The sequence below is a fragment of the Exiguobacterium sp. UBA3968 genome (assembly GCF_002385115.1).
Classification (GTDB): Bacteria; Bacillota; Bacilli; order Exiguobacteriales; family Exiguobacteriaceae; genus Exiguobacterium_A.
This window is the reverse complement of record NZ_DGCW01000005.1, coordinates 600,210-657,348: the sequence shown is the minus strand read 5'-3', so window position 1 is coordinate 657,348 and position 57,139 is coordinate 600,210. Positions and strand designations below refer to the sequence as shown.

At 45.0% G+C, this 57,139-nt stretch carries 63 protein-coding genes, 1 riboswitch and 1 other annotated feature (1 of these 65 running past the window's edge); of the genes, 19 read left to right on the top strand and 44 right to left on the bottom strand.

Annotated features, from left to right (window positions below):
- From B3S86_RS05035 to B3S86_RS04990, 10 genes are all read right to left on the bottom strand, one after another.
- Nucleotides 1-525, bottom strand: partial view of a hypothetical protein gene (locus B3S86_RS05035; RefSeq protein WP_235513997.1) — the 5' portion only. The gene continues 252 nt to the left of window position 1, outside the view; 525 of the gene's 777 nt are visible here — the first part of the coding sequence; it begins with the start codon at nt 523-525; its stop codon lies off the left edge, out of view.
- Nucleotides 515-682 (bottom strand): hypothetical protein, encoded by a 168-nt coding sequence (locus B3S86_RS05030; RefSeq protein ID WP_290749836.1) that lies wholly within the window; start codon nt 680-682, stop codon nt 515-517. Before B3S86_RS05030 ends, B3S86_RS05035 begins: the two co-directional genes overlap by 11 nt.
- A 14-nt stretch (nt 683-696) precedes the next feature.
- Nucleotides 697-1,701 carry a DUF2716 domain-containing protein gene (locus B3S86_RS05025; protein ID WP_290749833.1) on the bottom strand — a complete coding sequence of 335 codons (1,005 nt, stop codon included), beginning with the start codon at nt 1,699-1,701 and terminating at the stop codon, nt 697-699.
- A gap of 58 nt (nt 1,702-1,759) precedes the next feature.
- A complete protein-coding gene (locus B3S86_RS05020; protein WP_290749830.1) occupies nt 1,760-2,242 on the bottom strand; it encodes a DUF2691 family protein in 483 nt (160 codons plus the stop codon).
- A gap of 22 nt (nt 2,243-2,264) precedes the next feature.
- Entirely contained in the window at nt 2,265-2,897 is a 633-nt protein-coding gene (locus B3S86_RS05015) for a hypothetical protein (protein ID WP_290749827.1), read from the bottom strand.
- Between the two features lie 15 nt (nt 2,898-2,912).
- The gene (locus B3S86_RS05010; RefSeq protein ID WP_290749824.1) at nt 2,913-3,392 is read right to left on the bottom strand and encodes a hypothetical protein; all 480 of its coding nucleotides are present in this window, start codon (nt 3,390-3,392) and stop codon (nt 2,913-2,915) included.
- Between the two features lie 86 nt (nt 3,393-3,478).
- Entirely contained in the window at nt 3,479-4,084 is a 606-nt protein-coding gene (locus B3S86_RS05005) for a hypothetical protein (protein WP_290749821.1), read from the bottom strand.
- 46 nt (nt 4,085-4,130) lie between these two features.
- The gene (locus tag B3S86_RS05000) at nt 4,131-4,715 is read right to left on the bottom strand and encodes a hypothetical protein (protein WP_290749818.1); all 585 of its coding nucleotides are present in this window, start codon (nt 4,713-4,715) and stop codon (nt 4,131-4,133) included.
- A 1-nt stretch (nt 4,716) separates the two neighbouring features.
- Nucleotides 4,717-5,439 (bottom strand): DUF2750 domain-containing protein, encoded by a 723-nt coding sequence (locus B3S86_RS04995; protein ID WP_290749815.1) that lies wholly within the window; start codon nt 5,437-5,439, stop codon nt 4,717-4,719.
- 31 nt (nt 5,440-5,470) lie between these two features.
- Nucleotides 5,471-6,010: a hypothetical protein gene (locus B3S86_RS04990; protein ID WP_035408330.1), complete on the bottom strand. Its 540-nt coding sequence runs from the start codon at nt 6,008-6,010 to the stop codon at nt 5,471-5,473.
- 240 nt (nt 6,011-6,250) lie between these two features.
- On the opposite strand from B3S86_RS04990, the gene B3S86_RS04985 reads away from it, so the two are divergent.
- The 5 genes from B3S86_RS04985 (at nt 6,251) to B3S86_RS04965 (ending at nt 14,453) form a co-directional block, all read left to right on the top strand.
- The gene (locus B3S86_RS04985; RefSeq protein ID WP_035408336.1) at nt 6,251-6,490 is read left to right on the top strand and encodes a hypothetical protein; all 240 of its coding nucleotides are present in this window, start codon (nt 6,251-6,253) and stop codon (nt 6,488-6,490) included.
- 109 nt (nt 6,491-6,599) lie between these two features.
- The gene (locus B3S86_RS04980; protein WP_290749809.1) at nt 6,600-6,986 is read left to right on the top strand and encodes a hypothetical protein; all 387 of its coding nucleotides are present in this window, start codon (nt 6,600-6,602) and stop codon (nt 6,984-6,986) included.
- A 170-nt stretch (nt 6,987-7,156) separates the two neighbouring features.
- The gene (locus B3S86_RS04975) at nt 7,157-9,049 is read left to right on the top strand and encodes a glycosyltransferase family 2 protein (RefSeq protein ID WP_290749806.1); all 1,893 of its coding nucleotides are present in this window, start codon (nt 7,157-7,159) and stop codon (nt 9,047-9,049) included.
- Nucleotides 9,050-9,193: 144 nt separating this feature from the next.
- On the top strand, nt 9,194-10,768 hold the full coding sequence (locus B3S86_RS04970) for a glycosyltransferase (protein WP_290749803.1): 1,575 nt from the start codon (nt 9,194-9,196) through the stop codon (nt 10,766-10,768).
- 160 nt (nt 10,769-10,928) lie between these two features.
- On the top strand, nt 10,929-14,453 hold the full coding sequence (locus B3S86_RS04965) for a CDP-glycerol glycerophosphotransferase family protein (protein ID WP_290749800.1): 3,525 nt from the start codon (nt 10,929-10,931) through the stop codon (nt 14,451-14,453).
- Nucleotides 14,454-14,511: 58 nt separating this feature from the next.
- Here B3S86_RS04965 and B3S86_RS04960 read toward each other — a convergent pair whose 3' ends face one another.
- The gene (locus tag B3S86_RS04960) at nt 14,512-16,530 is read right to left on the bottom strand and encodes an acyltransferase family protein (protein ID WP_290749797.1); all 2,019 of its coding nucleotides are present in this window, start codon (nt 16,528-16,530) and stop codon (nt 14,512-14,514) included.
- Between the two features lie 204 nt (nt 16,531-16,734).
- The gene (locus B3S86_RS04955) at nt 16,735-17,409 is read right to left on the bottom strand and encodes a permease (protein ID WP_290749794.1); all 675 of its coding nucleotides are present in this window, start codon (nt 17,407-17,409) and stop codon (nt 16,735-16,737) included.
- Nucleotides 17,410-17,578: 169 nt separating this feature from the next.
- Between B3S86_RS04955 and B3S86_RS04950 the strand changes: the two genes are divergently transcribed.
- Nucleotides 17,579-18,562: a ketoacyl-ACP synthase III gene (locus B3S86_RS04950; RefSeq protein WP_290749791.1), complete on the top strand. Its 984-nt coding sequence runs from the start codon at nt 17,579-17,581 to the stop codon at nt 18,560-18,562.
- Nucleotides 18,563-18,608: 46 nt separating this feature from the next.
- Here the strand turns inward: B3S86_RS04950 and B3S86_RS04945 are convergent, their stop codons facing one another.
- From B3S86_RS04945 to B3S86_RS04935, 3 genes are all read right to left on the bottom strand, one after another.
- Nucleotides 18,609-19,139, bottom strand: coding sequence for a GNAT family N-acetyltransferase (locus B3S86_RS04945; protein WP_290749788.1), 531 nt, complete (start codon nt 19,137-19,139; stop codon nt 18,609-18,611).
- Between the two features lie 62 nt (nt 19,140-19,201).
- The gene (locus tag B3S86_RS04940) at nt 19,202-19,672 is read right to left on the bottom strand and encodes a DinB family protein (RefSeq protein ID WP_035408351.1); all 471 of its coding nucleotides are present in this window, start codon (nt 19,670-19,672) and stop codon (nt 19,202-19,204) included.
- Between the two features lie 127 nt (nt 19,673-19,799).
- Nucleotides 19,800-20,612 (bottom strand): ankyrin repeat domain-containing protein, encoded by an 813-nt coding sequence (locus tag B3S86_RS04935; protein WP_290749783.1) that lies wholly within the window; start codon nt 20,610-20,612, stop codon nt 19,800-19,802.
- A 974-nt stretch (nt 20,613-21,586) separates the two neighbouring features.
- Here B3S86_RS04935 and B3S86_RS04930 point away from each other — a divergent pair.
- Nucleotides 21,587-22,854 (top strand): IS3 family transposase gene (locus B3S86_RS04930; protein WP_414651164.1). Its coding sequence is split into 2 segments (ribosomal slippage): nt 21,587-21,956 and nt 21,956-22,854, totalling 1,269 coding nucleotides; the frame shifts between segments, so codons are not numbered across the junction.
- 120 nt (nt 22,855-22,974) lie between these two features.
- Here B3S86_RS04930 and B3S86_RS04925 read toward each other — a convergent pair.
- From B3S86_RS04925 to B3S86_RS04890, 8 genes are all read right to left on the bottom strand, one after another.
- Nucleotides 22,975-23,199, bottom strand: a complete 225-nt coding sequence (locus tag B3S86_RS04925; RefSeq protein ID WP_214855877.1) for a hypothetical protein — start codon at nt 23,197-23,199, stop codon at nt 22,975-22,977.
- A 30-nt stretch (nt 23,200-23,229) separates the two neighbouring features.
- Nucleotides 23,230-23,631 (bottom strand): hypothetical protein, encoded by a 402-nt coding sequence (locus tag B3S86_RS04920; RefSeq protein WP_214768007.1) that lies wholly within the window; start codon nt 23,629-23,631, stop codon nt 23,230-23,232.
- A gap of 112 nt (nt 23,632-23,743) precedes the next feature.
- Complete coding sequence (locus B3S86_RS04915) at nt 23,744-23,950, bottom strand: hypothetical protein (protein WP_290749775.1); 207 nt, start codon at nt 23,948-23,950, stop codon at nt 23,744-23,746.
- Nucleotides 23,951-23,955: 5 nt separating this feature from the next.
- Nucleotides 23,956-25,260 carry an LLM class flavin-dependent oxidoreductase gene (locus B3S86_RS04910; RefSeq protein WP_290749772.1) on the bottom strand — a complete coding sequence of 435 codons (1,305 nt, stop codon included), beginning with the start codon at nt 25,258-25,260 and terminating at the stop codon, nt 23,956-23,958.
- A 54-nt stretch (nt 25,261-25,314) separates the two neighbouring features.
- Nucleotides 25,315-26,067: a 3-oxoacyl-ACP reductase gene (locus B3S86_RS04905; protein WP_290749769.1), complete on the bottom strand. Its 753-nt coding sequence runs from the start codon at nt 26,065-26,067 to the stop codon at nt 25,315-25,317.
- A 134-nt stretch (nt 26,068-26,201) separates the two neighbouring features.
- Nucleotides 26,202-26,302: riboswitch (TPP riboswitch) on the bottom strand.
- A 440-nt stretch (nt 26,303-26,742) separates the two neighbouring features.
- Complete coding sequence (locus tag B3S86_RS04900; RefSeq protein ID WP_290749766.1) at nt 26,743-26,880, bottom strand: hypothetical protein; 138 nt, start codon at nt 26,878-26,880, stop codon at nt 26,743-26,745.
- 232 nt (nt 26,881-27,112) lie between these two features.
- Entirely contained in the window at nt 27,113-27,979 is an 867-nt protein-coding gene (gene galU, locus B3S86_RS04895; RefSeq protein ID WP_056060882.1) for a UTP--glucose-1-phosphate uridylyltransferase GalU, read from the bottom strand.
- Between the two features lie 34 nt (nt 27,980-28,013).
- Entirely contained in the window at nt 28,014-29,510 is a 1,497-nt protein-coding gene (locus B3S86_RS04890) for a glycosyltransferase (protein WP_290749761.1), read from the bottom strand.
- 380 nt (nt 29,511-29,890) lie between these two features.
- On the opposite strand from B3S86_RS04890, the gene B3S86_RS04885 reads away from it, so the two are divergent.
- Entirely contained in the window at nt 29,891-31,834 is a 1,944-nt protein-coding gene (locus B3S86_RS04885) for a CDP-glycerol glycerophosphotransferase family protein (protein WP_290749757.1), read from the top strand.
- 45 nt (nt 31,835-31,879) lie between these two features.
- Here the strand turns inward: B3S86_RS04885 and B3S86_RS04880 are convergent, their stop codons facing one another.
- The 6 genes from B3S86_RS04880 to B3S86_RS04855 form a co-directional block, all read right to left on the bottom strand.
- Nucleotides 31,880-32,512: a hypothetical protein gene (locus B3S86_RS04880; RefSeq protein WP_290749753.1), complete on the bottom strand. Its 633-nt coding sequence runs from the start codon at nt 32,510-32,512 to the stop codon at nt 31,880-31,882.
- A gap of 14 nt (nt 32,513-32,526) precedes the next feature.
- Nucleotides 32,527-33,114, bottom strand: coding sequence for an AAA family ATPase (locus B3S86_RS04875; RefSeq protein ID WP_290749750.1), 588 nt, complete (start codon nt 33,112-33,114; stop codon nt 32,527-32,529).
- 28 nt (nt 33,115-33,142) lie between these two features.
- Entirely contained in the window at nt 33,143-33,922 is a 780-nt protein-coding gene (locus tag B3S86_RS04870) for an aminoglycoside phosphotransferase family protein (protein WP_290749747.1), read from the bottom strand.
- 187 nt (nt 33,923-34,109) lie between these two features.
- A complete protein-coding gene (locus B3S86_RS04865) occupies nt 34,110-34,583 on the bottom strand; it encodes an NUDIX hydrolase (protein WP_290749744.1) in 474 nt (157 codons plus the stop codon).
- 20 nt (nt 34,584-34,603) lie between these two features.
- Entirely contained in the window at nt 34,604-35,014 is a 411-nt protein-coding gene (locus B3S86_RS04860) for a hypothetical protein (protein ID WP_290749741.1), read from the bottom strand.
- A gap of 30 nt (nt 35,015-35,044) precedes the next feature.
- The gene (locus B3S86_RS04855) at nt 35,045-35,731 is read right to left on the bottom strand and encodes a glyoxalase (protein WP_290749738.1); all 687 of its coding nucleotides are present in this window, start codon (nt 35,729-35,731) and stop codon (nt 35,045-35,047) included.
- A 132-nt stretch (nt 35,732-35,863) separates the two neighbouring features.
- Between B3S86_RS04855 and B3S86_RS04850 the strand changes: the two genes are divergently transcribed.
- Together B3S86_RS04850 and B3S86_RS04845 are read left to right on the top strand one after the other, a co-directional pair.
- A complete protein-coding gene (locus B3S86_RS04850) occupies nt 35,864-36,520 on the top strand; it encodes a hypothetical protein (RefSeq protein ID WP_290749735.1) in 657 nt (218 codons plus the stop codon).
- Between the two features lie 58 nt (nt 36,521-36,578).
- A complete protein-coding gene (locus tag B3S86_RS04845; RefSeq protein ID WP_290749732.1) occupies nt 36,579-36,815 on the top strand; it encodes a hypothetical protein in 237 nt (78 codons plus the stop codon).
- Here the strand turns inward: B3S86_RS04845 and B3S86_RS15365 are convergent.
- On the bottom strand, nt 36,809-37,096 hold the full coding sequence (locus B3S86_RS15365; protein ID WP_349677882.1) for a hypothetical protein: 288 nt from the start codon (nt 37,094-37,096) through the stop codon (nt 36,809-36,811). The two genes, B3S86_RS04845 and B3S86_RS15365, sit on opposite strands and share 7 nt — an antisense overlap.
- A 57-nt stretch (nt 37,097-37,153) precedes the next feature.
- Nucleotides 37,154-37,399 (bottom strand) — a binding site (T-box leader).
- Nucleotides 37,400-37,485: 86 nt separating this feature from the next.
- On the opposite strand from B3S86_RS15365, the gene B3S86_RS04835 reads away from it, so the two are divergent.
- Nucleotides 37,486-38,034, top strand: a complete 549-nt coding sequence (locus tag B3S86_RS04835) for a GNAT family N-acetyltransferase (protein ID WP_290749729.1) — start codon at nt 37,486-37,488, stop codon at nt 38,032-38,034.
- A 4-nt stretch (nt 38,035-38,038) separates the two neighbouring features.
- Here the strand turns inward: B3S86_RS04835 and B3S86_RS04830 are convergent, their stop codons facing one another.
- From B3S86_RS04830 to B3S86_RS04815, 4 genes are all read right to left on the bottom strand, one after another.
- Nucleotides 38,039-38,458 carry a hypothetical protein gene (locus B3S86_RS04830; RefSeq protein WP_290749726.1) on the bottom strand — a complete coding sequence of 140 codons (420 nt, stop codon included), beginning with the start codon at nt 38,456-38,458 and terminating at the stop codon, nt 38,039-38,041.
- A gap of 142 nt (nt 38,459-38,600) precedes the next feature.
- Nucleotides 38,601-38,984: a hypothetical protein gene (locus B3S86_RS04825; RefSeq protein WP_290749723.1), complete on the bottom strand. Its 384-nt coding sequence runs from the start codon at nt 38,982-38,984 to the stop codon at nt 38,601-38,603.
- The gene (locus B3S86_RS04820) at nt 38,977-39,186 is read right to left on the bottom strand and encodes a helix-turn-helix transcriptional regulator (RefSeq protein WP_290749720.1); all 210 of its coding nucleotides are present in this window, start codon (nt 39,184-39,186) and stop codon (nt 38,977-38,979) included. The genes B3S86_RS04825 and B3S86_RS04820 overlap by 8 nt, the downstream gene beginning before the upstream one ends.
- A gap of 137 nt (nt 39,187-39,323) precedes the next feature.
- Entirely contained in the window at nt 39,324-39,548 is a 225-nt protein-coding gene (locus B3S86_RS04815) for a DUF2188 domain-containing protein (RefSeq protein WP_290749717.1), read from the bottom strand.
- Between the two features lie 146 nt (nt 39,549-39,694).
- Here B3S86_RS04815 and B3S86_RS04810 point away from each other — a divergent pair, with 146 nt between their 5' ends.
- The 3 genes from B3S86_RS04810 (at nt 39,695) to solA (ending at nt 43,387) form a co-directional block, all read left to right on the top strand.
- The gene (locus tag B3S86_RS04810) at nt 39,695-40,165 is read left to right on the top strand and encodes a DUF2975 domain-containing protein (protein ID WP_290749714.1); all 471 of its coding nucleotides are present in this window, start codon (nt 39,695-39,697) and stop codon (nt 40,163-40,165) included.
- Between the two features lie 485 nt (nt 40,166-40,650).
- Nucleotides 40,651-42,174, top strand: coding sequence for a methyl-accepting chemotaxis protein (locus B3S86_RS04805; protein ID WP_290749711.1), 1,524 nt, complete (start codon nt 40,651-40,653; stop codon nt 42,172-42,174).
- A 70-nt stretch (nt 42,175-42,244) separates the two neighbouring features.
- Nucleotides 42,245-43,387: an N-methyl-L-tryptophan oxidase gene (gene solA, locus B3S86_RS04800; protein WP_290749708.1), complete on the top strand. Its 1,143-nt coding sequence runs from the start codon at nt 42,245-42,247 to the stop codon at nt 43,385-43,387.
- A 55-nt stretch (nt 43,388-43,442) separates the two neighbouring features.
- Here solA and B3S86_RS04795 read toward each other — a convergent pair whose 3' ends face one another.
- On the bottom strand, nt 43,443-43,691 hold the full coding sequence (locus B3S86_RS04795; protein ID WP_035408387.1) for a hypothetical protein: 249 nt from the start codon (nt 43,689-43,691) through the stop codon (nt 43,443-43,445).
- A gap of 151 nt (nt 43,692-43,842) precedes the next feature.
- On the opposite strand from B3S86_RS04795, the gene B3S86_RS04790 reads away from it, so the two are divergent.
- From B3S86_RS04790 to B3S86_RS04775, 4 genes are all read left to right on the top strand, one after another.
- A complete protein-coding gene (locus B3S86_RS04790; protein ID WP_290749705.1) occupies nt 43,843-44,361 on the top strand; it encodes a transcriptional regulator in 519 nt (172 codons plus the stop codon).
- A gap of 99 nt (nt 44,362-44,460) precedes the next feature.
- Entirely contained in the window at nt 44,461-44,688 is a 228-nt protein-coding gene (locus B3S86_RS04785) for a PLD nuclease N-terminal domain-containing protein (RefSeq protein ID WP_290749702.1), read from the top strand.
- Entirely contained in the window at nt 44,685-45,569 is an 885-nt protein-coding gene (locus B3S86_RS04780) for an ABC transporter ATP-binding protein (protein ID WP_290749699.1), read from the top strand. The genes B3S86_RS04785 and B3S86_RS04780 overlap by 4 nt, the downstream gene beginning before the upstream one ends.
- Complete coding sequence (locus B3S86_RS04775) at nt 45,566-46,336, top strand: ABC transporter permease (protein ID WP_290749696.1); 771 nt, start codon at nt 45,566-45,568, stop codon at nt 46,334-46,336. The genes B3S86_RS04780 and B3S86_RS04775 overlap by 4 nt, the downstream gene beginning before the upstream one ends.
- A gap of 46 nt (nt 46,337-46,382) precedes the next feature.
- Here B3S86_RS04775 and B3S86_RS04770 read toward each other — a convergent pair whose 3' ends face one another.
- From B3S86_RS04770 to nikA, 5 genes are read right to left on the bottom strand one after another with little or no spacing between them, the layout of a single operon-like run.
- Nucleotides 46,383-47,180 carry an ATP-binding cassette domain-containing protein gene (locus B3S86_RS04770; protein ID WP_290749693.1) on the bottom strand — a complete coding sequence of 266 codons (798 nt, stop codon included), beginning with the start codon at nt 47,178-47,180 and terminating at the stop codon, nt 46,383-46,385.
- Complete coding sequence (locus B3S86_RS04765) at nt 47,177-47,983, bottom strand: ABC transporter ATP-binding protein (RefSeq protein WP_414651163.1); 807 nt, start codon at nt 47,981-47,983, stop codon at nt 47,177-47,179. The genes B3S86_RS04770 and B3S86_RS04765 overlap by 4 nt, the downstream gene beginning before the upstream one ends.
- Nucleotides 47,980-48,825: a nickel ABC transporter permease subunit NikC gene (gene nikC / locus B3S86_RS04760; protein ID WP_081780379.1), complete on the bottom strand. Its 846-nt coding sequence runs from the start codon at nt 48,823-48,825 to the stop codon at nt 47,980-47,982. The genes B3S86_RS04765 and nikC overlap by 4 nt, the downstream gene beginning before the upstream one ends.
- A complete protein-coding gene (gene nikB, locus B3S86_RS04755; protein WP_035408402.1) occupies nt 48,822-49,763 on the bottom strand; it encodes a nickel ABC transporter permease in 942 nt (313 codons plus the stop codon). Before nikB ends, nikC begins: the two co-directional genes overlap by 4 nt.
- Before the next feature lie 12 nt (nt 49,764-49,775).
- Complete coding sequence (nikA, locus tag B3S86_RS04750; RefSeq protein ID WP_290749688.1) at nt 49,776-51,386, bottom strand: nickel ABC transporter substrate-binding protein; 1,611 nt, start codon at nt 51,384-51,386, stop codon at nt 49,776-49,778.
- Between the two features lie 254 nt (nt 51,387-51,640).
- Between nikA and B3S86_RS04745 the strand changes: the two genes are divergently transcribed.
- Nucleotides 51,641-52,198, top strand: coding sequence for a hypothetical protein (locus B3S86_RS04745; RefSeq protein ID WP_290749685.1), 558 nt, complete (start codon nt 51,641-51,643; stop codon nt 52,196-52,198).
- A 110-nt stretch (nt 52,199-52,308) separates the two neighbouring features.
- Here the strand turns inward: B3S86_RS04745 and B3S86_RS04740 are convergent, their stop codons facing one another.
- The 4 genes from B3S86_RS04740 to B3S86_RS04725 all read right to left on the bottom strand — a co-directional run bounded on the left by B3S86_RS04740 (nt 52,309) and on the right by B3S86_RS04725 (nt 57,083).
- Nucleotides 52,309-53,571 carry a PTS ascorbate transporter subunit IIC gene (locus B3S86_RS04740; protein WP_290749682.1) on the bottom strand — a complete coding sequence of 421 codons (1,263 nt, stop codon included), beginning with the start codon at nt 53,569-53,571 and terminating at the stop codon, nt 52,309-52,311.
- Between the two features lie 32 nt (nt 53,572-53,603).
- On the bottom strand, nt 53,604-53,870 hold the full coding sequence (locus B3S86_RS04735) for a PTS sugar transporter subunit IIB (RefSeq protein WP_238239609.1): 267 nt from the start codon (nt 53,868-53,870) through the stop codon (nt 53,604-53,606).
- Between the two features lie 3 nt (nt 53,871-53,873).
- Nucleotides 53,874-55,889 (bottom strand): BglG family transcription antiterminator, encoded by a 2,016-nt coding sequence (locus tag B3S86_RS04730; RefSeq protein ID WP_290749674.1) that lies wholly within the window; start codon nt 55,887-55,889, stop codon nt 53,874-53,876.
- Between the two features lie 237 nt (nt 55,890-56,126).
- Nucleotides 56,127-57,083, bottom strand: coding sequence for a sensor domain-containing diguanylate cyclase (locus B3S86_RS04725; RefSeq protein WP_290749671.1), 957 nt, complete (start codon nt 57,081-57,083; stop codon nt 56,127-56,129).
- Nucleotides 57,084-57,139 lie beyond the last annotated feature (56 nt).

Sequence of the window (57,139 nt, the reverse complement as noted above, 5' to 3'; positions counted from 1 at the left end):
TTGCCAATTGGAATCGTGCAACGTCATCACATGAATCGAATCATCATTTTCTAAAATATCTCGACCACAAAAGACGACCTCGACTGGAAACGTGGCATGTGGTAAAACCGCATTGAAAAAGTTCTCATATTCTGTCCCTACGTCATCGAGCTCTTCATATGCGACTCCATACATCGAGACACAATCGTTCGTAACCCGGACGATTCCTTGTCCTTGTTTTTGGATGATGAGCGTCACCTCTGCTTCAGTTGCCATTTCTTGCTGTTCGATGACAAGATGTTCGAGAAGTCGGTCAAGCTTCGCGGCATCGGTCATGATGAAGTGGGAACGAACCGTCCAATCCGATAAATCATGAATATTTGGATTCTGCTTGAGTGGTCGTTCTAGTAACTTCACTTCAAACGGATACGAATGCTGACTTACTTGAAGACGGACGAGGTCTTTCCAATCGTCACGTGGTAGCAGTTCCCGGAACACATCGACCCAGTCGTCCCGTTCGACTAGCATCCTATTCTTATTTTTCATCTTTCATCCGACCTTCTAGTTTGCTACAGAGATAACCCACGATATGTTCATGCGTCGTCCATTCTTCGAGATCATCATTGTCGACTAATTCATTGATTGTCTCCGAGATGATCTGCCATAATGCGGTTACTTGATACTCGTCGTATGGTGTTCTCACTTCCGATCCTCCTTTTATCCTCTCCGGATTTCGTTCATAAAATTGTCCGTCCCTTGGAACGCAGTAATTAGATCTTCTACAAACAACGTGATGCTACCCTCCCACGGGTGACCGAGATATCCCCAGCGAAAATCACGAGCGATGAAAAAGGAGTAATCGCCATCTGGAACTGCTGGAATCATCCAGTCTCCTTCTTCATTTCGAAGAAACGGACGTCTTGGGTCGATCCAATACCCTTGATGATTCCAATCGAGAGCCATGACGCGTTCTCCTTCAACAGTCAGCTCGATCAGAATACGTCCTAGTTCTCGTTCGATTTCTTCTCGTTTCTTATAATCCACTTCGTATGTAATGAACGGACTTGGGGCATGGTATGAGGGGAAGACTCTCGTACTGGGTGTGAACTGAAATTGTTGATCAATGACGTGCCATACCTTCTCATCCTCCGCTTGCGTCATCGGAATCCAGCTCCATGGTTTACCTTCATCAATTAAATCGAACAGCGCTCCTTCAGGGTATAGAACGGTGTACGCTTCTCCTTCTGATATCGCGATGATCAGTTCGCCTTGCACATCATGTTCCTTTATCCCTTCAAAAATCAGAGAAACGGCTGCCTCGACATCAAGGACATAGTAAAAGATATTCGTCGTGCCACTTCCTATATCTCCCCCTTCACAGTAGCCGTTTCCTGTATGAAGCAGACCTTCATCGATTATCTCTTCCATCATATGGCGACGCTCGAGTGCTGCTTCTGCCTGACCCTCGTCATAAGGAAACTGGACGATTAGTTCCCGGTAATCTGCCTCGTTCAGCTCGCGATAGCCTTGACGTTCAAACTTCTCGATCAGCTGCAAAATCTGTACACCTAATCGTTTGAAGCGCGAGACACGCATCTGTCCTATGTCTTCCGCTCTCACCCACTCTCCAACGATTCCTTGATGTTGAATGATGAGGCGTCCCTCCGTATAGATTGTTTGGTAGAGTGTATCCGAGCCGCTTTGTTTTGTCAGTTGGATCATGAGTGGTTTCGCTCCCTTCCATCACAATACGTTTACATCTGCTAGTACGAATAACGTCCTATTCTGACCATACCGACAAACGAGTGCGAGGATCATTGTCATCGGTCACCCACTTAATTCCGGTATATCCACGTCTCACGGCGTTCTCATAAAATGCTTCCGATACGTGCTGCTCCTTACAATAAATATCGACGTACGTGCAGTCATACACCAAAATCGCGATGTGACAATTGCTTTCCTGAAACCACTCATACGTCATTCCTACTGCTTCAGTCTGACCACTTTGAAATGCAAACAATTCAGCAAAAATCAGGTAATTGCTAGGTCCCCTTAGCCATTTCGCTAGTTCACGTCCTGTTACGTTCTGATCGACCGAAAACTCTTCTAAACTGTCATACAACTCCCCGTCCATGGTTTGGATTGGAAAATCAAAATTACGAAGAAACCAATCATACGCTTTCATTTCAATCGCACTTAATATGTCGATCAAGACACGCCCCGGTTCATTCGGGATTTCAAATGACACACCACGCAGACTCATCGAATCCCCTCTTTCTACCTTGTCATAAGAAGGCTGCTGTATGAAAACACTGTAGTTCCTGTTCTTCACTTGAACTTCCCCACGTGCAGACGGCGTAACCTTGTGCTGTCAATGTCGTAACTATCTCCACGACTGGCAAACCTCCGCTTTCTGTTAAGCCGATATCGAGCACCTGCGTAAGTAACTCTTGACAGCGCGACGGGCGAGCATAATTCGCACAAACAATGGTATACATAGAGTGAGAATTACTAATCATCTCAATGGCTCTCGAAAGCTGTTCGAGACCAAATTCAGCAATCCCAACGTAATACGGTTCTTCTCCAACTTGGACTGGTACTTCTATTCGGGATGTGAAGCCATCAAGCATCTCTTCTCGTTCGAGTAGACGCCACAGTTTGTAATAATCAAAGATTCTTTTTGACTGGAACCCATTTCCGGCACACACTACTAAATAAAAGCGATAAGTGCTCAGCTCATGCTTTTGCCTTAGCTCGTTACGGAACATTTCACTACTTATTTGTTTGAACTGGACGATGTCTTCTGGAAACAGGAGCATCTCACCGACCACACATAGACAACGAATTGATGAGCTCGCATCCGCAAGCCAAGGGAAGATACGTGTCGCATCGCTATGCTCTTCGATATACGTTTTCATGAAAAATCTCCTTTTTCAATCCCACTGACACGATACGCTTTGATACGTTTCAAACTGTAGATACACGAGTTGATTCGTACCTAGATGAGTGAGTCTGAGTGATTGTTGTGATGGTTGCGTATAAGGCAATTCGAATCTGATACCTTCGATTTTCTTCAATAAAAAATAAGCCCAGTGCCGATCGTATTCATTCTCAGACAAAACATCCCATAACGCATCCTCACAACAATTCGCCTCGTAGATATACAATTTCATGATCGTATTCTCCGCTATCACGGGTAACCCCGCAAATACGGGAGGGTTCGGAACTCGCGGTTTCTGGATGACCAAGGTATAGCCATCTTTCAGAAGACGATCCAATTGTTCACGGCTATCCGGTATCTCCTCTTTGATGACGGAAGACGGGAGTTCTCTGATTCGGATCGGTAACCCCACCTCATATTCAAAAGGATCGTCGAGTGCGAGTAAGTCTTCACGCAAATAGATTGTTCTCATGAGATCATCCTCACATTCTTTTGTACAATGCATTAAAATTCTATCAGGATAGTTCTTTAAATGGGTCTGGTATTTCTTTGTTTCATTTATAATATGTAGCCATCTCCATCATTGGCGTTATTCTCGAGTTTACGTTTGTATTTGCTTCGAAGATATAATAAAAGTATCAATCCTGTTCCAATTGACAGAATCGGAAATAGATGTGGGATGTACTGCTCTTGCCGAAAACTGATATGCATTAAGAAATAATCGACGAAACAGAGGACACGTAGCCACATCGGAAACTGATCTTTACTAAGAAACGCTAAGAACATCAGAGCGATACCGATACCTAATACAACAAACGGTAATATAGTGAACGGTGTCACTAACTGGAACAGACCGAGACCCAGAAGAAGATATGCGAGCCAGGACGTCCGGCGGCGAAATTTCTCACGCTCTTTCCGTCCGGGTTGCATCCCGTAAATATCATCCTGCCTGTATCCTTCAGCCTGTTTCTCAGCAATTAATTCCTTCAGTCGTCGTTTAGCTTGACGCCGAAATGTATATCGTTCTTCAATTGAATCACTGACATCCTGATCGATTTTCCATTGTTCGGTGACACCGTGATACATCTGGATTGTTCGACCGTCCCGGTACATGAACCAGAAATAGATGATGCCATCCACTTGCTTACTGAGCGTGACAATCATTAAATTATCATCCTTATCAATTGAATTAGTCTTCTGCAGCAATTTTTTAAATAGAAGCATGGTTCGGCTGTTCCGCTAGAAAATCCGTTTGATTGTATCTGTTTTGGACATAAAACAATAGGAGTGTACCCGTTCCAATCGCGAAACCAGCATATAACCCCTCTCGGTATTCAATGTTCATGACACAGCAACTGATGAAACAAACCGTGCGTAGCCAGCCCGGTAAATAGTCTTTACTGAAAACGACCATTCCCATTTGAAGTAACGCAAACACTGCGATGATAATTGGAGAGACGAGAAAAGGCATCACTACCAGAAACAAACCGACACTAATCAGCAGAGACGCGAGTCCTATCATTCGACGCTTGAACTTCTGTCTTTTCTTGCGGTTCGGTGTCAGTCCGAATACGTCCTCGAATATGTATCCTTCTGCCTGTTTTTCCGAAATCCACGTATTCATCCGACGTTTCGCTTGATATCTGAACAAGTAGCGCTCTTCCATCACTTGTTTCATATCGTCCTGATGAATCTCGTTCATGACACCGTGATACGTATACAATTTTCGTCCATCGCGATAGATGAGCCAAACGGCTGTCATTCCATCGACTTGTTTATGAAGCGTCCGAATCATGTTAACCCTCCAGATCTGCTAGGACATCTTCTGGATCCAGCTCAAGTCCAACGAGCTCCGGTCCCCAGTTCAAGCCACAATTCAGTCCATCGTCAATCATGTTCGGCAACCAGCCATCCATGAATAGATCCAAATCCAAGCGAATCAAGTGATAGTCCGCCCATTCCTTCGTCTGTAGCGCTTTCGCCGCTGATTTCGACGAAAAGAATAACAATACATCCGATTCCTCTTGATTCGAAGGACAATAGGCCCAACCCGACTGTTCAAATTTTGATAGACCATAGACGGCGCCTGTCTCGATGACCGTTTGTACGAAGAGTTCTGCTTGTTCTGCAATGCGATCCACTTGTTGTTCCTTTTCAATGAATATCTTCAACGTTGGTGCTACCGAAAATAATTCTTGTTCCTCATGATCCCATAAGACGATTGTCTCTGTATCCGGAAGCTGATACCCGAGTTCGTCACCTGTTCCGTCATGTGCGATTCGTAAGAAACCGGATGGGTAGTCCTCCGCATCCGTTGTGTTAACACGAACAAGGTCGTCCCATGTCCGCTTGATATACTGCTCGTCCTTGATCGGATGAAACTCCCATTCGCCGATGCTGAATTTATTTTCGTGCTTGTAACTATTTCGTAGTTCTTTCGGAAGCTTAAAGCCAAGTTCTTCTTCTACCTCTTGTAATCTCTCTTCAGTAACACCTGGTAAACCGATTTGATATGTCATCTATGTGACTCCTTCTTATACATTTTTGTCTTTAATTTTTTCGGTTAAAGTTTTTCCCTTCAGGATAGAGCCCGGTCAAGCGTCTGCCATAATGAACTTTTGCCTGCCCCATCCGAAGCCGTGTCACTCCATACTGTTTCTTAAAATATTCAATGACGGGTTGGACGATCTGAGATGGTTCGAGGACATGAAGGACGAATTCGATGGCTTCCGGACCATAATCATCCTCAACAAAATAACCGTTGCCGATTTGAAAAAGAAATGTATGAAGGTCGTCTTCGATATTCGAACGATGCTCAAAGATGATGTCATACTCTGTATCCTGACAAAAGATTTCGACGACAATCTCATAGTAATCTGCTTCTTGAACGGCGGAGTAACCGTCTTTTTCTTTCTCAGCTACGAGCTCCCGAATGTAGGCATCCAGATTGAAAAATCGCGAGAACTTCTGCTCGCTCATTGGTTCTTCTAACCGCTCTCCCATAATGCCGTGAAACGTGTAAAGTGTCCGTCCATCCTTCTCGAACAACCAAAAATGATTATGACCGTTGATTTGTTTAATGAGTTGCATATTGTCACACGATCCCTTTAAGTAATAAGTCGATGAAATTTATAATTTCTTGTCATTTGTTGTTTTCTTGAAAAATCAATTTCTCTTCTTCATTATAAAAGCCATAACCATTTATGGGAATTTTTATTTATTCATATGATATATTCCATTTTGATTACAATTTTAATTTAAAACACTTTTATGTAAGCGTTATCATTATACTGTATACGGTACTTATTCTTTATTTAGGAGTTGAATCGAATGGATACGGTCATCAGTCATTATTCGAAATTCAAATGTCCACGTTGTCGCGAGAAATTCAAGGATGAGATTCTCATTGAAGATTTACATAGTGTAGCGTACGAAGACCGGCGCTTAGGTCTCGAAATCCAGTATGACTTTTCTTCGGAAGTCGCTTGTCCGAACTGCCATCATCAATGGCTCATTGAAGGCAATGTCTGGGAGTATCCTGAAGGCGTCATCGATGCCATCGAACTATAGTGCGACCAACATGAAACACTTCCCTTTTTCTCAAGTGCGCTACATATGAAGTGTTGCCTTGATGTACACTATCGGTAATACAGAACGTGTACTTCGGAGGGGTTCGCATTTGAAAAGTAAACTTTTATTTTTACTGCTATTTTCGATCGTCTGTCTAGCTGGATGTAGCAATTACGATCAAGACGGAAATACGACGAGTGAGGAAGCAAAACAGAAATACGATGCAGCCATCAATCAAGTCATTAAATCTGAAAACCAGTACTTGAAGCAGCAACAGATCAACCAGCAACTAAAGCGAAACACTGATGAAACGGGCGTCATCGTCTATGAGGATCAAGATTTAATCGAAATCTATTACGACCAATCATCTGAAGGACAAAAAGCCATTTATCAGAAAAAAGGGTCTACTTACGCGCGGAAGACGTATTCGAAACAAATCAGCCGTAAAATCGATGCCTCTGAAAAAAAATACCTTGAGAACATTGGAATCAAGTAATTCTAATCCTATAAGGCTGATTTGTTAATTGTCTAAATGGTCGTTGACTCTATTATTTAATGGAGTCATCGACCATTTTCGTGTTTTCTTACCCTTCTCTTTCCTTCATCTGTTTTAAGGCACAGTTCAGGGGGTATTTTTTAATATTTAGTTTAAGGTGGGAATTACTGATGGAAAGAACCGCATCAATCATTATTCCTGTATACAATAAGGCGACATATCTCTCAACTTGTATCGCATCGATACAAGAACTCATGCTCGATCACTCAACAATCGAAGCGATTTTCGTTGATGACGGTTCGACGGATGAATCGTTATCGATTCTCCACACGGCTGCACAAACGATGGATTTCATTCGCATCATCGAACTTCCTGAAAATACGGGCAGTCCTGCACAACCGCGAAACGTCGGAATTGAAGAAGCGACAGGTACCTACGTCACGTTCTTAGATGCTGATGATCGTCTCGATCCAGTCGGATTCCCTCGACTCGTCGCACAAGCCGCTTCGCATGATGCCGATATCGCATTCGGTCAAACGATCAAACATACCGACACGTCGATTCAAAAGGTTGGTCGCTTTGCGTCGTTTACGACAGCGAATCAGCTTGTTCCGTATGAAATCGACAAAGTGTTCCGCGCGGTCGGACCTCCAGGGAAAATTCTGAAGCGCTCCGTCTTGCTTGAACATAACATCCGGTTCAGCCAGATGCAGTTCGGTGAAGATAAACTCTTCTTCTTTGAAGCCATCTCGAAATGCCAAACGGCTTCGATGAATCCGGCACCGGTCTATCACGTCAATCGTTTCGCGATGAATGATTCGCTTGTCGGACAAACAAGTATTTTCGAAAAGACGACCTTCAATTTACAAGTGCTTGAGAAAACGCTCGAACTTGATATTCCGGCAGTTGCTAAAACGCATGCATTGAGTCGGTTGATCGAGATGGACTTCCTCTCCCGACTGTTCAACAACAAGCGTTTCCTTGAGCATCCGCAACAGCAGACCTTTTTTGACCTGTTCCGCGAAATGATTGCCGTTTTTGAACGCCATGGTGCAAATCCAGCGGATTTCATTTTTGATGACATCTTTCAAAAACAGTACGCCTTACTTCAGCAAAAAGATTATGACAGCTTCGTCACCTTCATCACGCTCCTTGTCCAAAAACATAAAGCCCGGCGATATGTATCGGAGAATCGTCTCTATTACCGAATGCCTGCTTCGTTGCATCATCTCGGGCCTGTCCTTGAGCCATTCTTTGCCTCGTATGCAGGCACGCGTCTCGTTGATGGTCTCTTCTATGAAGTCGTACAATTACTCAAAGACGACATGTCTTCGGTTGATCAAGTTCTCTTAATCGCACCCAACGATGAAGCAACGGAAACCGCCGTTCCGTTCCATATCGATGAGAACGAACTGTTCATTCCGACCGAGGCACTCGAACCGCGTTCAGATCCATTCCAATTGATGCTGATCCATGACGACTATCATCCGTTCGTCGTCCGGATGACGTTACCGAGTAGTGTCGACGAAATGCATTTGCATTATCAGCAACTTAAAGTCGAATTTCGTCCCGAAGAACAAAAATCACCGTTACAGAAAATTGATGCGACGAAGTATCATATCGAAGCACCGACGCAAGTCGTCGTACTCGAGAAAGCCTTTTTGTATGATGACCTCGAATTTGAGCATAAGCAAGCAGCGCTCGAAGTCGGTCAACTCCTGACAATCAGTGATCTACAGTTGACGCTTGCTGGCACACCACGACTCGTCACGGCTAATGGAGCTTACGTCACGGCAAACAAAAAATATGTCCATCTTCCGCCTGTGATCGATAACGAGACGTATCTGACTGCGCCTCCAGCAGCAGTCCGGATTTTGAAGACATGTAAACAGTACGCCGATCGTAACTTTAAAAATGAACTACCGACGAAAAACACCCCCGATACAGTGGTTCAAATTGAGAAGGTCGTCCTGTCATCGAAAGGCACACCACGCTTGAAAACGGCTCAGGATATGTACATCACAGCCAATCGATCATTCGTTCAACCGATCAACGAAGCTTAACAATACACCTAGGGATAGAGAGATCTCGTTCCTAGGTTCCTTATTATTCCAACAAAGTATGCTATAGTATGGACAAGGTTCACCATATGATCCATATTTTATGCTACTAAATAAAATTGTAAGCGCTATATAAGGAGATGCCCTATGACACGAGATTTGTTTTTTACATTGAATACGTTAGCAGCCCAGCGTGGCGGTTTATCAAAAGCAGTCATTAAACGCGCGAATGCGATCATCGCGGCTGATCCGGAGCGAAACGTGACGCTCGTGACGTTAGGGATTCAACCGAATCTCGAAACAATTCGTCAAGAGATGGTCGAAGCACGGTTGCTTGATCCTCGCATCCAGGTCGTCAACGTCATCAATTATTTAGCACGTCGCCAGGCAGACAAACGGTCCGTCGTTTCTTCGAAAGCCGAATTGATTCCGCGTTGGGAAAAACGGTATACGTTGTTCCTCGATGCGAGCCGTGCCGAAAAAGATTCCTATCGATTGTTCGACAATGGTACATACGTCCAGTACGCTCGGTTTGACGCTAACAATCAGCTCAGCTTCATCGATTATTTTTCAGAGAATCGCCATCGCCTACGCCGCGAGGAATACCTTGATAACGGGCAGTTGGTGCAGACGATCCAGTATTCGCTTACATCGAATAAGCCGGTCTCTCGTTCCTTCTTCCACAGTGATGGAACGTGTTATTTGACGATTTGGCATAAAATCAACTCGGCGGATTGGAGCCATCTGTTTTATTTCGAAGCCGGTCAGGAAAAACAGTTCAATGATCCAGCGATCTTTAATACGTTCGTTTTGAACAAGCTGTTAGATCAACATGACGCGGTCTTGATCTCATCAGAATACCGGGATCGTCTTGCCAACCTACCGAAAAAGAATTTGGATGCGGTCATCCTAGACATCAAGCATCCGAATATTAAAAAGATTGCCTTCGGGCATAGCAATCACTTCGTGTCGCCCTTCAATGAGACAGCAGCCGTCAGTGGTGTCTGGGATACATTATTCGGTCGCATCGACGAGTGGGATCGTGTCATCACGGCAACACCTCGTCAACAAGCGCATATGACCAACCAGTTCGGTCATCCGGAAACGTTCCATGCGATTCCACACGGTGTTGGTGCTGTTCCGGAAGCCGACTACTCGGTACTTCCTGAACCTGATCCGAATCGGTTCATCGTTGTCTCGCGCATTCAAATCAAAAAGGATGTCGCTGCGAGTGTCCGTGTCATGCGGAAGATCGTCGACCACCACCCCAATGCCTTCCTTGATTTCTATGGCTTCGGTTACAACGATCAGCTCGAAAAGGATCTCCATGCTTTGATCAAGGAATTGTCATTAACGAAGCACATCCGTTTCAAAGGGTTCGTTACGAACATTCAAGACGCTTATCATGGTGCTGTCGCAACGATCTTTACGTCGCAATCCGAAGGGTTCGGGATGGCAATCCTTGAGAGCATGGGTCACGGTGTTCCGGTCATTGCCTACGATGTTTGTTACGGTCCCCGTGAAATCATTGAGCATGGAACGACTGGATTTATCATTCCACCTGGTGACTCGTCAGCCTTTGCTGACGCAGCGATTCGCTTGATGGAGCAACCGTCCCTAAGACGTCAAATGGGCGAAGCCGCCTTGCATTCGGTTGAGCGTTTTTCGGATGATCTTTTCACGAAAAATTGGCTGATGCTTTTGAATCAGCTCGACGAATAGTTAGTCGACCTCCTCCCCTGTGAGGAGGTTTTTTTGTCTATCCACCAAAGTCCGCATTGTTTTTCAAATTTTAGGATGTTTTAGCTATTGATTATGATAGAATGCTAAGGGAAGATAACGCTTTCATATAACATCTTTTAGTAGGAGGTTCCTTGATTCCATGCTTTTTAAATCTGCTCTCCGGGTGCTCCAATTTGGACATTCCGTACTTCCGAAAAAACAAAAAAAGCTTAAACGATCGGCATTAAAAGAATCGTTACAGATTCAATCTTCGCCGACAGACTATACGCTATCCGGTCAATTGAATGATCCGTTGCTGACGATCACGTCGTTACGTATCCGCGATCGATCGCAAGAGACGGTCCTTGAAGTGCCGAACCAACTGGACGATCATCGCTTCACCTTTCAGCTGTCGCATTCAATCGTGTCTCAATTGAGTCAACATGTTGCTCAGATGCAAGAAGAGGCGGACGTTCCGACGGTCGAAGAGGACGGTCTCTCTGAGATCGAGTCCGTCGAAGCCGATCAAGATACGCTCTATCCGATTGGTCGTTTTTCACTCTGGCTAACGTTCACAAAAAAAGTCGAGCATCTCACACCGGAACAATTACAAAAATGGGAATCCGACGGGTTACCGAGCCATGCTACGCTCGACGCGACCGTCTTCACCCGCGAAATTCTGTTGGGGCGCTTTCTTGATACACAGATTCCTGCGCCTCTCGCGCCGTTGATGGATGAGACGTTCAACGAATTCGTCCAGTTGTATACGGATTTAAAAGGCAATCTGCGTCTATTGCTGAATAAAGAACCGCAGATGAAGCCGAAGATTCAAATCGATGCGGTCCATAATGAGACGAAGGCGACGACAGTCATCAGCGGAAAAGCCTTTACGCGTCATGCGTTCATCAAGACGGGACGGTTGCTCCTTGTTCACCGAGAGAGTGGCGATCAAGTCCCTATCCCAATCGATTGGTTGTACCAAAACGAGGTAAGTGCGAAAAAATTCGGATTGTATCGCTATCATTACACGGCGAAGATTCACTGGTCGCACCTCTATCAAGCAGCCCAATTGCAAGAAGGGGTTTATGATGCTTTCATCACGCTCGATTTCTATCACCGATCGGAACCGAAATTACACCGTCTCGGTCGTGCCCGTTATATCACGCGTCAGCTGACACCGGAAGCGTTAGGGAAAGATGAGACGTCGACGATGCATATCATTCCGTACTACACGGTCGGTCACCGGAATCTATCATTTGAGATGACCGAGTTCACGAATGAAAATTACGCCTACCTGAATCATCTGATGACGTTTGCCCCGCTCTACCGGCTGTTTGCCGAGAAGAACACGTGGCTCGTCGGAGAACGTCCATATAAAGCGCAGGACAATGGTTACCACTTCTTCAAATACATGCGCGAGACCTATCCGGAGCGACCGGTCTATTACGTCATCGATCCGGCGTCGAACGAATATGCGCAAGTCGCTCCGCTCGGAAACGTCTTGCCGATCAAATCGAAGGAACACATCTATCACTCTTTGATGGCAAAGAAGGTCATCGGGACACACCACGCGGAATACTTGTATCCGCTTCGCTCGGAGCCGTTCAAACGCAAGATGCGTGCAGATCGTGTCTTCATCCAACACGGGGTTCTCGGAACGAAGAACATGAACAATCAATACGGGAAATTTGCTGCTGCCTTCGACACGGATTTGTTCCTTGTCAGCTCGGAGCGGGAAAAACGACTCGTCACACAAGATATGGGATACGCTGAGCGCGAGGTCAAAATTACTGGCTTGTCTCGCTTTGATGCACTCTTGAAAAATGACGTCCCGGTCAAACGTCAGATGCTCGTCATTCCGACGTGGCGGTCGTGGTTACAGACGCCACTCCAGTTCTTCGAATCAGAATACTATCAGCAGTACCAAGCGTTCCTATCGAGTGATCGTTTGCATGCGTACGCGAAACAGCATCGTCTCGAGATCGTTCTTTGCCTGCATCCAAACATGCAGCAATATTCGAGTCACTTCGAGAACTTACCGATCACGGTCATCCATCAGGGCGAACGCGATGTTCAAGGATTGTTAAAGGAGAGCCTCTTGCTCGTCACCGACTATTCGAGTGTCGCTTTTGACTTCAGTTTCTTAAAGCGACCGGTCCATTACCTGCAATTCGACCCGAAACGCTTCATCGGTCCTCTCGGTTCGTATCTCGATCTCGAAAACGAATTACCAGGGCGGATTTCAAAAACAATCGATGACTTGTTCGAGGATCTCGACGCGACGGCACGCCGTGATTTTAAGATGGCGGATGAATACAAACGACGCGCTGACGTCTTCTTGACGAAAACGGATACGACTTACTCTGATCAGGTCTATCAAACAATCGCTAATTATACGAAACAGACGAGTCTTTTAGAGAAGATTCAGACGAACGAGGCGGCGAACATCCTCTTTAAGGTCTATCGTCGTAGCCGGTTCTACTTCCCGACGATGAAGGCAGGATATCGACTCATGCAACGCGTCTTGCCGGTCGACCCGAAACTCGTTGTCTTCGAGAGTGGGCTCGGTAAACATTACGCGGACAGTCCGCGTTACATTTATGAGGAACTGAAGAAACAAGCACTCGGCTACAAAGTCGTCTGGATCTATAACAAGAAGCTTTATCTCGGAGATCCGAACGCAAAAGTCATCAAACGCTTATCTCCTGCCTACTTCTATTACATGGCGACGGCGAAGTTTTGGGTCAACAATCAGAACTTCCCGCATTACATGACGCGGCGAAAAGAGACGACCTACATCCAGACGTGGCACGGCACACCTTTGAAGAAGATGTTGTTTGACTTAGACGAGATCCATGGACGGGACGAAGGCTATGTCGAGCGTGTAACGAACGCGATCCAGCAATGGAGCGTCCTCTTGTCTCCGAGTCCCTATGCGACGAACATCTTTAGAAGTGCGTTCCAGTACGGGGGACCGGTCGTCGAATCTGGTTATCCGCGAAACGATCTCTTCTTTACGGCGAATAATGCAGCGACAATCGAACGGATCCGGACGCAGCTTCAACTGCCGGAAGACAAGAAAGTCATCTTGTATGCACCGACTTTCCGTGACCATCAGTCGCTTGGTAAAGGGAAGTTCTACTTCGACTATCCGTTTGATTTCGACCGGGTCGCAGAAGCGTTAGGCGATGAGTATGTCTTCTTGATTCGGACGCATGTGCTCGTCACGAAAAAGCCGAAGATTCCGGCACAGCACCGGGAACAGTTCATCGACGTGACAACTTATCCGGATATTCAAGAACTATACTTGATCACGGATCTACTGATCACGGACTATTCTTCTGTTTTCTTCGACTTCGCGAACATGAATCGTCCGATGATGTTCTATGCGTATGACCTTGATCTCTACCGCGATACGCTGCGCGGGTTCTACCTCGACTACTACAACGATCTTCCAGGACCGATCTTAGAAACGGAAGAGGCTTTGCTTCACGCCTTATCGGACATTCCGCGTCTGACGAAAATGTATCAAGCGCAACTCGATGCATTCCGTGCGACGTACGGTCCGATGGAGGATGGGTTTGCCGCTTCTCGTGTCGTCGATGCGTACTTCAAAACGGATCAAACGATGCGCACTCAAACCCTTGAATTACTTGAACAACCAGACGGCAGTTACTCTGTTTGACCGATGATATGAAAAAACGGCTTGCACCCTTTTCTGGATGCAAGCCGTTTTACATATTTTATTCGTCCGTCGCTAATTTTTCTGTGAGGACCTCGTTGAGCTTTTTCTTGAACATCGGAGCAAAACTTTCCGCATACGTATTCGTCATATGGCTGTTATCGCGATAGATGACGACATTGCCGATAACGGGACGGTACTCGCCTTTGACGTGGAAGTAACGCGTCAAATCCAGCTTATGGAGCGACTGGTTCGTTTTTTCGAATTGTTTCCAATACGCCTCATCCGTTTGATTCGGTTGTGTGTTCATCTGTTTCGTCGTATCAGCGATGCTCGTCGTCTCCAGTGCCTCGAGTACATTAAAATCGTATCGTGGATTGTCCCGGAGTGCTAGCCCCTCAATCCCATACTCGTCCTTGACGTACTGCATCTGGTCGACCATTTGTTGATGGATGCTGTCTTTTGAAGCATCCGCTGCCGTTACGTGCGAGATGATCAAATCAACATCGGCATCTTTCAAATAGTTCAAGACGTTCTGATTCCAGATCCCTTTTAGCGAGTCCGGTTCATAGCCGGTTGAAAAACGTGTTCCTGACCGCGTCAGGTTAAGTAAACGGATGTCCGTCCCTTTGATTGCTTCATGTAAGGCACCGAACCATTGCTCCGAGTGCGAGCTCCCGACGAGCGCGATTGTTGCTTTATACTCCTTTGTCTTCCCGTATTCACCGACCTTCGCTTCCGTCTTCTGCAGCCCTTGGTTGCTACCATCCGTATGGACGAGGGGTAAGTCATTGAAGACGTTCGCATATGACGGGAATGGGTCTTGTTTCGGTACAGACAGTGCCTGTTCAATTGCTAAGGCACCCGGATATTTATTCTTACTGACGGCTTGTTTCAGCTCTTGTTCTTCCATATAAGCGAATCCGAGTAATGATCCGATTAACAAAACGTTGACCGTCAACAGCGCACCTAATTTCTTGAACGCTGTCCGATTGACGGTCGAAGTCCGGATCGGTTTTTCAATCCATTCCGTCATCAGATACGATAAGCCGATCGACGAGACGATGATCAATGTGCCGACGAGCAGACCAGGTGTTTGTTGGACGTTGTAGCGATAGAACTCAAGCAGTACCCAGTGCCAGAGATAAATCCCGAAGGCAATCCCACCGAGCTTGACCATCGGTTTTGATCCGAGGAATCGCTTTAATCCGAATCGTGTCTCTTGTGTTCCTGATAACACGATCATCAAGGCGCATGTCATTGGCCAGAGTGCGATGTAGCCAGGGAACATTTGCGAGACATTGAACAGGACACCAGTTGTTAGCAAGCCAAGCAGACCGATCCAACCGATGATCGTTGCCACCCACTTCGGGATACGAATCGCAGATAAGTTCACGCATAACAAACTGCCTAAGGCGAATTCCCAGACCCGTGTCGGCGTAATGAAATACGCCCATGGCTGATTGACTTCAGTCAGATAAATCGAGTACGCAAGTGACGTGACGAACAAGAATCCAAGCAGACCATTGAGGACGGCTTTAATTGACCGAATCTGATATTTGTTCATCATCCATAAGATGAACGAAAACAAAACGAACCAAATCATATAAAATTGCCACTGGATCGATAACGCCCAAAAATGTTCGACGGGTGACTTCATTTGCGTCGCGTCCAAGTAATCAGTACTTGAGACGGCGAGTTGCCAGTTTTGATAAAAGAACATCGAGGCGACGACTTCACGAATCGTTTTACCGAGAATCGATGCTGGTAATAAAAACGTACTTAATACCAAGACGACTCCTAAGATGAATAAAACCGATGGCAACAGTCGTTTCAGCAACTTTGTCACATACGGCAGGAACTTGAACTCTCCTGTCCGGTTGATCGTCGAGATGATTGATGTCGTGATTAAAAAACCCGAGATGACGAAGAAGACATCGACACCACCTGAGACACGATTGAACCATATGTGATAAATTGCGACGAGTAAGGCAGCTACCGTGCGTAGCCCTTCGATTTCTGGACGAAACCGGCTTTCGATATCAATCCGTTTCTGACCAGATACTTTCCATTCTTGCATGCTTCTATGTCCCTCCATCTACTTCTACACCTACGAATCCTGACGATTGCAGCGCATTTCTTGTACAGTTCGGTATGTACTCACCATTTCGAGAAAACGTTTCCATTCACTATGATAGAACATATTTCAAAAAATACAATGCCAATGAACTATATTGCCGTAAGAAACTTGGAAAATATGTAAAAGAAGTGCGTCGGTTACGAATTACGCTAGAAATCGATGCAAGTAGTCGTTAAAAATCCGTCGCATGACTTTTGGTGTGTTCTCGATATAGATCCGCATCTGTTCGACGTTTGCTTCGACAGCACCCTCGTTCTTCTCTTCGGTCGGAAAATCGGAAATGCCTTTGATGATGATACATTCAATGGCATTTTTCTGACAGATGTACGCGACAGCCCCCGCCTCCGTATCGGCAATCGTCAGACCGTTATCTCGCAGTTCGATATAGTCTCGCCACATGACGACAGCGCGATCAGCCGTTCCGATCGTTCCGAGATGAAAGTCGTTGCCATATTTTGAGACGTCGAGATTGACGATGAATGACGGTTTAATGAGTGGTTCAATCTCTTTGACCGTACAATCATATTGAACGGCACGATCTGGAACGATGATGTCAAGTACGTCGTACCTCGGGTCAATCCCGGCACACGTTCCGGCAACGATGACCTTCGTCAATGAGAAACGGAGGATCATATATTGATTCGCTCCGATGCCATTTACTTTTCGAACGCCCGTGCTGTAAAACAGAAGTGTCTTCCCGTTTATCTCACGCGTGAAGTATTCACCATACGGATAAGTGATTCTTTCCTCAGGCGAGACATGAAAATACGCAAGTGTCGCGTCAAACTCCCATGCGGTGGCGATGCTGATTCCAATCATCCTTCCTTACTCCTTTCGAGCATCCGCTAAAGACCGCTCTTTTTTTCATCTAATCGAATTGATGATGTGTACGATAAGTTATATTCCTTGTGTTTAAAAGAAAATTCGCTTAAATTAGTACCTAGTACTAAAACCAAGTATAACATCTTTTTACAGGGAGGAACCATTTATGACTGCATATCATGCTCGAGTAACAGCAATCGGCTCTTACGTTCCAAATCAAATCATGACGAACCATGATTTAGAGAAACTAGTAGAAACAAATGATGAATGGATAGTGCAACGAACAGGCATCAAAGAACGAAGAATCACGGGTCAGACTGAATCGACAAGTGATCTTGCCTATCAAGCAGCTATGAATTTAAAACAGCGTTACAATACAGAATTTCAAGATGTTGATATGATCATCATCTGTACGATGACACCCGATTTTAAGACACCAAGTACTGCATCATTGGTACAAGCAAAACTCGGTATCAATCATGCGGGTGCAATTGATTTGAACGCCGCATGTGCAGGATTTACATACGGATTACACCTGGCGAACGGGTTAATTTCATCTGGTCTTCATAAAAAAATTCTCGTCATCGGAGCAGAAACACTCTCTAACATCACTGACTATGCCGATCGAAACACATGCATTTTATTTGGAGATGGTAGTGGAGCGGTTCTTGTGGAACGCGATGAAGTCCAGTCTGACTTTATTTCATTCTACTTGAACTCGGAAGGGGAAAAAGGAGCCAGTCTCTATTGCTCGAACTTGTCAAATCACTTGTTCGAAGATCCTATCATTCCCACTAATAAACTCATCCAAAATGGACGCGAAGTTTACAAGTGGGCGGTCAGCACGGTTCCTCGTGGAATGAAACAAGTAGTGGATCAGGCATCGATGACTTTGGATCAAATCGATTGGTTCATTCCGCACAGTGCAAACCTACGCATGATTCAATCGATTTGCGAAAAAAGCAATGTTCCTTTTGATAAAGCGCTTTACAGTCTCATCCATTTCGGAAATACCTCCGCTGCCTCCATTCCCTTATCTTTAGATATAGGTGTTACCGAAGGGAAAATCAAAACGGGTGACTTGCTTCTATTATATGGATTTGGTGGCGGTTTGACACAAGCTGGATTACTAATGAAATGGAGTCTGTGATTCATACAAGGAGGAAGTACAGATGCATCGTACTTCCTCCTTGTTTTTAATTCTGATGACGGACAAGCGTGGTAATATCCAGCCATTCATATGCTTCATCTTTAACCGTGACATTCCCAAAACGACTCTGGCGATGATCTATGTATTTACCTCCGAGTCGTTTGTAAAATGCTCGTCCCGGCTCATTCTTTTTCATCACCCAAACCAGCATCGAGAAGACATCTGCTTTCAGGAAATGAGCAGCGATAGTCGCCATCAATTTTTTGCCGATCCCTAAACCGTGCGCTTCAGGTAATATATAGAGGGCAGATAACTCGCCTATCCGTACTCCATCATCAGCATGAATCTGAGCTGCTGCGAATCCCACTGTGATTCCCTGTTCGTTCAATACCACATATAGGAACGTATCTTGTGAGGAATCGTTCAAAAACTGTGTCCATTTTTGTTCAGCTCGTTGAACTGAGAGTTGTTTCAAATATACATCGGGTACTAAACCGGCGTATGTCGTCCTCCACGTATCAACGTAAATTTTTGCTATTACCTTCATGTCTTTGGACGTGGCTAAACGTATATTCAAGAATTTCATCCCCCTAGCATCGGTAGCTCATAGTACTACCATTATTTTCTCATTCACCTACCTTAGTCCCAAACCCGCACACGCTCAATGTCTGCTGTTCTCAAATAATCGAGTAGCTGTCCTGTATGCACTGCTTCATGATAAGCAATTCGTAACAGCATATCACCAAGCGAACGGACATAACCTGATTCGGAACGATCAATCTGGACCGTCGCTAAATCTGATTCCGGTAGTCGCCCGACATATGTCATGAATTCCTCCCGATAGACCTCCGCAAAGTCTAGCTCCTCTTGCACTGATACGAAGTCACGCCCTTCAAACGGAGACTCATACGACGATAGACTGCCTTCATTTTGTAAGGCTAAGTAATAATAATACTCGCTATCTAACACATGACGAATCATTTCGAAACACGTCATGGCGTTCTCATCCGGTTTCCAGTTCAGCTTATCTTCAGGAATCGAACACCAGACTTTGATGCTTCTTCTTCTCACTTCATTTAAATTCCATACCATCCAATCCTTTGCGTTCATGATGTATCCTTCCTTTCGATGACGAATAAGTGTTCTCCTAATCTCTATTTTGACAAAGCGATTTGAAAGTCCTTTTAAAAATAAAAATAGGAAGCATCCGCAGATGTTTCCTGTTGTCGTCAATCGCTCACTTATTTTCTTCCTCAGACAATGCATCAATCTCTTTTTGTCTTAAAATTTCCGCAATCTGATGGTGGCCATTATCAAGTGCTGCACCACGTGCTGTCCGCCCGTCTTCATTTCGATGTAGTGGATCGGCTCCATAAGAGAGAAGTAAACGGACAATCCGTTCATAACCGTAAGCACTCGCTAAAGCAAGGACTGCCGTATCACCATCTGCGACGTTTTCCGCCTCGATATCGGCTCCCGCCTTTAGGAGTACTTTGACCGCTTTCGGATGATTATTCCCAACTGCCAGATACAGCGGTGTGAATCCGTCTAATCCGATAACATCAACCTCTGCTCCCGCTTCAAGTAACAGTTTGACTTTTTTTGCCTTGCCTTCTTGCGCTGCGTAATGTAGCGGCGTCACCCCAGCTCCATCATCGGTCCGTTGATGTAACAACTCCACATTCTGCGCTAGTTTCCGTAAGACTTTTTTATTGCCGGATCGCCCCGCTACTAAGTGAAGCGCTGAGAAGCCGTACTCATTTAAATCAAGATGGGCTCCGCGCTTAATCAACAGCAATGCAATGTCCGTCTTTTGATCATACAGCGCGATATGCAACGGTGACATCCCGTCCTGATTCGGAAGGTTGACATTTGCACCGTGATCAAGCAACAATTCGACGATCCGTTGATACCCTTCCTGAATCGCCCAATGAAGTGCCGCAAACCCTTCTTCATCTAGTTCATTCAGATCGTCACCACGTTCGATGCAGCGCATTACTTGTTTTCGTTTGCCCAAAAAAGCAGCATCTTGGATGGATCGTTTCGTCATGCCCGTTCGCCCCTCACCTGTTCCGTCATTGTCCTCATTTTACAACAACAATCAGTTGTCATGCGCAAAAACGCCTTTGAACATCTGATGTCTTTTGTACCAAGTTCAGTTCGTCACTCATGACATTTATTGATTTTAGGGAGATTGTTAGAATTAAAAGAAAAATAATCATGATCAGAGCATAGATAAACATCGCGAAAATAATGGATTCGTCATATCGTAATATATTTCACTCGATCACTTTGCATTGAAGAAAGCCCACATTATGACGCACATGTGGGCTTTGTTTCAATCGTGTACTCAGCATTAAAACAATTGAATACTTTATTAATTTGATGTGTTTTTTTTGAGAGATTTTTTAGAAAAAATACCTTCCGTTATTAGGAAAATGACAGCAATTGCCACAGACTTTATTCCATATTCGACCCATGTATCAGTCGACTTCGGGATTCCTTCAAAAAACATTAGAAAAATAAGAAAAAACATTGCTGCGAAAACACTTTCTAAAATTTGATTTTTCATCTTTCTGTATCACCTCTCAATTCTCCATACTTTATTTTACTTTTATAGAAGTAAAACATTTCAATTTTACTATATTTATATAATCACATTTATTTTTTACCAATTCAACTCAAAAAAGGTTTATCCTATTTTTAACGAGGAGACAATCACGTTCCACCTAACAATTTATGGAACGAAATCAACAATTTCCCGTTTGTTTTGAATGAATTGAGAAAAAGTATCACATAAGCATTTTTTTCGCTCAAAATCGCCTTCTAGAGAAAAATAAGCAGGAGCAGCGGTGCGAAGCTTGGCCCTGATAAATGATTCGAGACGAACGAAAAAGCGCAATCCTTCTCAATTTGAACTGAACCCCGAATGATAGACACTTGAAAAAAGTGCATCATTCGGGGTTTTTCGTGTGGATACGAATCGCTATAATGAACCTATTCAATCAGACGAGAGAAACAATCATGAGTAAAATCATCTTCACTATGACCCAAATCAACCAGCTCGAAGAAAACCCAAACGTCGCTTCCGTATCAGAACGCTTGATCCAGTACACGGCCGAGTTCAAGATCAAGACCGTACGTGAGAACATGGAAGGAAAGGGACCTCAACAAATCTTCACGGAGGCCGGATTCGATCTGACGGTGATCGGGAAACGAAAAGCGTATTCCGCGTTGATTCGCTGGCGCCAAACGTTCCGAAAAGACGGAGAGCAGGGTCTCCGGAACGACAAACGTGGAAAGGCTCTGGGAGGCGGACGCCCGAAGACAGACGAGTCGATGGAGAGACGGTTGGCGAAGGCAGAGGCACGGATCAAATACCTGACGGCAGAGAACGAGCTCTTAAAAAAGCTAGAGCAGTTAGAGGGGCAGGCGAAACGTACGAACTGACACCAGCAGAGAAATATCAGGTCATCAACACCATCATCCGCATCGCACAGCTTAAGAATCTCGTCCGCCCATTATGTGAGATCGCCGGAGTGAGCCGCAGTGGCTATTACGCTTGGTTGAACCGTGCCGAGGCGGATTCCCTCCGGGAAGAGCGTGATCACCTAGATGCGACACTTCTCAAGAGCATCCATGATAGCCATAAAGGCAAAGTCGGCTATCGGGGGCTGTACATGGAGGTGTTCGCCACCCTCGGTTTCCCGATCAACCATAAACGGATTCTCCGACTGATGCGCAAATTTAACATCGTGACTAAAATCCGGAGGATGAACCCGTATCGCAAGCTCTCTCGGGCGACGCACGAGCATCGCGTCGTGCCGAACCGATTGAACCGCGAATTCCGGCAGAGCGAGCCCGGGAAGGTATTCGTGACCGATATCACCTATCTCCCCATCGCCTCCGGCGAGAACGTCTATCTGTCTGTCGCCACACGCGAGATCGTGGCATACAACCTATCCACGGACCTTCGCATGGACCTCGTCTTTCAGGCGATGATTCATTCGGACCAAGGCTTCCACTACACCCATCCGGGCTACCAGCGACTCATTGGCGACCTCGGACTGGTCCAGTCCATGTCCCGTCGGGGCAACTGTCTCGACAACGCACCGATTGAATCGTTCTTCGGTCATTTGAAGGACTATGTCGCCAACCGTTCGTGCGAGTCAATCGAGGAGGTCCGCGAGATGGTCGGGAACTACATCAGCTATTACAACTACGAACGCGGTCAATGGAACCTAAAAAAGATGACCCCGAAACAATATCGGGACCATCTGATCGCAGCATAGAAAACGTGGTCTTTTTATTAAAGTGTCCATTTTACGGGGCTCAGTTCATTAAGAGAAAAATTACCCTTTGTCTTCAGTCTGAAGCCATCATTCCGAATAAGAAATGATGGCTTTTTTATATCATTTTTCTACTTTCTTTTTTCTGTCTAGTACAATCAAAACAATCCCGATAACAAGTTCTACCGCAATTATCTTCCAAGCCAGATCTGGAATCGCCTCAAAGGCATCCCCTTCGGAGCTACCAGTCACATCTAACTCCTTAAGCAAATAAAAATCAGATAAGTAAATGGATAACCACATCTTAGTAAGTGCTGCTAATACGAAACAAAACCCCATCTTCTGCAAAGAAAAACCTCCACAAACAAAATAACAGTCTCAATAATGCGAAGTCCTCGCATTCCGATTCCGAGGACTTCTTGATGTTTTATCCATCACTAAAACAACAATACTCATGATGCTCAATAATGTTCCAAGAACTGAAACGAGAATTGTTGTTATGCCATTAGGAATCATAAAACCTATCGGAATTAATCCCAAGAATGTCAAAACTATAATTGATTGATACGCGATATTTATCATTTTAATCACACTGTTACTGAAAAGAGATAAAATCAACGGCAACAAAAATAATCCGACGATGATCATAAGTGAAATTTTGAATACTCCTGGTTCTTCCAAGGAAATGGTACTCTCACCTACTGAATTCTTTGAAGCAACAAATAACATTGTGATAGCTGAGCACATCATCAAAAATACTAACGTAACTCTTTTTAACATAATAACCCCTCCTTACCATAAATATACCATTTTAAATTTAAAAAATGTAATTAAAATACTACAAATATAACTTTTTAACAATTTATGAAGTGAGGTTATATCTTTTAAAATTTCATAATACTCGTGTCTGTGAGATTTCGCGATATAATTCAATTTCTTCTGGATGCCGAGCTTCCCATTCGAGATTTTGAAGCAATGAGATTTGGATCGTTCCATCCATTTCCGACATCAAGTTCGTCAATCTAAAGTCACGCCGATTCGTGTTCGGGTCTTCAAGGATTTCTTCAAAATCTTTTCGGAATTTAGCTAAAATTTCCATCTAATTTAATCGATTAAACCTAGATGCTCTCTAAATGTAGTACTTTGATAGGACACTTTAAACAATCCTCTTTTTTGTAATTCAGGAACAATCATGTCTACAAAATCTTTTAAACTTGACGGTAGTGACGGCGGCATCAAGTTGAAGCCATCTGCTACTCCCTCGTTAAACCAAAATTCCAACTGATCCACAATTTCTTCCGGAGTACCAATCAATGTCAGGTGTCCTCCTCCTGCTGCTAAATAGCCTAATAGTTCTTTGAACGTCGGATCCGTATCTTCGATAATCTCTAGAATAGTTCGGTAGCGTCCGATGGGTCCGGTAAATTCCTCGATCGATGGTAAGGCCGGAATCTTTGCTTCGAGATCCCATGTGGAGCAGTCCTGTTGCAGAAAGAAACTCAATTGTTTCAACGCATTTTCAACCGGTAATTTTTCATCTAGTTCGGCTTTTTTGGCTAGTGCCTCTTCTCTTGTTTTACCAACATACGTTACTAAGCCTGGGTATATCTTAATCTTTCGATCTGGTGATTCAGTTTGTGTAATTTTCTTATGGAGTTTTTCACGAAAAGCATGGGCTTGTCTAAAATTCCATGACACAGAATATACGGCATCCGCATGTTTGGCTGCAAGGGCAATCCCTTCTTCAGAAGCCCCCGCTTGCATCGCTACTGGCTTTCCTTGGGGACTACGCGGCGTAGACAAAGGACCTTTTACGCTGAAATAGGCTTCAGAATGATCGATAACTTGTATACGTTCAGGATCAATCAATTGGTTATCTGATCGATTCGCAAGAAAAGCCGCTTGATCCCATGATAAAAATAGCTTCTCCATCAATGTAGCGAATTCGTCCGCCTTTTTATACCGCTCTTCCCTCGGTGGAAGTGCATACATTCCGTGGTTTAGTGCTTCCCAATCTGTCATCGAGGTCACTAAGTTCCAGCCTACCCTCCCCTTCGTTACGTGATCAAGGCTTAGAAGTTGCCTTGCTACTGTATACGGATTGGAGAACGTGCTCGATATCGTAGAGACTAATCCTATATGATCCGTCACTTGAGAAATAGCCGTTAGATTAATTAATGGATCCAACCAAAAGGCAGGTAAATCCGTCGCATTGGTAGCCGGAAAAGATTGATTATCCGCAAAAAATACTGCATCTAAACATCCAGCTTCCGCTATTTGAGACAAACGCTGATAATAGCGGCTCTCTCCGATTTCTTCAATTGCAGAATCAGGCATTAACCATGCGGCTTGATGATGACCACATCCATATAACAAAACGCCGATATTTAACTGATTTCTGTTCGTCATCTTCTGTTCACGAATCCCTTCTCTTACAAGCTGAGAATTTTTAAAACGCCCGCTTTAATTCATCGTTAACCCACCATCGACTGTTACGTTTTGACCGGTAATCCCAGATGCTGCTTCTGATGCCAAAAAGGCAACCAGTTGAGCCACTTCTTCTGGGCTCGTCACTTTTTTCAACGGGGTCGATTGGGCAATAAGATTAAATACTTCAGGGGTTGTCACAGCACTCGCATCTGTGACTTTCAATAACCCACCGGAGACGACATTCACGTTTATACCGTATTGACCTAGTTCTGCGGCCAGGTTACGTGTGAAACCAATCAGACCTGCTTTTGCTGTTGTGTATTCATGATAAGGAACGACGGGGTTTTGATAGAGGTTTGTTCCAATGCTGATGATACTACCGCTCTTTCGTTCCATAAATTGTGGTAAAACACTTTGGATGGTGTGAAAAGCAGCTTTTAGCGTTCCATCCATTTGCTTTTGATAATCTTCCCACTCTAAATCGATGAACGATTTTTGAGCAACCGGATCAAATTTAAAATCTACTAATGCATTATTGACGACAACATCGATTTGACCGTAATGTGCTGTTGCGGATTGCATCATGCTCTCAACATCTTCCCGCTTCGTAACATCGGCATACAAGGCAAGTGCATTCTCTGCTCCTAGTTCGCTCACAAGCTTTTCTGCCGCCTCTTTGCTTTTATAGTAATTAATCACCACTTTAAATCCATTGTTCACTAAGACCCTTGCAATCGTCGCCCCAAGTCCTCGGCTACTTCCTGTCACTAATACTGTTCTGCTCATTCTTGTCCACTCCCTCATCCATTTTTGCAACTTAAATAGCGAAGTAGTAAACAAAAAACGCAACTCTCCAAAAGGAAAGTTGCGCACGTCTAAATAAACACATAGCAAAGAGCGACATCATCGTCTCCGCTTGTTCATCAGAGTTTACACTTTCCTACGCTAGTACGACCTAGTTCAGGTTCAAAGGGTTTGAGTAGCTACTCATCTCAGTTTAATAACACCCCTAGTGATTCTATTTAAGTTACCTTTACTTTAGTAGTCTTGTGAACACCTGTCAATGATGATGAAAGCGATTTCGTTAATAGTATTTCTTTAAAGATCGAGCGTAAAAATAGGATTATTATCTGATTCGGATTACTTTGTTACGGTCATATCTTATACTAGGCAATACTAATTATCATTTTTTCTTTCTTTAATGATGTCTTAATATACGAGCGATTCGATATTTCTGATCAATTACGTGATCTAGTAGTCCGAATCATTAATATTTGCAATGTATAAAGCTTATCTTGCGTAATCATCTTATGGGGGCCATTAAATAGTAAGTATGTCGTCTTCTCTCTTCAGTTTATATTTAATTTTTTTCGTCTTAAAGTATACGCACTCTATTTGAGAAAAATTGAACTTTGTCTTCAGTCTGAATCGACTAACTTCAGGTGGTCCTTCGTGTATCTCTTACTTTTCACTCGACTTATCCTGTAGGGAGCGCTCTACCAAAAGCACGAAAACGACTGCTGTTAGGACGCCAAGCACGCCTGGTAACACGGAAACGATCGGATCACTGAAAAATGCCGTTGGGATAATTGCTGTCATTCCCCACTTCACACCCTTCAAGATCACAAGCGATAGAAGCAAGATCAGGAAGATTGTTTTCTTTTCGACACCTGTGAAAAATTGTCATTCTGCTTTTTTATCAGCCTTCACACCGAGCCACGTTAACATATGTAGCACCTCTCTTCTCTTTTTTTCTACGTTTTGACTAGACGGATTGGTTTCATGAATTACAAAAAAACCACTCTGAATCATGTCAGAGTGGTCCATCATGTTAAATGTCTAGTGTCTTGATAAAAGCTTTCAGCTCGTCACGCATCTCTGCATCTTTCAAGGCATACTCAATCGTCGTCTTGACGAAGCCGAGTTTCTCCCCGACGTCATAGCGGTTGCCTTCGAAATCATACGCAAAGACTTGGCTATCCGCATTCAAGCGTTCAATCGCATCCGTCAATTGAATTTCGCCGCCTGCCCCTTCTCCTTGATTCGCAAGGTAATCAAAGATATCCGGTGTCAGCACATAACGTCCCATGATCGCAAGATTTGATGGTGCTGTCCCGTGTGCCGGTTTTTCGACGAATTGTTTTACATCATACAGTCGTCCGTCTTGTGAGACCGGATCAATGATGCCATAACGATGCGTATCTTCGGGACGGACTTCTTGTACACCGATGACCGATTTTTCCGTCTGTTCGTAAACGTCCATCAATTGTTTGATTGCCGGATTGTCTGACTCGACGATATCGTCCCCGAGTAAGACTGCAAACGGTTCATTCCCGATGAATTGTTTCGCTGTCAAAATGGCATGTCCGAGACCTTTTTGCTCTTTTTGGCGGACATAGAAGATGTTCGCAAGGTTCGTTGAGAATTGAACTTTCTCGAGCAATTCAGTTTTACCGGAATTTTCGAGCGTAATTTCGAGTTCTTTTTGGTTATCGAAATGATCTTCGATGGCTCGTTTATGTTTACCCGTGACGATGATGATATCTTCGATGCCGGCTTTTGCGGCTTCTTCGACGATATACTGAATCGTTGGTTTATCAAGTATCGGTAACATTTCTTTTGGCATTGCTTTTGTCGCAGGCAAGAAACGTGTTCCGAGTCCTGCTGCTGGAATAATGGCTTTTGTGATCTTTTTCATATCGTTCATCCTCTTCATCGTTCAAGTAGTAGATTTAGTTGTTCAATTCTTCTAGTAATCGTCCATAATTCTTTACAGCCGTCTCAAGGTACAGGGATGGCTTCGTCTCGACCCGCTCAAGTGGTTGTTCGACGAGTTGTACCATCGCTTGTGCGAAGGCTTCCATGTCATTGGCTGGAACGAGATATCCGTTTTCGCCATGGGCGATGATTTCACGTGGTCCGTATTTCACATCATAGGAGATGACCGGACAGCCGACATTGATACTTTCCATGACCGTCAACCCGAATCCTTCAAATTCACTCGTTAACAACGAGGCTTTCGATTCACGGAAAACTTCTGCCGGATTCGACGTAAAACCGTGGATTTCGATATCGTCCTGTAAACCGAGCTCCTCGATCAAGCGTTCCATCATCGCGAGTTGCCCTTGTTCATCCATGCCGTAAAGGACGAGTTTCGTCGTGTGACCTGACTGTTTGAAAAGTGCATAACTCTTGATTAAATGATCCATCTGTTTTTGCAGACCGAATCGACCAATGAAACAGAATTGATCTTTGACCTGGTCACGTCGTTGCGCTTGTTCTGGAACGATGAAGTGCGGAATGATTGAGATTTTCTCTTCCGGGATATTATACCGTTCTAAGATGTCTTCTTTTTGATGATTCGTCAGACTGATGAAACGTGTCACTTTATCGGACTCTGAGAACATCGTCGCGTACGATCCTTTGACGTTTGATCCGTCTAGATGCGAGTTATGGATGACCATGACCCGTTTGACGGCTGCTTTGATGTTGAGAATCGAGCGATCGAGCAAACGAGCATCGACGAACAAAACATCGCCATCTTTAAATAAACGGTTGAAGTAGTACTCAAACAAATCCTTCTCTTTTTTGAACGCTTTGTACATTCTGCCGTTTCGATATAATTGAATCAAGACGAGTTTTGGACGTGCCATTTCATTGTAGAACTTCTTACAATAGACAGCACCTTCTGAATCATACAACTCCTCCATCATTTTCCCGTGATGGACGGGTGAGTAGATCGTCTTGCGGTGCAATTGACCGTAGACGTTGTATTCCCAGCGCTCGACCTTTTTAGGCGATGCTTTCGTCATGAAATCTTCGAATTCGACGACTTGCGTCTCCGGATAGAATTTACGATAGAGGACGTATTCACCCTCTTCATCATAATAGCGAACGGCATCACTGCCTTTTTTCTCAACGCTTTTCAACCCTTCGATTTCACGCGCCGATTCTTTGACGATCGGCTTGTTCCGAAAACGGGTTGTCGGAATGCTCAATAATTTATAATCGGATAACCAATCATAAATGTTTTCGAATTGGACCATTGGACCGACTTTTTCTTCAGCTCGGAACTGTTCGTACACTTCCATGTAGTTGGCATTGTAGTTCGTCGTGACGATCGTCGAACCAACACTCAATTCTTTTTCCATGAGTGCAATCCGACTCAACAGTGATTTCGTTCTACCACCGTGTTTCGGTGGTAATGTCGATGTAACAGTATACAGCATCTGTAATTACTCTCCTCTACCCTTTAAGATCGATCTCTCTTTTTTTTGTGTGAGGTCAACCTATATATCTTACCGAATCTGCTATTTTCTAAACGTGTCTTGTTCAGACAGTTAAAACCAATACAATTTCTATTTATCCCCTTTTTTACGAACAAAGTCAATTATTTTTGCATAATATCCAATCATTGTCATGGTTCTGCAACTAGTAGTTCGTAAAGCTGAACGAGCTGTCGATTCTACCCAACAAGTTTAAGGAGATAAACGACGCTTCACTGATTTTCATTCAAACTACATCTTTGCAGAAATCGGAAGATATTGTATGGTGAAGGATGTAACAGAGATACCATATGATTCAGAGTGAGAAAGGAAGCCATGCATCAATGAAAATCACCTGTCGTGACCATACGTTTTTGATCGAGAATCTCCCGCAACAAACCCTATATTTAGCTATTAACGAACAACATATACCTGTACAACAAACAGAAACAGGTTTTTCGCTATCGGTCGATGCGTTACTCAGTATCTTCCGAAAAAAGAATCATCCCATTAAATTCGTCGATGAACTTGGAACACCAGTCTCATTCAAACATCTTTCCAAGCCACTGGACATCGCACCGAACAGTTACATCAAACAAGGGAAACATTCCTATTTCATCTTCATCGACCAGGACGATGAGCTCAGTCTGATCTATAACAAAAAACCGTCCATCATGAATTTTTACGACCGAGATGTCCAGTTTGAGGGCATGACGCGTCAAGACGACGTGCTTCTATTGAAGTTTTCGTTTCACTCGAAATATGTCGAAGTCGCGCAACCGAGTTGCTTCGTTAAATTCAGACATCAGGAACAAAAAATCGCTCTACCGATTGAACGCTTCACCGTCACACCAGTCGACGCCTGTCGCTTCAGAACCGAAGTCGAAGCCGTGATCGATAAAGAACTCGTTGAGCAGTTGCTCGGTGACCGGTATACATACGATGCCTTTAACGCGAACATCTACGATCTTTTATTTGGCTTTTCGATTCGTGAGATGCCGATATCTGGATTCACCCCCCGGATTCGTCACTTTAAAAATCATCCAGAACTCTTGCATGACGAGCACTGGTTGCCGTTAAATGAGCAATACGATGTGTTGGTTCGTCCCTATTCGACCGTGTCGGAACGCCTTGCAATGCGTCTAATCCCGGTGCCAGTCGAGACTGTCGAATATTATGCAGAACCCCGACCGTTACTTGGACTGGATCCCACTAAGAAGACGATCGTCTGTTATGAATACCCGGATAAAGCACAAGATAATGGGATGATCTTCTTCAAGTACCTTGTTGACCAGCACCGGAAACAGTTCAACATCTACTACATCATCAGTAGGTCGAGTCCGGACCTCAAAAATCTTGCCGGATATGAGAACCATATCGTGTTCTATAAATCTCCGGAGAATATCGAGGTCGTTCAGGCTGCGGACGTTTTATGTCATACGCATTCATCGAGTTATGCCTTACCGTTTGCTACCTATCATACGGAAGCACTGATTCAAACGAAACAAAAGCTGTTCCTACAACACGGCGTCATCGGGTCAAAAGATGTCAGTCATATTTACGGTAAAAAATCGCCACATCCATTTACTGATTTATTCGTCGTCTCCTCGGAGCGGGAGAAACAGCTCATCGCTCGCGATTACGGTTTTCATCCTGACGAAATCATCGTGACAGGTCTCGCCCGATTCGATCAATTAATCACTGAACGATCACGTTGGCTCAAGCGATATAAGAACCGAAAAAAGCTGTTGATCATGCCAACGTGGCGACCGAAACTCGATACGTACCCAGACGAACAGTTCATCGAAAGCGACTATTATCAGGAGTTTCAAGCGTTAATCACGGACGAACGGTTGAAAAGCTTAGTGATGGACAACAAATACGAAGTCTCGTTCTACCTTCATCGCAACTTCCAAAAATTCAGCCACTTGTTCCACTCGGACTTCATCGATGTCATCAGTCAGGATGCGTTCACAGTCAAGGAGCTACTTGAAAATCATCATGTGTTGATCACCGACTATTCGAGTGTCGGTCTCGATTTCTCCTTGATGCATAAAAAGGTCATCTACTACCGTCCACCTGTCTTAGTCGGCGAAGATAACGCCGGCGAATCAACGGATTTGTTACCGGGAGACGTCATTGAAACAAGAGACGCCTTGATGGAATCACTACGCGAATCGAAGATGCCGAAACGCTTTAAGCGCAATCTCAGTCACATCTATGCGTTTGACGATACAAAGGCGAGTAAGCGGATTTTCGAAGCGATGCAACATCATTTTCAGCTGTAACAAATAAGGAGAAACGAGATGGCAGACCGTTTCGTTGCTCCTTTTTCATCGACGAAATTCCAACGAGACTCCGTCTGCGATTTGTGAGGACTGTTTTAACAACTCCCGCTTAACTGGATCAATCCAGTAATACTGAATACGCTCACCAAACGTAACGTGAGCGCAAAGCGTCTCTACGTGTTCGCCTAATTCAGTCGTCAATCGATCGTGCCGCAAGGGTCGCACCTGAATCGGCACCTCACGTCCGGAAACGGCACTAAAGCCACTAAACGAAAACGTCGAATCAACGGTTAGTGGTAATGCTCGCAACAACAATTCGATTGAAAACAGATCAACACTTTCGGTATGAATCGGTAGGACAGACTGCTCATTGCCTCGCGTAATTACGACTGCATCCGCTCGATACAACGCATGCACGGTTTGGACGCCATCTTGGTACTCGACGAATTCGAGTGGCGTATAGTCTTCTGCATCAATCGTCAGGCGGATCGTTCGATTGCCGATTTTTTCTGACACCAATTTTTGCTCCCGTACCAGGATAGATTGATGTGATGTCTTTTCTAACCGAATCGTTTCGTAGGTCTGTCCGATCTGAACCGATTCTCCTTTTTCTATCCAGTAGATCTGTTTTTCATCTTGTCCCTCGATGAGGGGATAGGTCGTCCTTTTCCATTTCATATCTCTTTCTCCCTTCATAAGAATCCGATGGAAGACAGCTGATGAACTGCTGCTTCTCGGACTTGCTCCGGCGTTTGCGCTGTCGTATCAATCGGACAGACCGGAAACTGTTTATACCATTTCTCTTCAAGTGCCCAGAGCGGTTGATGTTGTTCAAAGGATTGACGAGTCCTTGTTTGATCAGCGTCCCGACGCGTTTGTAAGAGTTGGTTTGACGCGCGTAAATAAAGAATCTGGTCGGACCGACATTCTCTTAATGCCTCAAGTTCCGTCTTTAAACGGAATTCCATATCCCAGTCATGCCCATGTATCTGTGGATAATGAAGCGTGTAGAATTCAAGATCCTCCGGACCACGATCTAATATAATGTGTCCGTTCGGAAAGTGACGAAATCGTTCGAGTTCCGCTTGAATGAACAATCGTTGATTCTCAACGAATCCGTCTTCGGTTCGGATGTCTAACCCGAGCTCCTTTCGTTTTTGAACGATCGGATATGGATTTTCATAATAGACATGAAGCTCCAGGTAAGCATCTTCGAGCGCTTGCGCAAGCGTCGTCTTCCCGGATGCCATGGCGCCTTGGATCGAGATGATGGTTCTCATGAATGGCGTTCCTCCTATCTGTATATGCTTAAGTATTAAAAAAATACGAACCGAGGTCTGGATGACTGATCAATTCCTTTAACTGACTTTGTTCTGCACCCGGGATTTGCTCAAGCGTCCTAAGAATGGCCAGGAGTCGTAACCAGTCTGCAAGGTTCGATAGCTGGATTGACGAAACAGCTTGATAGCGGTCGAGGTATTTGCGACAAACGTCTCGTCGTACCTCGTCAGGAACTGCTGTTCCACCTGCTATTCGCAGCAAGAGCAATGTCCGTGCGACATCCGCGATCGGTGGACCTGTCGTCGCATCATGCCAATCAATGACGACGAATCTTTCATCCGCTGTCACGAGGATGTTCTGAAAATGAAAGTCCCCATGGAGCAATCCTTGCTGTGGTGGAACGTGAAGCGTCTCTAACAATTGTTCTGCCTTCAAACGTAATTCAGGTGATAGATGACGCAATTTTTGATAGGTGACATCGTGCCATCCAGGTGCTACAAGCGATTGATGCTGATGGATTTTTTGATGTAACATTGCGAAGGATGCGAGGAGCACGGTTATTCGCTCCGGTTCAAACAGGTCTAACAATTCGTTGCCGTCAATCCGTTGCATCTCAATGCACGGCGAATCTTCTAATTCAACGGCATATACGTTTGGCGTCGGGATAGTCGTCCGCTCAAGTTCTTCAAGCATACGAAATTCCTGTACGATTCGCTGTGTTTCAATCGATTCGCGGAAGTATTTGCGTACTCGTTCGTCAGAGATTGTCATCACGGTTGCGGTAGAACCTTTATTTACGTTAGTCATCGCCATATTTCTCCTATCACTTATTTCGTTATATCGTTTCTCAAATCATCCAGCCAATCCTTCTAATAAACGCATCACTTTTCCATCTTTTATCGTCTTCTTGATGCTACAGGCTGAAACGCGTCCCAGTGCAACAAAAAATCTTGAATGAACAGTTCATTCAAGATTTTTTGTTTTACCCTTTTCTTCAAATGGAGAGGTGATGCGCTGTCCGTTGTTTTTTAACATACTCCATCAAGATCGGTCGTTCCGGTGGATTGAGGTTTTCTGGTAGCTGATCGATAGCGAAAAAGCGTAATTCCGCAACTTCTGACGGATCCCGAACCACTTCACCCGAATAAGCTGTACACAGAAATGCCGAGATGACATTGTAGACCTCATCCCCATGCGGATACTTATAGTAAAACGCATCACCCGAATAGACGTTCAATAATTCTAGGTGCTCTGCTTCAAGACCGGTCTCTTCCCTTAATTCTCGTTTTGCTGTCTCTACAAGCGTCTCACCGATCTCAAGCGCTCCACCAGCGAGTCCCCAGCAACCGTTATCTTGCCGAAGTTGTAACAAGACTTCTTGTTTATCGTTGACGACGATGACACACGCTCCTGCCATGACGAGCGGTCGTGTGCCGACGAGTTTGCGTAATTCTGTGATGTATCCCATGTCATTCAGTCCTTTTCCATTTAAATCACTCTCGTTCGGACGCGCATCCGTTTGAGCCCCGTCAATAGGAGACACAACAAGATGATGCCCGAAACAAAGAGTACGTACGTATGAATCGTAAAGAGGGAACGGAGACCGACCGCTACCGGGTTCTGTTGCACCTCAATCCAACTACTAAGTATGATTCCGCTGATTGCAAATAAGATGAGTACGCCGACCTGTCGACGTGTCAACGTAACATACGTCAAAACGCGCATGCCTTCCCGGATCACGAACGGTAGGAGAACGAGGAGTGCTGCGACCGGTAAGATGACCGGGTCACCGCCTTGCTGAATCGGCATTGAGCGGGTCAAATAGCCAAACAAGAAAAAGAATCCACACACGAATAACAATAATCCGAACGCAATACTCGCATTCACCGCTTTATTCATCTTACTTCCCTCACTTTTTAGAATAATGAATTATGAAGAAACGGCACTTTGATGCCATACGCCCGCTGCATCAAGCCGGACCCGATGTCTGCCGTCGAGTTCCATCTCGATCGGACTGACCTTCGCCGTCTTCGGTGAGAACAACCATGTCCGACCTTCTGGGACGAGCAAGATATGCGTTCCATCCGCGACCGGTCCGAGGAAGTTGAGTGACGCGCCATTGAGCGGACGTTCCCGTCGCTCGAGAACGCCAATCTCTGCTAACTGCTCACCCACTTCAAGCACGTCTTTCACCGTCAGACTCATCTCGCCGATTCCGAGGATGTCGGATACATCAAACGTCAGTTCCGCTTTAGACGGATTGATTTGATGCCGCGCGATCAATTCCAAGACATTTTCATCTGAATCATAAAAATAGCAGGAATGCGAATCTGTGAAATCAAAATAAATCTCGTCCTGTCCGTCTTCGATCAAAAGTGGTGTCCGTTCTACAAGCCACGCTTTTCCTTCTTGGAAGGCGTTTCCCGGAATGTTGAACGCCATATGGTATTGCGTATCAACATCGTTAGTCTGTCGATATGTCAGTTGATCCGTGCCGATTTGCATCGTAAACGAATCGTTTGTTTCCGAGACGAGCAGGAAACCGATCTGTTTTAAGTAAAAATCTTTCATTGACTGCAGATGGCGTGTTACAAGAATGGTTTTCGAAATGTTCATACCATTAACCTTCCTTCATTTGCAGTAAAATTTATCAAAAAGTGATATGCTTTATTTTACCACTAATGGTAAAATCATGACGATATAAAAGTCTGATTTTTCAGATATTTTTATACCTGAGAGGATGTTTGGATGAAATTATTAATTGCTCAACCGAAACGCGAGACTGGGCTCGCACAATTCGAACGTGAGACTGCCGCTTATCCTGAAGTTGATCTGATCGTCTACCCAGAAGGATACTGCACGATCGCAGAACTCGATCGCGTGCAACACCTTGCCAAGCAGTTCGAGACAGTCGTCGTCACGGGTTACAAGGATGAAGCGAATCTCGATCGCGCTGTCATCATCGATGCGACCGGGAAGATTCTTCTTGATCGCGCAAAAACACCAGATGCTGGACCGCTTTATACGCCTTCAACAGCAAACGATGGTGCGTTACGTTACGGGTACGTCCTTTGCCGCGAAATCTTTTTAGGAAAAGACGGACTAAGCGAGGAATCCGGACTTGATCTCATCTTCAATCCAATCGGTGTCGGCATGTTTAGTGAAGAACAGTATGCCGAGTGGTCTGGTGAAGCGCGTATCATCAGTCAAGCGCAACAAGCGCTCATGATCGGGACGAGTCATGCCGATGGTTCGTACCGTAACTGTGGTTTTTCGATTCCGATTGCGTTCGTCTATGACGAGACCGGTGAGCCATTACTGTTGTCTCATAACGATACGCGGACACGCTTGTTTGATACGGTCACGCGGCACGTCGAGATTGTCGGTACACCGTCTTTATCGTAAATGAACACACGCTTCTTCCCGTCAGAAGAAGCGTGCCATCCCTTCAGGAGGTGCTCATATGTTCCAAACAGGTCGTGCTTCGTTCTTTTGGAAACGATATTTTTATGTCTTCTTTCCTTTATTCATCTTCGGGGTCAGTCACGAATCGTACTTGATCGATAATCCGTTAGCTAGCTTAGAAGACATCGGCGAGTTCGTCTTCTTCTTTTGCCTTTATCTCTTTAATTTTGCCGTTCTCTCTGCTTTGGTGACGAATCTGTGGTGGTTCTTCCTTCCGACAAAACAAGCTCACTGAGACACGGATTTTTGATAGGAAACGAGTGTCGCTCGTTCATTGAGCGGTTGACTGACACCGGTCAATCGGTAACCCATCTTCTCATAGAAATAACAATTGCGCGTCTCTTCGCGAATCGTTCGCAGTTCCCATGCCGCAGCAGTCGGTGGACCTTCATAGAATACAAATTCTGCTTCCGTGCGTTGCTCAATCGATCGTGCGAAGACCTGGTCTCGTTTCCATCTGTTTCGGATACGGTCCTCCCATTGTTGTACGGTTTCTGCTTGGTTTTGTGACGTCATCCCTTGTTCGCTCCTTTAATCGGTAACTAAGAGAATACAAAAAAGTCCGCCCCCTTTGACAGGGACGGACTTCACCGCGATACCACCCATATTCCGTCGAGAATGCTTGTTCTCGACAGCACTTAGTTGCACACTATCATGTGCATTCCATGTAACGGTGGACACCCGGTCACACTTACTGAATGGTTCAGCGTGACTTCTCAGAGAGGATCTTCATGATTGATCTGGCTACCGGTTCTCAGCAATCCCGGTTTTCTGTAAGGCAGAGGAACAATCATTACTCTTTCTCGTCAACGAAATGATATGCTCTTGTTGTGGGGAATCTTACCATATGCCTTAAACGTTAAACAACACTTTTTTTACATTTTCTTGAAAAGGAGTTTTTTTGAATGGTACATACTTTCCCAACGCTTAAAACGAACCGTCTCGCCTTACGCGAAGTGTTACCCACAGATGCTACGAGTGTCCTTGCTTATTTATCAGACGAACACGTCGTCAAACAGATGGGACTCGCTCCGTTTCAATCGGAAGCTGACGCCCTCGAAGAGATTGATTGGTACGCTTCGATTCGTCGCGATGGTACGGGCATCCGTTTTGGAATCGCTTTATCAGAAGACGATGTCATCATCGGTAGTTGCGGTTTCTTGAATCAATCGGAACGCCATCAGCGGGCTGAAATCGGGTTTGAGCTGAACCCTGCCTATCAGGGACAAGGCATCGCGAAGGAAGCAGCGCTTGCGGTGATCGAATATGGTTTTAAGGAACTTTCGCTCAACCGAATCGAAGCACTCGTTTTACCCGATAATGCCACATCGCAACGATTGCTTGAACGACTTAGTTTTCAGCGTGAAGGGTTGCTTCGTCAATATGAAAAAACACGCGGTCAATTTGATGATTTGTATATGTACTCGTTATTGCAGAGTGATTGGTCTGTCTAAGGTCTCACATTAGATTTCTAGACTCTAAGTCTTTTATCCGTCGGTAGACTTCTTCTACTTCTGATTGTGCAAACCAGACATCGGGATGCTTTTCAAACATCAACAAATTGATATACAAATCGATGTTATCAGGATCTAGTTCGGCTGCTTTTTTGGCATGGAATAAAGCGATTACGCAAGCTCCCTCGAGATGACAAAGTGGGTGTAGCATCAATGAAGACGTCAGATCATGTATCTCACTTGATTCATGGTGTTGTAGTAAATAATTCATAAAAGCATATATAGTGAGATTAAACGTCTCAAACCCTACACTAAGGATCATGTCGAATCGCTTTTTTTCCGTTAACTCCAAAAATAGTTTCGCTGCTTTCTCAAAGTCCATCACAGCAATATATTTTCGCAACCGGTACTCTAACTCTTCCACGTCGGTTGTCCTCCTCGATTGAAAATCCGCTATTGTTCATCAACATTTTCCACTAACAAAGACATGTTCTTAATACTTAGAATGTGTCTTTTTATAATGTATTACAATATTTCTCCTACAGATACTCAACTATCATTCCTTTTCATCGATAAGATCGTGCTTTCATGAACTCAATGATCGGTAAGATAACTAAAGCAATCGCGAATAAGACGATCAATAAGAGATTCGCTGATTTATGTAAAAAGTAATCGAGACAGATACATCCAAAAATCAGGACAATCAGGATTTTATAGCTAATAAGTCCACTCTCCGCCGTAATCTTTTTGCCCAGCTCATCTTCTGGCACCGGACGCTCGTCCTTCCCTGACCGTGCCCACGTAAAATACGAGAAGAACATGATCAACAGAATTGCCAATTGAACGAGCGAGAAGAATGTGACATTATTTTCGAAAATCATACTGAAGACGGTAAGGCTCGCTACTATCACGAGCGTTACTAAAAATAGAACCGTTTTTTTCTTAGACATTTCTCTCCTCCTGTCCTGAAATGAACAGATGATCGACTTGTGTCTGCAAGACTTTGGCGATATTAAACGCTAATTGTAAAGTCGGATCATACTTGTTGTTTTCAATCGCATTGATCGTCTGCCGACTGACCTGACAATGGTCAGCCAGTTCTTGTTGCGATAATTTTGCCGCTAGACGTCGCTCTTTGATGTGGTTTCTCATGTTCATTCCTCCACGACGTGTCAAATTCTTTTTACATCTCAACTGTAATGAACTTCCATCATTATGTCAAAAACTTTTGACATGACAATCATTAAAAAGACACGCTCTCATGATCAGAACGTGTCATATATGATGGCTCAACCTCGTGGTGGAAATGGATCATGTCCGTAGGAATCTTTTTCCCGAATCTGCCCTTCTTTGTTATGAATGACAAGCTCCGTCTTCTGTTTTTTCGCAATCCGACGCCCTTCTGCGATCGCTTCTTTCTGTGTAGCGAATCGCTTCGTTGCTCGAGTCGCACCGGCAGCTTTCACTTGATAACCACCTTTAGGATGCGGCATGACATGTTGATCTCGTTTCATCACGTGACCTCCATTTTCTTAATCAATTTCACCTACATGACACTATTTTAAAGTGCGGTTGCCTCTTCACTTGAATTTTCTACTAGCCTCTCGGGAGATGCAGTATACTAAAAGAAACGTTTGTTGCCTCGAAAGGAGTTGATATCGTGAATCATTTCGTCTGGCAAGTTCGGTTTTTACGCTTTATCGTCTTCGGTATCATCTTCAGTCTGTTCGGTTTAGCTGGTCTTGGTATCCCACTTGTCTGGCATGGTATCACGAAAAACTTGTTACTCGAGAGACCTGGCTACAGTGTTCTATTGACCGCATACCTTATCTTCATCCCGACTCTTTTGATTTTATTCCATGCGCTCCGAATCCTTCGATATATGTCGATGACTCCTCCAGCTTTTCCGCTCATCACAGCTTCCATTCAATCGATGAAATTGTCTTTTTATATTGTCGCCATTTTAACGGCATGTCTCTTTCCCGTCTTTTTCTATATTGGTCAGATTGACGACGCGCCTGGTCTGATTATCATCGGAATGGGTTTGATTCTTGCTCCGTTGACAATCGGAACGCTACTTGCCTGTATCCAACAATTATTATTACACTATGTGTTGCCTATGAAATCTTAAACGTCCACGACCGAAGAATAAACGTTCATGATTATTTTTTTATTCTAACTGTTGCCTGTTCTATCTAACACTTTATTTAATCCCGCTCTTAAGAGTGGGATTTTTTAGTTCGTGTCACATTGATGGCTGTCCTGATGTCCTTGCTTTAACAGGATTTTTGATTGACAACGTAGACATGTCATCAGACGAAAGCTCGCTTTTTTTGTACTGACCGCGTGTCTTCGTAATTCATTTTCATATACATGTCTTGCCTTGATTCGATGATCGACTTCACTTTCCATCCCGATCCCTCTTCCCTCAATTTGTATTTTTTTCTATTTAATATGTGCCCTGAATCATTCTTGATAAATCCTTTTTTTAGAAGAAATAGTTTGTCTTCCAGCGGTGGCATAAAAAAATCGTTAAAAGGTCCTGTTTAATATGTATTTTACCGACCGATAAATGAATTATAAATAGAAAATATGAGTTGAGAGGACTAGTTACACGTGAAGAACACAACCAAGAACCATTCCATCCGAACACGTCTTTTAGTAATGATCAGTTTGATTTTGATTGCCTTTTTTGTTTTTAGTAGTCTGGCCTTATACTTCAATACGAAGCAAACTGCGGTTTCCACACTTAAAGCGACCGCCGAAAAGGACGCGCTTCGCATCAGCAAGACATTCGACACGGCGGCTTACAGCGAATTTCTACAATCGCCTATCGCGTCTGAGCAATATGAAACGTTACGAAACGAACTCGATACATTACGTAAGCAAAACGGACTCCTGTATGCATACACAGCACACATCGACCAAAATAAGGTCCGTTTGCTGATTGACGGTCTCCCCAAAAAAGATGCGGCTAAAATTGATGCGCCAGCAAGCGGTGCAAAAGTCGCGGATATGCAGGAGGTATTAAAAGGCGGCACACATGCGACGGACATCATTAATGATCCTGTGAATGGGCAGTATATGAGCATCTACGTTCCGTTAAAAGATGCGTCCGGTCAAGTCATCGGCATTCTTGGAACCGACATCGCTGCGAAGGAAGTCGATGCGCTTGCGATCTCGATTCGTGATATGAACGAGATGCTGCGGACGATGATTGTCGACATCAAACAGACAGCCACTCTCGTCTCGACGACGAGTCAATCGATTGATCAAAGTACATCAGAAGTGCTCGACGGTTCCGAACAAATCGCTCATACGATGTCGGAAATCGCGACCGGAACAGAAAGTCAGACGCAAGTCACGCTTTCATTGAATGACGAGATGAATCGGTTCGCAGCATTGATCGAGACGACGAATCAGTCTGGTGTCGAAATTCAAGGAACAACGGAGCAGATGGCAATACTGACACGAGTCGGACGGGATCAAATGTCTGCTTCTGTCGAACAGATGCGCCACATTCATCAACATGTCACCCAGTCTGCTGAACAGATTGATCTACTGAAACAGCAATCATCGGATATCCAAACGCTCGTCGGCATCATCCGCGGTATTTCCGAGCAGACGAATCTACTTGCCCTCAATGCCGCGATCGAAGCAGCACGGGCTGGCGAACAAGGCAAAGGCTTCGCCGTCGTTGCGACCGAGGTCAAGAATCTCTCAAGTCACGTCGCAAGTAGTGTCAGTGAAATCGCAACAATCGTCACCTCGATTGAAGACAGTGCGCAACAGATGCAACACAGTTTCAAGACAACGGTTGAAGCAACAGCAGCCGGTAAGCAGATTGTCCTTGATACGGATACAACGTTCGAACGGTTAACGGATCAAGACACGCACGTCTCGTCAGCAACACAGCAGATGACCCAACAAATGGAAGACGTCTTGCAGGCAGAACGATTCATTCGCAATGCCTTGACGGAAATTGCCGCTGTCGCGGAAGAGCATACGGCAAGTAACGAGGAAGTCGCCGCTGCGTCTGAACAGATGATTGCGACGATCACGACGTTGCATACGCTCGTCGGTGATTTAAACGCACGAACGGAACACTTAGAACAAGAAGCCCGTCGCTTCGAGATTTGATATCTCATTTGTCATGTTTTGGTTCTCACTTTATACTGGTATGAATATACATATGAAGGAGTCGAACCACATGTCCCAATATGATGTCATCATCGTCGGTGCCGGATCCATGGGAATGGCTGCCGGTTACTATCTTTCACGAACCAATCAAAAAATCTTACTACTAGACGCCCACAATCCGCCGCATGATCAAGCAAGTCATCACGGGGAGACACGGATCATCCGCCATGCCTATGGTGAAGGGAAAGCTTACGTACCGCTCGCGTTAACTGCGCAACGCTTATGGTACGAGTTAGAACAGGTCAGTGGTCGGAGCTTGTTCCTGAACACCGGAGTCTTAAATGCCGGTCAACGCTCGTCCCGTTCGATGCAGACGATCATCAAGAGTGCTGAGCAGTACGATTTACCGCTCGAGGTCCTGACGGCTGACGAAATGAGAACTCGCTGGTCCGGTTTAACAATGCCCGACGATTATATCGGTTGTTTTGAACCGACGTCTGGTGTATTGAAATGCGAGGATTGTATTGAAGCATACCGAGACCTTGCTGTCGCGAACGGTGTCGACATCCGGACGAATGCAACAGTGACGACGCTTACTGCTCATGCCACTGGTGTTGACGTGACGTTTGGATCAGACATCTATTCAGCTGACGCGTTGATCGTCGCAGCCGGGGCTTGGTCTGGTCCGTTGCTCGAACAGACCGGCCTCTCCTTACCGCTGCGCCCGGTCCGCAAGACGTTCGCCTGGTTCGAAGCAGCGGAAGAGGTATTCAACGATGCAGTGTTCCCTGCCTTCGCCTTTGATACACACGCCGGTTATTATTACGGTTTTCCAAGCATCGCTCAAGCCGGTCTGAAAATCGGACGGCACGATGGTGGTATCCCGGTTGATCCGAATCATCCACGCCGTCCATTTGGTCAAGAAGCCGGTGATCTGGCAGATTTACGACAGTTCACGAACACATTCATCCCCTCGATCGATAGCTTATCTCATGGCAAAACATGTCTTTATACGATGACACCGGACGAGGACTTCATCATCGATCTGCACCCGGACTATCCGCACATCGCGATCGCCGCCGGCTTTTCCGGTCACGGATTCAAGTTCAGCAGCTTAGTCGGAAAAGTACTCAGTGAACTAGTCATCGAAAAATCGACTCCTGAACCGATTGCACCATTTTCGATTGAACGATTTACGAAAGTCAGTGAATAAACCTAAAAAGACCGTCAACGAGAATTTCGTTGACGGTCTTTTTAACTTGCATACGTTATTTTTGCTCTGAATTCGACAAGGCTTTATGTTGTGCTTCCGTCGATTTCCACCAGCCGTTGATAAATAAGACAACTCCAACGACTAATGCGATGATTGGAAAGTACATCAAATGATATTCTTCCAGTGCTTCGCCAGCAAATTCCGGTGATAATTCCACATATGCTCGGAATATCTGAACAATGAAAAATAAGAAAAAGCTTGTGATAAGTGCATATGTACCGTATCGATAGTTAGGATCTTTCATAGGAACGCTCCTTTTCCAATTAGTGTCATTGTAGACTATTCTCGATTTAATTGAAATTTCCTTTCTTTTTACATTATCATTTTTAAGAATACCATTAGTAGCATGATATGATAGTTTCAGGAATCTCATCGATGAAGGAGTTAGATGCATCATGAACTTTAATCTATTTAAAAACCATGTCCGTTTTAAAATTGCACTTGAATTGATTGATCTCGAAGATGGTTTATCAATCATGCAACTGAATCAACGCCTAACGGATGTACCGCAGTCGACCTTATACCGGCAAGTCAATGCGATGATGGACGATCAGTTGTTGAAAGTCGTTGCCGTTCAGCGTGTCGGAAAAGTCGAGGAGAAAATATATGCTTTAAACACAAGCGGTTATCAAATTAGCGAAGCAGACTGGAACAGTGCGACGTACGACGAAAAAGTGAATTTCGTCTCGTTCTACTTCATGTATGTCTTACAGCAGTATCAAACATACTTCGAACAGACCATTCAAACGGAAGGTCAGGACCACTCGACGTTCTCGATTGTTAAACTGCAGCTGACGGATGAAACCTTCAATGATTTCCAACAAGACATGCGGACATTGCTCGAAAAATATCATCACTTGGAGATGGAAGACCAGGCAAAAGAACGGACCGTCTCACTCGTCATCTTACCGTAAACACTCTCTGTATTCAGGAGAGTGTTTTTTTATCAGTACATCTTTTATTGACTTTTCTATTTTCATTATTGATAATGGTAATAGAAAAGGAGGGTTTTTATGAATACAGATTTCTCTGCCTTATCACAAATCGACTGGGAACGACTTCTGCCCCTATTATTGATTTACCTCTCCATCAATCTGATTCTACTCAGCTGCGCCTGTATCGATTGGTTTAGACGCAAGGACCGGATCGCGACACCGGCGATATGGTTAATGGTCATTCTCCTCGTCCAGCCGATTGGCTCGATTCTCTACTTCGTCATCGGAAGGAGGACGACGGCATGATTCAGATTTCCAATCTTCAGATTTCACTTCAACGACGTCTCATTCTAGACGATATTTCCTTTACGATTCACGAACATGAATGCCTCGGACTGATTGGTCCAAATGGTGCCGGAAAGACGACACTCCTGAAATGTCTAAGCGGCATGATTGAGAGTGATCGTGGTTCCATCACGATGTCTTCCCGCTCCATCCGGCAACAGCAGCGATCGATCGGCTATTTATCCCAACAGACCGACTTTAAACCTTGGATGACGTGCGAACAGTCACTGCGTTTTTTCGGTCACTTGTCGGGGCTTGATCGTGCAACGTTAAATAAGCGGATTCCGGACGTTCTACATGAAGTTGGACTCCACGCTCAACAAGCAGAAGTCATCGAACGCTTGTCCGGCGGGATGCGCCAACGTCTCGGGATCGCCCAAGCGATCTTACATGAACCGACATTTCTGATTCTCGATGAACCAGCTTCCGCCCTTGATCCGAGTGGTCGGCATGATATCAATCAGTTGATCCTCCGTTTAAAGAAACGGATGACGATCATCGTCTCGACACACCTGTTAGAAGATGCGAAAACGTGTTGCGACCGCTTCCTCGTCATCAAACATGGAAAATTGCTTGGTCCGCTCGACAATCAACGCAACGTTGATCCATACCGGATTCAAGTCGAGACGCTTACACCTGTCCTATCATTTTCTGCGACGCTATTTCCACGAGTCGAGATTAATCGAATCAACCCAAACTGCTATCAGTTCTCCGCACAGCAGCCACTTGACCTTTCAGAGTTAGCGACCACCTTGATTCAACAGGGATGGTCGATTGCTTCGATCGCCTATCAACCGATTGGACTCGAGGAACGGTTCCTCGACATGGTGGCGGACGTATGAGGACGTTTTATACGCTGACGCTGACCGAGTGGTTGGAAGCGTGGAAAGAATGGAAAATCGTCTGGTTACCGCTGTTTTTCATTGCTCTCGGCGTGACGCAACCATTGCTGTTGATGTATATGGATGTCTTGCTCGCACACGTCGGAAACGCGGATGGCATCATCGTTGACCCGAATCGTCCTGCTCCGCAATCACTTGACGTCTTCAGCGCAACGATTCATGGACAGTTCAATCAGCTTGGCTTGATCGTTCTGATCATGAGCTTCATGGGACTGTTAGCGTCAGATCGCCAAACCGGCATGCAGGATTTCATTTTAACGCGTCCCGTTTCTCGGAATGTCTATCTGCTATCGAAATGGTTCAGTCACGGGATGATCAGTTTATTCGGAATTCTAATCGGGGCACTCACGTCCTATTGTCTGACCGTCTATTGGTTCGGATTCCTTTCGCCGATGCTTGCGCTACGCATCATCCTCGATTTTAGTCTTTGGACGTTGTTCGTCGTTAGTCTGACATTACTGATCAGCACCTTCTTGCAACGCGCTGTACCGATTGGCATCCTATCGCTCGTCGTCTCCTTGCTTCTTGTTGTACTTCCTTCTCTAAAGCCAGACGTTCTATTTTTCATGCCTGGTGCGCTTCTGTCAGTTCCATCGAACACGTCGTTTTTTTCTTCGTCCCACCTAATCGGTGTCGCTTCTTGTCTCGTTTGGATTGCCCTAACACTTAGCTGGTCTGCACTTCGGTTTCGAAAAACGCCTTACTAATCCGGCTCTACAACTAAAAAGGATAACGGAGCCGTTCAGCAGTCCGTTATCCTTTGTTTGATTGTGTCTTTCGAATCGTTCGTTGCCTTGGATGCACGGCAAGCTTTGCTTGGCGCATCCGTTCAACGGCAGGATCCGTCGTAGCATCAAATGCAACTAGACTCGGGTAATGCCCGACGAGGCGTCCTTGCTCTAAGATCGCGAAGCTGTCGCAAAGTTGCTCGGCAGCTTTAATGTCATGGGTGATGAAGACATATGTTAGACCGTGTAGTCGCTTCAAGTCAGCTAACAATGCAAGAATCAATCGTTTGTTGACCATGTCGAGGCTACTGACTGCTTCGTCTAACACAATCAGACGTGGTTCAGCAGCAATCGCTCGCGCAATCGCGATTCGTTGGAGTTGCCCGCCACTGAACTGCGCCGGATATTTCGTCAAATCCGTCGCCTTGAGCCCGACTTGTTCGATTAACGTCATCAAGCGTCGTTGCCGCGCATCTCCCTTTAAACGAATGAAGTTATCAAGCGGTTCCGCAATGATATCAGCCGCTGTCAGTTTCGGATTGACGGCAGCAAACGAGTCCTGAAAGACGACTTGGACGTCACCTTGAAACGGACGTTTTGTCGCGTAACGATCGACACCGTTAAACCAAATCGTACCACTCGAGGGACGTTCGAGTCCAAGCAATAGTCGTCCGAGCGTACTTTTCCCGGCACCGCTCGACCCAAGCAACCCGAGACAACGTCCCGCTTCAAGCGTCAACGACACATCATGTAAGACGTTCTGTGCTGGTTGAAACCGGCGCTTGTAGACATGCGAGACTTGATCAATTTGCAGTAGACTCATCCGAGCGCCTCCCTTCCGATATGCTGTGCGAGAAGGGACTGCGTATACGGATGCTGCGGTCGATCAAACAATTCAAAGACATCCGCCTGTTCGACGATCCGTCCTTGTTGCATGACGAGGACTTCGTCTGCAAGTTCAGCGATCACACCAAGATCGTGCGAGATGAGTAACATCGCCGTTCCGTAGGTCGCCCGCATCCGTTCAAGTAACTCAAGAACCGTCTTTTGATTGAAGACGTCGAGTGCGGTCGTTGGTTCGTCGGCAATCAGGACGCTCGGGCGAAGGGCGACGGCTAAAGCGATCATGATCCGTTGCAACATCCCGCCACTCAGCTCGAACGGATAAGCTTTGAGCAACCGGGCGGCATCTGTTAGATTAACTTCTTCAAGTGCCGTCATCGCTTGCTGTTTCGCTTCACGCTTTGAACAACGTGAATGGGTTTGAATCGTCTCGATCATCTGGTGCCCGATCGAGTAGACCGGTGTGAAGGCACTCATCGGATTTTGCATGATGAATGCGATCTCACCACCCCGAATCGACCGAACAGCGCGTTCCGATAAGGAAAGGATTGATTTTCCGTTCAGTCGGATATCACCGGTCACGTCTGTCGTTTGCGGATTAAGTAGACGCATCAACGCAAGACTCGTCACTGTCTTCCCGCAACCACTTTCTCCGACGAGACCGAGGATTTGGCCTGGTTGAATCGAGAACGTTACCTTTTCAATCAATGTCATCTGTTGTTTCGTACGGACGGTCAGACCGTCGACAGCTAAGATCGGTTCGATACGGGCACCTCCTCTCATTTCATCGTTTTCGAAACACCGAATCGTTCTGCTAACTGTTCTCCTACTAGATTAAAGCTAATGATGACGAACATGATCGCGAGTCCTGGATAAATCATCAACTCCGGATTCGTCCGGATGTACGATTTTCCTTCATGAATCATCGCGCCCCACTCGGCTGTCGGTGACTGGACACCAAGCCCAAGGAACGACATCGCCGAGATATCCATGATCGCCCAGCCCATCTCAAGCGTCCCGATGACGAGTAGCGGCGGTAAGATGTTCGGCAGGATGTGCGTCCGGATGATCTTCCATGAAGATGAACCGTTGACGCGAGCAGCCGCGATGAACGCTTCCGTCTTCAACGTCATGACCATTCCGCGGAACATCCGCGCGTAATAAACCCACTGGACGAGCATCAAGGCGATGATGACCTGCTTGAGACCCGGACCAAAGATACCGACGAGACCGAGGACGAGTATCAGACTCGGAAACGCCATTACGCCGTCGCACAGACGCATTAAGAGTTGATCGACCCAACCGCCACGATAGCCGGCAAGTGTTCCGACGAACAGTCCGATCGCAAGTGAGGCGACGAAAATCAACACGGCACAGCCGAGTGAAATCCGTGCGCCGTAAATCAAGCGCGATAAGAGACAGCGTCCGAGCTGGTCGGTTCCGAGCGGATAGGCTGACGAAGGTCCATGGAGCTTTTGCGTCAGGTCGACGAGGTTCGGATCATGTGGCGCAATCCACGGTGCGAACAACGCAATGCCTGCCATCCCGATTAAGACGAAGGCACAGAGATAAAGAAGCGGCGTATACCGCGACCGGATCATCGTTGCTGGAAGTGGAGTATTCATACCGTCCCTCCTTTTTTCGCTAGGCGTGGATCGAGCACGGCTTGAATGATGTCGACGAGCAAACTGCTGCCGATGAAGACGAGTGCCGCGAGAAAGACGTAGCCTTGGATGACCGGCATATCCCGATCAAAGATTGCTTCAATGAAGTAACGACCGAAGCCGGGCCACGAGAAAACGGTCTCGACGATGATCGTTCCCGTCAGCAACTTCCCGAGGTTCATCCCAAGACCGGTGATCATTGGCGGAATCGCCATCCGAAGGACGTGTTTGCCAAGAATCCGTCCTTCCTTTAATCCACGCGTCCGGGCAAACAAGACATACGGTTCATTCAATGCTTCAATCACACTTCCGCGCAGCAAGCGTGTATAAAGGGCAATCAACGGAAACGCGAGTGTCAATGCCGGTAAAATCAAGTGCATCACACTTCCTGTCCCGCCGACTGGAAACCAATCCAGCTTTACGGCAAAGAAGAAGATGAACAGATACCCGAGCCAAAACGACGGAATCGAAGCCCCGATGAAGGCGATTCCCCGACTCAGATGGTCAAAGAAGCCATTTTTCTTAATGCCGGCAAGGAACCCGAGTGGAATACTGATGACAAGCGCCAGCAACAGACTCGTCAAAGCCAGTTCGACCGTTGGTGGTAAGCGTAACAAGACATCTTCAAGGACCGGTTTACCCGATAGATACGATGTTCCGAAATCGAGCTGCGCCAAGCGGATGACGGCATCGATATATTGTTTGTAGAACGGTTGATCGAGCCCGAATTCTGCTCGTTTTGCAGCGAGTAGTTCATCCGTCGGCTGGATATGGGCAGCAGATAGATAGGCCTGTGCCGGATCAACTGGCGATAAATGAATCAACCCGGTCAGAATCAAGACAGCAAGTAACAAGATCGGGATGACGGATAATATACGTTTGACGAGGAAGACCCCCATGTCATCCCTCCTTTACTTGATTCCGATACGCGCGAATGGACTCTCGTCTCGGTTCGCAGGGAACTGGAAGTTCGTCACGTCCGATTGATAGATCGCCATCTTCTTCAAGTACGAGATTGGAATTAGCGCACCTTGATCTTGGAGCGATGGCAGAATGTCGGCGTACATCTTCTGACGCTTTGTTTCGTCCGTCGTCTTCAAGACATCTTTGATCTCTTGCAAGAGTTTTTCTTTATTCGGATAAGCCGAAATCGCTTCCTTGAAGCCGAAGCCATCTGTATCAATCAAGTTCACGAACGTATGCGGATCATACGGCGCACCGAAGTTACTGTAGAAGTTGATATCAAACCGGTTATCCTTGAAGCGCTGGACTTGATCCGGTAGTTCGACGGCTTCTGTCTTCAGCTCGACACCAATTTTTGACCATTCCGACTGAAGTGTCTCGGCCATCGCCTTTTGGACCTGTTCTGCTGCGTCATACATCATCCCGATTTGCAATGGTTGACCGTCTTTGACGCGAACCTTCTCATCTTTCGGAAGTTTCCAACCTGCTTCGTCAAGAAGACGATTCGCTTCCTTCACGTCATAATCCCGTTGCTTCACTTTCAAGTTCGATGTGTACGGCATGTTCGGTGGCAACAAGTAATCAGCTGGAGATTCTAATCCCGACGTGATCCCTTCAACGAGGGCGGCTTTATCGAACCCGTGCTGTAACGCCTGGCGGACGCGTTCGTCAGACAGACGTTTATTTTTCGTGTTCAAGACGAGGAGACGCGTCGCGACTGGTTCAGACATCTGCGTTTTGTACGATTTATCCGTCTTCAACTGGTTGAAGGCATCGATGCTGATCGCCCCTTCCCCGTAAATCAGATCAACCTGTCCTTTTTCGAGTGCTAAGACACGTGTCTCCGCATCCGGGATGATGTCGACCTTGATGTGATCGACGTTCGGCTTCGGTCCCCAGTAGTTCTTGTTGACCTTAAACGTCGCGTACTGATCCGGTTTGTACTCGTCGAGCATCCATGGACCTGTCCCGACTTCCTTTTTGACACCTTTCGATGTATCGCCGTTCTCCGGGAATCCAGCCTCTCCGAGGAAACGTACCGGACGGACGACCGCGAGTTCCTGAATCGTCGGGTAATAGGCTTCGGATAATGTCAGACGGAATGTCTTTGCATCAACCGCTTCCGTCTTCTCGATTTTCGTGATGAACCCAAGCCAGCTATGTAAGGCTTTTTGTTTAAGGATCGCATCAAAATTCTTTTTGACGATGGCTGCATCGAACGTCGAACCGTCTGAGAACTTGACGCCGTCACGGAGCGTGAACGTATACGTTTTTCCGTCTTCAGAAATCTTCCAAGATGAGGCTAAGTATGGCTCAAGCTTTCCACCTTCGCCGTAGTGGACGAGTGGCTCATAGATCATCGACTGTGCAAACAGTTGTGATGGGTTATAGACGTGTGGGTTCATCGTTCCAACGTCGCGTGGCCACGCGAGCGTCAATGTATCTTTATCTTTTCGCTCTCCTGTCGACTCGCCCGGGTTCGAGCAGCCGATCAATAATGATGTCAAAGACAGGATCGAGACGGTAGAAATCAGTAATTTTTTACGGTTAACGTTCATGGTAAGCAGATCCCCCAACTTGTATTGATAATCATTTTCAATTGTAAGAGGGAAAGATAAGGATTGTCAATGAATAATCTAGATGTTGACTGGACTTTAAGCGCTTTTTGACAGGGTTTCCACACTTAACTGAGCCACGTTCTGAGCACGTCTCTTTTTTGTAAATAATTGTAATCAAATACGTTAAACGGTATCCTAATCTGTAGGATATGTCTCTTGTGCAACAAGACGATTCGTATTGAAAGGATGATGTTATGTCACGACTGGTTTCCTCCGTCTCGCTTGTGTTTCTCGCTCTCCTCTTAGTTCTTCCTTTGCTAATGATCGATGGGCTGATTTTATCCCTCGGAGATGTTTCCTACGACTCGTTCGTTGGTTGCCTTGTGTTTCTCTTATGTTTCTATCTCGCGAGTCTACTTGTTAGCGTCATCTTCGACGGAACGATGCGTGCGTTCGGTGGACTTTTTAAGCGCCCTATCTCGAACGTACTCTTTGCCGTAGTGAATTTTTGGGTAAGTTTAAGTGTCTTGCTTTGGATGGATCTCTACATTGAGTCCATCACGATTTCTCTCGCGACGAAAATCGTACTTGTGTCCGTACATACGGTATTGTTTTACCTGATTCATCAATCAGGAGATTTGACTGCTAAATCTTCCGAAGTCACCGAATCACATGATCCAGTCGTAAAGGAAGCCCTCCGCTTGTTAGAGAATGAGGATCCTGTGAAGTGTGTCGAGACGTTGTGTCTCAGGTTTCCTGACCGTCTGAAAAAAGACATCATTCGGATCGTCCATCGTCTACATAGCAATTAAAAAGACCTGACTGTTTCTGAATGATTTCAGAAACATCAGGTCTTTTTTCGATGATTAGAAATGGATCGCTCAATTTTTTTTATAACGAGCTAAGTAATCAATACGCTTATTTAACTGAATAGAGAAACAATCCAGCTAATCAAAATTCCGACGAATGCAAAGTCAGAATCTCCGAATGTCGTTCCTTCGAAACCGAGATTTCCGAGTAACGGTAGAAGGAAGGCTGGTAAAAAGCTGATGAGAATACCGTTTGCAAACGATCCAAGTATTGCACCCCGTCTTCCCCCAGTCGCATTACCGAATACGCCGGCAGCAGCACCTGTAAAGAAGTGAGGCACTAATCCAGGAACGATGATTGATAATCCGAGTAAAGGTAAGAAGAACATTGAAATCAATCCAGCGACAAAACTAGATAGAAAACCGATGATGACCGCGTTTGGCGCGAATGGGAAGACTGTTGGACAATCTAGCGCCGGTTTTGCATTCGGTACGAGTTTATCCGCGATTCCTTTGAATGCTGGTACGATTTCTGAAATTAACATCCGAACACCGGCAAGTACGATGTAGACTCCTGCCGCGAACGTAATAGCTTGAATGATAGAGAAAACGATATAGTTCGATCCACTCGATAATTCTTTTTCAATGAATCCTGGTCCGGCAAATAATGCAACGACAACAAAGAGTAACGTCATCGTCAAAGAGACGGCAACAGATGTATCTCTTAAGAATCCTAATTGTTTAGGTACCTTGATTTGCTCCGTTGAGTGTTCTTTATTTCCCGCATATTTTCCGATCGTTCCAGAAATAAAGTATCCGAGAGAACCAAAGTGCCCAACTGCAAAGTCATCAGAACCAGTGATTTGTCGAACGAATGGTTGTAAGAGTGCTGGAAAAAGAACCATACATAATCCAAGTAGAATCGAACCTACAACAACTAATAGAACACCGCTCAATCCGGAAACTGAAAGAATTGCTGCAAGTAAACTCGCCATGAATAACGTATGATGTCCAGTCAAGAAGATGTACTTAAATGGTGTAAACCGTGCCAAAACAATGTTCATGACCATTCCGAACACCATGATCATTGCAGTCTCTACACCAAATGCATCTTGAGCAACTGCTACGATTGCTTCGTTATTTGGAATGATTCCCCGAATGCTGAATGCATGATCGAACATTTTACTAAAGATTTCGAGTGCTGCGATGATGACACCGGCTCCTGCGCCGATAATGATAAAGCCCATGATCGTCTTGAGTGTTCCCGAAACCACTATCGCAATATCCTTTTTTTGTAACAGTAATCCAACAAGAGCAAATATACCGAGCAGGATTGCTGGCGTTCCTAAAATATCTCGCATAAGTAAATCAAGCAAGGTCAGTCCCCCCTTCTTTTATGTGTTTTTACTTAAAGTCGCGTACTAAGTTGTGCTTTAATGTCTTCGATATTCATGACATTTTCAAGAGCAACGATATCGCGCGTACCGTTGTCGAGCGAAACAATGATATCTTTTGCGCCTAGATAAATATCAGCAGGTTCAGTTTGAGCCGTCGATAGATCCGTATGAGAAACATCTGCCTCTTTTCCCATTTGTTCAAGTGCCTTTTTAACGTTGAGTTCCATGATGAAGCTTGATCCAAGTCCGTTTCCACATACTACTAAAATTTTCTTCATGATTTAGTCCTCCTCAGAATATGGTTCGATGATTGTTTCAATTTCTGCTACAGAGTTTGCTTCTAGCAAACGTGTGACATCCATTTGATTTCCTAAAAGATTCGTCAGCTGGCTTAGCGCTTTTAGATGCGTTGTTTGATCAATGGCGGCAAGAACAAAGAACAAACGGACTTCTTTATCTTGTGGAAATAAAACAGGTTCTTCTAATTTCAAAATACTCATTCCTAGTTGAAGTACACCGTCTTCTGGTCGTGCGTGCGGAATCGCCACATTTGGCATCAAAACAATATATGGACCATGAGACTCAACGTTTTGAATCATCGTCTCGATGTACGACGGTTGAATTTTCTTCTCGAGCAGTAAAGGGCTTGCTGCCACTCGAATGGCATCCATCCACGAATCCACACGTTGGTGTAGCTGTATTTGGTTTGTTGTGATTAAATCATTTAGCACCGGTTGTCCTCCTTGTAGCAGTTTTTGTTGTTTTGGAAATAATAACTGATTTAAAGCCTGTCGCAACGCCGATTCACTATCGATCGTTGCATGTTGTTTGATGACAGCAATTAAATCTTCCAATTGAATTCCATCTGCTTGGTTTCGTTTTAGAAAACGTTGCTCTACCGAACGTCTTAATGTAATTTGCTCAAAACGTGTCGGCAAGGTAGGTACAAGCATGACATCTGCCTGCAAATGAATGCTCTCTTCTAACGGAACTGTCGTAAAAATGACATCGATGATTTCAACGAATTGACCGACTTCTCGTTGTGACACCGGTGGTAAGAATACAATCTCAGGAAATTGATTTTTGAGAATGTAATCGAGCATATGCGATACGCTAATCCCACTTGGACAGACGACAATTGCTTTTAACTTTTTATCCAATTGCTCTCCTTGCTGATTTAGATGTGTAGCAAAGTGAAGCGTATAGTACATGACTTCGACATCTGGTATATCTTGATTCATCAATTTGCGGAATGGTTCTAGTGCTTTCGATACAAGAACATGTAAAACTTGATGTTCTTCCATGACATACCGCTTCAATTCCGATGAAGATTCCAAACCTGAATAAAGGCGTTGCATCGTAGCTTTCGAGTGAAGTACTAACTTTTCACAAAGAGCTTCTTTTTCGATAATGAAAGTGCAAGAAATCGTCTCAAAATGAGTAATTACCTCATGCATGACTGCAGAAAGGCGAATATGAAGATCTTTTTGAATTTCCTCTTCTATCTTCGGACCGCTTTGAATAAGGAGATCTAACGTATCAACGAATAGTGTTCGTTCTTCGAAATACGAAATGAGTGTCAAATCAATGTCTTTCATGAACAGCGGTTCTTCACTCGGAACGATTTCCTTTATTGCTAGCGATCGACCCATCATCAAAAAATAAGAAAGTTTTTCTCGATGCTCTTCTACAAATTGAAATTGTTGTTGTGCTTCATATGATTCGATTTGTTGTTTCGCTTTAATTAAACGCTCTGACCAATCATCAACGATCATAGCCATCAAATCATTTTTCGTAGAAAGTCGAATTAAGCGCTCAATCGCTCGATACATATACAAATAAATAGTTTGTAGATGTCCGTAGAAGTGATATCCATCTTTTCGAGAATAATTGAGTGTAATTCCAAATTGAACGGCATCTTTTTTCACAGCGTTTAAGCTTTCTTGCACAGTAAATTTCGATACATTCAACAACTGTTGATAATGAACGGAAGATACAAAATCGTCTTCCATCATCGTATAGAACGTGATCAACAATTCACGTTCTTCTTCCGAAAAGATTAATTCAGCCTTCTCTAGCTTTTCTCCAATCCCCTTATCAGCTGGAATCGTTAAAATCGATCCATTCACATCAATCAATGGGAAGTGATGATATCCTAGCCATTCCTGAATACGTTCGATTTCATACTCCAAAGTGCGTTTGGAATACGGTAAGATCGTTAATAAAAATGGAATTTGTACGATCTCTTCATGAAGAATCACATGAAGGATTCGTTTGCTTTTCTCGTTCAGTAACATTAGTGGAGGCCCTCCTACGCATTCAGTATAAAACGAAAACAGTTGCTTTTTGTAAGCGTTTACGATTGAAGTTTGTTCTGGCTCATGACAAAAAACTGTCTCTACTTTTTCTACACAAAAAAACACTCATTCGCTACATGAGTGTTTTACAAGCAATTTAATTTTTATTTGTACTTTACCATACTAAAACAAGCATCCTGTTCTGTAACGAACAAATATTCATGGGCATGGTAGACTTTACTCTTTTACTAACTCGTAAAATTGATACGTATTCTTTCCTGACGACTTAGCGGCATATAGCGCGACATCTGCCTGCTGTAGCAAGACTTTTAACTCTGGACGAAATTCGGTGTCATATATCACAATCCCGATACTTGTTGACACTCGGTAGTCTGTTTCCCACTCACTTAACGAAGTGACGATCCGCTTCGCGAGTCGCTCCCACTCTTCCCTTGAATCGGCATGACCGAAATGGAGGATGAACTCATCGCCTCCTAGGCGCACGGCCATCGCATCGTCTTGTTCGCGCACGAACTGTCGCAGACGTTGCGCGACCTCTTGCAAAACAATGTCCCCCGTCTCGTGTCCAAAGACGTCGTTGACTTGCTTAAAGCCATCGAGATCAAGGAAGAACACCGCTCCTGTCTGTCCGGGATAATCCTCGAACTGCTTCGTTAAGTAGCGCCGATTATACAGTCCTGTCAACGCATCCTTCCAAGCATGACGCTCAAGCTCTAAGTAGTACAAAAAGAGTCGGACGATCCGTTGCAATAGCTGAACATTCTTCTGTTCATACAAGCTGACCCGATTATTGATCGCACATAACGTGCCGAACGTTTCCCCGCTCGTCAAGACGATTGGAATCCCTAAGTAGGACCGGACGTGAGCCTCCTCCAAACCTTTTCGCCAATCGCCGAGTTGTTCCGCGTTCGGAATATCTTCGAGGACGACCGGCTGTTTCGTCTCGAAATCAACCAGTTTACATAATGATTGGTTCAATTCAATCTGCATGCCTTCTACCATCGGAATATCTGCTTTATCGTTTGCAATCTTTAACATCCGTTGTTGTCCTGCTTCGATTGCTGATAAGTACAACATCTGATCCGGTAAAATCTCTTTTGCGAAATCGAGTACATCGTCTGCGAGCTCATCAAAATTTTGATACATCTTCAATTCTTCAAATGGTTGATTCATACAGCACCTCATTTCAAAGTCGTCTTCTGCGGTGTCTCTGATTTGAAAATTTGATA

Excerpts from the sequence above, each read along its gene's own strand:
- B3S86_RS05010 (WP_290749824.1), bottom strand. The coding sequence starts at position 3,392 with ATGAGAACAATCTATTTGCGTGAAGACTTACTCGCACTCGACGATCCT.
- B3S86_RS04765 (WP_414651163.1), bottom strand. The coding sequence starts at position 47,983 with ATGAGAGGAGGTGCCCGTATCGAACCGATCTTAGCTGTCGACGGTCTG.
- B3S86_RS04880 (WP_290749753.1), bottom strand. The coding sequence starts at position 32,512 with ATGAAATGGAAAAGGACGACCTATCCCCTCATCGAGGGACAAGATGAA.
- B3S86_RS04855 (WP_290749738.1), bottom strand. The coding sequence starts at position 35,731 with ATGAACATTTCGAAAACCATTCTTGTAACACGCCATCTGCAGTCAATG.
- B3S86_RS04955 (WP_290749794.1), bottom strand. The coding sequence starts at position 17,409 with ATGATTGGAATCAGCATCGCCACCGCATGGGAGTTTGACGCGACACTT.
- B3S86_RS04940 (WP_035408351.1), bottom strand. The coding sequence starts at position 19,672 with ATGAACGCAAAGGATTGGATGGTATGGAATTTAAATGAAGTGAGAAGA.
- B3S86_RS05000 (WP_290749818.1), bottom strand. The coding sequence starts at position 4,715 with ATGATTCGGACGCTTCATAAACAAGTCGATGGAATGACAGCCGTTTGG.
- B3S86_RS04865 (WP_290749744.1), bottom strand. The coding sequence starts at position 34,583 with ATGGGATACATCACAGAATTACGCAAACTCGTCGGCACACGACCGCTC.
- B3S86_RS04835 (WP_290749729.1), top strand. The coding sequence starts at position 37,486 with ATGGTACATACTTTCCCAACGCTTAAAACGAACCGTCTCGCCTTACGC.
- B3S86_RS04735 (WP_238239609.1), bottom strand. The coding sequence starts at position 53,870 with ATGAAGAAAATTTTAGTAGTATGTGGAAACGGACTTGGATCAAGCTTC.
- B3S86_RS04850 (WP_290749735.1), top strand. The coding sequence starts at position 35,864 with ATGAAATTATTAATTGCTCAACCGAAACGCGAGACTGGGCTCGCACAA.
- B3S86_RS04975 (WP_290749806.1), top strand. The coding sequence starts at position 7,157 with ATGGAAAGAACCGCATCAATCATTATTCCTGTATACAATAAGGCGACA.
- galU (WP_056060882.1), bottom strand. The coding sequence starts at position 27,979 with ATGAAAAAGATCACAAAAGCCATTATTCCAGCAGCAGGACTCGGAACA.
- B3S86_RS04820 (WP_290749720.1), bottom strand. The coding sequence starts at position 39,186 with ATGAGAAACCACATCAAAGAGCGACGTCTAGCGGCAAAATTATCGCAA.
- B3S86_RS04995 (WP_290749815.1), bottom strand. The coding sequence starts at position 5,439 with ATGACATATCAAATCGGTTTACCAGGTGTTACTGAAGAGAGATTACAA.
- B3S86_RS04905 (WP_290749769.1), bottom strand. The coding sequence starts at position 26,067 with ATGAGCAGAACAGTATTAGTGACAGGAAGTAGCCGAGGACTTGGGGCG.
- B3S86_RS04725 (WP_290749671.1), bottom strand. The coding sequence starts at position 57,083 with ATGAATCAACCATTTGAAGAATTGAAGATGTATCAAAATTTTGATGAG.
- B3S86_RS04890 (WP_290749761.1), bottom strand. The coding sequence starts at position 29,510 with ATGCTGTATACTGTTACATCGACATTACCACCGAAACACGGTGGTAGA.
- B3S86_RS04780 (WP_290749699.1), top strand. The coding sequence starts at position 44,685 with ATGATTCAGATTTCCAATCTTCAGATTTCACTTCAACGACGTCTCATT.
- B3S86_RS15365 (WP_349677882.1), bottom strand. The coding sequence starts at position 37,096 with ATGACGTCACAAAACCAAGCAGAAACCGTACAACAATGGGAGGACCGT.
- B3S86_RS04825 (WP_290749723.1), bottom strand. The coding sequence starts at position 38,984 with ATGTCTAAGAAAAAAACGGTTCTATTTTTAGTAACGCTCGTGATAGTA.
- B3S86_RS04790 (WP_290749705.1), top strand. The coding sequence starts at position 43,843 with ATGAACTTTAATCTATTTAAAAACCATGTCCGTTTTAAAATTGCACTT.
- B3S86_RS04875 (WP_290749750.1), bottom strand. The coding sequence starts at position 33,114 with ATGAGAACCATCATCTCGATCCAAGGCGCCATGGCATCCGGGAAGACG.
- B3S86_RS04965 (WP_290749800.1), top strand. The coding sequence starts at position 10,929 with ATGCTTTTTAAATCTGCTCTCCGGGTGCTCCAATTTGGACATTCCGTA.
- B3S86_RS04970 (WP_290749803.1), top strand. The coding sequence starts at position 9,194 with ATGACACGAGATTTGTTTTTTACATTGAATACGTTAGCAGCCCAGCGT.
- B3S86_RS04960 (WP_290749797.1), bottom strand. The coding sequence starts at position 16,530 with ATGCAAGAATGGAAAGTATCTGGTCAGAAACGGATTGATATCGAAAGC.
- B3S86_RS04815 (WP_290749717.1), bottom strand. The coding sequence starts at position 39,548 with ATGAAACGAGATCAACATGTCATGCCGCATCCTAAAGGTGGTTATCAA.
- B3S86_RS04795 (WP_035408387.1), bottom strand. The coding sequence starts at position 43,691 with ATGAAAGATCCTAACTATCGATACGGTACATATGCACTTATCACAAGC.
- nikB (WP_035408402.1), bottom strand. The coding sequence starts at position 49,763 with ATGGGGGTCTTCCTCGTCAAACGTATATTATCCGTCATCCCGATCTTG.
- B3S86_RS04900 (WP_290749766.1), bottom strand. The coding sequence starts at position 26,880 with ATGACAGCAATTATCCCAACGGCATTTTTCAGTGATCCGATCGTTTCC.
- B3S86_RS04985 (WP_035408336.1), top strand. The coding sequence starts at position 6,251 with ATGGATACGGTCATCAGTCATTATTCGAAATTCAAATGTCCACGTTGT.
- B3S86_RS04935 (WP_290749783.1), bottom strand. The coding sequence starts at position 20,612 with ATGACGAAACGATCCATCCAAGATGCTGCTTTTTTGGGCAAACGAAAA.
- B3S86_RS04870 (WP_290749747.1), bottom strand. The coding sequence starts at position 33,922 with ATGACTAACGTAAATAAAGGTTCTACCGCAACCGTGATGACAATCTCT.
- B3S86_RS04860 (WP_290749741.1), bottom strand. The coding sequence starts at position 35,014 with ATGAATAAAGCGGTGAATGCGAGTATTGCGTTCGGATTATTGTTATTC.
- B3S86_RS05005 (WP_290749821.1), bottom strand. The coding sequence starts at position 4,084 with ATGATTGTCACGCTCAGTAAGCAAGTGGATGGCATCATCTATTTCTGG.
- B3S86_RS04770 (WP_290749693.1), bottom strand. The coding sequence starts at position 47,180 with ATGAGTCTACTGCAAATTGATCAAGTCTCGCATGTCTACAAGCGCCGG.
- B3S86_RS04910 (WP_290749772.1), bottom strand. The coding sequence starts at position 25,260 with ATGACGAACAGAAATCAGTTAAATATCGGCGTTTTGTTATATGGATGT.
- B3S86_RS04745 (WP_290749685.1), top strand. The coding sequence starts at position 51,641 with ATGTCACGACTGGTTTCCTCCGTCTCGCTTGTGTTTCTCGCTCTCCTC.
- B3S86_RS04775 (WP_290749696.1), top strand. The coding sequence starts at position 45,566 with ATGAGGACGTTTTATACGCTGACGCTGACCGAGTGGTTGGAAGCGTGG.
- B3S86_RS04915 (WP_290749775.1), bottom strand. The coding sequence starts at position 23,950 with ATGGAAATTTTAGCTAAATTCCGAAAAGATTTTGAAGAAATCCTTGAA.
- B3S86_RS05020 (WP_290749830.1), bottom strand. The coding sequence starts at position 2,242 with ATGAGTCTGCGTGGTGTGTCATTTGAAATCCCGAATGAACCGGGGCGT.
- B3S86_RS05025 (WP_290749833.1), bottom strand. The coding sequence starts at position 1,701 with ATGATCCAACTGACAAAACAAAGCGGCTCGGATACACTCTACCAAACA.
- nikA (WP_290749688.1), bottom strand. The coding sequence starts at position 51,386 with ATGAACGTTAACCGTAAAAAATTACTGATTTCTACCGTCTCGATCCTG.
- B3S86_RS04845 (WP_290749732.1), top strand. The coding sequence starts at position 36,579 with ATGTTCCAAACAGGTCGTGCTTCGTTCTTTTGGAAACGATATTTTTAT.
- B3S86_RS04785 (WP_290749702.1), top strand. The coding sequence starts at position 44,461 with ATGAATACAGATTTCTCTGCCTTATCACAAATCGACTGGGAACGACTT.
- solA (WP_290749708.1), top strand. The coding sequence starts at position 42,245 with ATGTCCCAATATGATGTCATCATCGTCGGTGCCGGATCCATGGGAATG.
- B3S86_RS04730 (WP_290749674.1), bottom strand. The coding sequence starts at position 55,889 with ATGTTACTGAACGAGAAAAGCAAACGAATCCTTCATGTGATTCTTCAT.
- B3S86_RS04990 (WP_035408330.1), bottom strand. The coding sequence starts at position 6,010 with ATGCAACTCATTAAACAAATCAACGGTCATAATCATTTTTGGTTGTTC.
- B3S86_RS04950 (WP_290749791.1), top strand. The coding sequence starts at position 17,579 with ATGACTGCATATCATGCTCGAGTAACAGCAATCGGCTCTTACGTTCCA.
- B3S86_RS04885 (WP_290749757.1), top strand. The coding sequence starts at position 29,891 with ATGAAAATCACCTGTCGTGACCATACGTTTTTGATCGAGAATCTCCCG.
- nikC (WP_081780379.1), bottom strand. The coding sequence starts at position 48,825 with ATGAATACTCCACTTCCAGCAACGATGATCCGGTCGCGGTATACGCCG.
- B3S86_RS04920 (WP_214768007.1), bottom strand. The coding sequence starts at position 23,631 with ATGTTAAAAAGAGTTACGTTAGTATTTTTGATGATGTGCTCAGCTATC.
- B3S86_RS05015 (WP_290749827.1), bottom strand. The coding sequence starts at position 2,897 with ATGAAAACGTATATCGAAGAGCATAGCGATGCGACACGTATCTTCCCT.